This is a genomic window from Embleya sp. NPDC001921, assembly GCF_053594475.1.
Genome location: NZ_JBSFEO010000003.1, coordinates 167832 through 224503 on the forward strand (window position 1 = coordinate 167832; position 56672 = coordinate 224503).

General features: G+C 72.7%; 53 protein-coding genes and 2 riboswitches (2 of these 55 cut by a window edge). Of the genes, 27 read left to right on the forward strand and 26 right to left on the reverse strand.

Annotated elements, in window-relative coordinates:
• Positions 1-250 carry the 5' end (the start) of a LysR family transcriptional regulator gene (locus ACWCPW_RS04200; protein ID WP_449760034.1) on the reverse strand. 671 nt of this gene lie to the left of the window's left edge, so 250 of the gene's 921 nt are visible here — the first part of the coding sequence; the start codon lies at positions 248-250; its stop codon lies beyond the left edge, outside the window.
• Positions 251-321: 71 nt separating this feature from the next.
• On the opposite strand from ACWCPW_RS04200, the gene ACWCPW_RS04205 reads away from it, so the two are divergent.
• The 15 genes from ACWCPW_RS04205 to ACWCPW_RS04275 all read left to right on the forward strand — a co-directional run bounded on the left by ACWCPW_RS04205 (position 322) and on the right by ACWCPW_RS04275 (position 19875).
• Complete coding sequence (locus tag ACWCPW_RS04205; RefSeq protein WP_449760035.1) at positions 322-1068, forward strand: maleylpyruvate isomerase family mycothiol-dependent enzyme; 747 nt, start codon at positions 322-324, stop codon at positions 1066-1068.
• Between the two features lie 153 nt (positions 1069-1221).
• Positions 1222-1704 carry an NUDIX hydrolase gene (locus ACWCPW_RS04210; RefSeq protein WP_331771068.1) on the forward strand — a complete coding sequence of 161 codons (483 nt, stop codon included), beginning with the start codon at positions 1222-1224 and terminating at the stop codon, positions 1702-1704.
• A 208-nt stretch (positions 1705-1912) separates the two neighbouring features.
• On the forward strand, positions 1913-2854 hold the full coding sequence (locus tag ACWCPW_RS04215) for a GNAT family N-acetyltransferase (RefSeq protein ID WP_449760036.1): 942 nt from the start codon (positions 1913-1915) through the stop codon (positions 2852-2854).
• A 287-nt stretch (positions 2855-3141) separates the two neighbouring features.
• Positions 3142-5142 (forward strand): IPT/TIG domain-containing protein, encoded by a 2001-nt coding sequence (locus tag ACWCPW_RS04220; protein ID WP_449760037.1) that lies wholly within the window; start codon positions 3142-3144, stop codon positions 5140-5142.
• 491 nt (positions 5143-5633) lie between these two features.
• Entirely contained in the window at positions 5634-6953 is a 1320-nt protein-coding gene (locus tag ACWCPW_RS04225) for a low temperature requirement protein A (RefSeq protein WP_449760038.1), read from the forward strand.
• A 42-nt stretch (positions 6954-6995) separates the two neighbouring features.
• Complete coding sequence (locus ACWCPW_RS04230) at positions 6996-7367, forward strand: signal peptidase I (RefSeq protein ID WP_449760039.1); 372 nt, start codon at positions 6996-6998, stop codon at positions 7365-7367.
• Positions 7368-7858: 491 nt separating this feature from the next.
• Positions 7859-8392, forward strand: coding sequence for a flagellar hook-length control protein FliK (locus ACWCPW_RS04235; RefSeq protein ID WP_449760040.1), 534 nt, complete (start codon positions 7859-7861; stop codon positions 8390-8392).
• A 220-nt stretch (positions 8393-8612) separates the two neighbouring features.
• A riboswitch (cobalamin riboswitch) is annotated at positions 8613-8833 on the forward strand.
• Positions 8834-8989: 156 nt separating this feature from the next.
• Positions 8990-11314, forward strand: a complete 2325-nt coding sequence (gene metE, locus ACWCPW_RS04240) for a 5-methyltetrahydropteroyltriglutamate--homocysteine S-methyltransferase (RefSeq protein WP_449760041.1) — start codon at positions 8990-8992, stop codon at positions 11312-11314.
• 184 nt (positions 11315-11498) lie between these two features.
• Positions 11499-11635: riboswitch (cobalamin riboswitch) on the forward strand.
• A gap of 101 nt (positions 11636-11736) precedes the next feature.
• Positions 11737-13233: a prenyltransferase/squalene oxidase repeat-containing protein gene (locus tag ACWCPW_RS04245; protein WP_449760042.1), complete on the forward strand. Its 1497-nt coding sequence runs from the start codon at positions 11737-11739 to the stop codon at positions 13231-13233.
• The gene (locus ACWCPW_RS04250; protein ID WP_449760043.1) at positions 13230-14282 is read left to right on the forward strand and encodes a hypothetical protein; all 1053 of its coding nucleotides are present in this window, start codon (positions 13230-13232) and stop codon (positions 14280-14282) included. Before ACWCPW_RS04245 ends, ACWCPW_RS04250 begins: the two co-directional genes overlap by 4 nt.
• Positions 14246-15514, forward strand: coding sequence for a CbiQ family ECF transporter T component (locus ACWCPW_RS04255; protein ID WP_449760044.1), 1269 nt, complete (start codon positions 14246-14248; stop codon positions 15512-15514). Before ACWCPW_RS04250 ends, ACWCPW_RS04255 begins: the two co-directional genes overlap by 37 nt.
• Positions 15511-17211: an ABC transporter ATP-binding protein gene (locus ACWCPW_RS04260; RefSeq protein WP_449760045.1), complete on the forward strand. Its 1701-nt coding sequence runs from the start codon at positions 15511-15513 to the stop codon at positions 17209-17211. Before ACWCPW_RS04255 ends, ACWCPW_RS04260 begins: the two co-directional genes overlap by 4 nt.
• Positions 17208-18197: an ECF transporter S component gene (locus ACWCPW_RS04265; RefSeq protein ID WP_449760046.1), complete on the forward strand. Its 990-nt coding sequence runs from the start codon at positions 17208-17210 to the stop codon at positions 18195-18197. Before ACWCPW_RS04260 ends, ACWCPW_RS04265 begins: the two co-directional genes overlap by 4 nt.
• Positions 18181-18930, forward strand: coding sequence for a dienelactone hydrolase family protein (locus tag ACWCPW_RS04270; protein ID WP_449760047.1), 750 nt, complete (start codon positions 18181-18183; stop codon positions 18928-18930). The genes ACWCPW_RS04265 and ACWCPW_RS04270 overlap by 17 nt, the downstream gene beginning before the upstream one ends.
• Before the next feature lie 306 nt (positions 18931-19236).
• Positions 19237-19875: a hypothetical protein gene (locus ACWCPW_RS04275; RefSeq protein ID WP_449760048.1), complete on the forward strand. Its 639-nt coding sequence runs from the start codon at positions 19237-19239 to the stop codon at positions 19873-19875.
• A gap of 74 nt (positions 19876-19949) precedes the next feature.
• Here the strand turns inward: ACWCPW_RS04275 and ACWCPW_RS04280 are convergent, their stop codons facing one another.
• From ACWCPW_RS04280 to ACWCPW_RS04300, 5 genes are all read right to left on the reverse strand, one after another.
• Positions 19950-20183, reverse strand: a complete 234-nt coding sequence (locus ACWCPW_RS04280; protein WP_449760049.1) for a hypothetical protein — start codon at positions 20181-20183, stop codon at positions 19950-19952.
• A 161-nt stretch (positions 20184-20344) separates the two neighbouring features.
• Positions 20345-20746 carry a VOC family protein gene (locus ACWCPW_RS04285; protein WP_449760050.1) on the reverse strand — a complete coding sequence of 134 codons (402 nt, stop codon included), beginning with the start codon at positions 20744-20746 and terminating at the stop codon, positions 20345-20347.
• A gap of 59 nt (positions 20747-20805) precedes the next feature.
• A complete protein-coding gene (locus ACWCPW_RS04290) occupies positions 20806-21588 on the reverse strand; it encodes an aminoglycoside adenylyltransferase family protein (RefSeq protein ID WP_449760051.1) in 783 nt (260 codons plus the stop codon).
• A gap of 179 nt (positions 21589-21767) precedes the next feature.
• Positions 21768-22187 (reverse strand): YybH family protein, encoded by a 420-nt coding sequence (locus tag ACWCPW_RS04295; RefSeq protein ID WP_449760052.1) that lies wholly within the window; start codon positions 22185-22187, stop codon positions 21768-21770.
• 122 nt (positions 22188-22309) lie between these two features.
• Positions 22310-23068 carry a DeoR/GlpR family DNA-binding transcription regulator gene (locus tag ACWCPW_RS04300; RefSeq protein ID WP_395858970.1) on the reverse strand — a complete coding sequence of 253 codons (759 nt, stop codon included), beginning with the start codon at positions 23066-23068 and terminating at the stop codon, positions 22310-22312.
• Between the two features lie 61 nt (positions 23069-23129).
• Here ACWCPW_RS04300 and ACWCPW_RS04305 point away from each other — a divergent pair, with 61 nt between their 5' ends.
• Together ACWCPW_RS04305 and ACWCPW_RS04310 are read left to right on the forward strand one after the other, a co-directional pair.
• Positions 23130-23762 (forward strand): HAD family hydrolase, encoded by a 633-nt coding sequence (locus ACWCPW_RS04305; protein ID WP_449760053.1) that lies wholly within the window; start codon positions 23130-23132, stop codon positions 23760-23762.
• Positions 23759-25060: an MFS transporter gene (locus tag ACWCPW_RS04310; protein WP_449760054.1), complete on the forward strand. Its 1302-nt coding sequence runs from the start codon at positions 23759-23761 to the stop codon at positions 25058-25060. The genes ACWCPW_RS04305 and ACWCPW_RS04310 overlap by 4 nt, the downstream gene beginning before the upstream one ends.
• Positions 25061-25204: 144 nt before the next feature.
• Here the strand turns inward: ACWCPW_RS04310 and ACWCPW_RS04315 are convergent, their stop codons facing one another.
• The gene (locus ACWCPW_RS04315) at positions 25205-25750 is read right to left on the reverse strand and encodes a YceI family protein (RefSeq protein ID WP_449760055.1); all 546 of its coding nucleotides are present in this window, start codon (positions 25748-25750) and stop codon (positions 25205-25207) included.
• A gap of 126 nt (positions 25751-25876) precedes the next feature.
• On the opposite strand from ACWCPW_RS04315, the gene ACWCPW_RS04320 reads away from it, so the two are divergent.
• Positions 25877-26542: a MarR family winged helix-turn-helix transcriptional regulator gene (locus tag ACWCPW_RS04320; RefSeq protein WP_449760056.1), complete on the forward strand. Its 666-nt coding sequence runs from the start codon at positions 25877-25879 to the stop codon at positions 26540-26542.
• Here the strand turns inward: ACWCPW_RS04320 and ACWCPW_RS04325 are convergent.
• The 4 genes from ACWCPW_RS04325 to ACWCPW_RS04340 all read right to left on the reverse strand — a co-directional run bounded on the left by ACWCPW_RS04325 (position 26539) and on the right by ACWCPW_RS04340 (position 32376).
• The gene (locus tag ACWCPW_RS04325) at positions 26539-27339 is read right to left on the reverse strand and encodes a putative protein N(5)-glutamine methyltransferase (protein ID WP_449760057.1); all 801 of its coding nucleotides are present in this window, start codon (positions 27337-27339) and stop codon (positions 26539-26541) included. The two genes, ACWCPW_RS04320 and ACWCPW_RS04325, sit on opposite strands and share 4 nt — an antisense overlap.
• 325 nt (positions 27340-27664) lie before the next feature.
• Positions 27665-28774: a terpene synthase family protein gene (locus ACWCPW_RS04330; RefSeq protein WP_449760058.1), complete on the reverse strand. Its 1110-nt coding sequence runs from the start codon at positions 28772-28774 to the stop codon at positions 27665-27667.
• Positions 28775-28983: 209 nt separating this feature from the next.
• A complete protein-coding gene (gene ligA / locus ACWCPW_RS04335) occupies positions 28984-31086 on the reverse strand; it encodes an NAD-dependent DNA ligase LigA (RefSeq protein WP_449760059.1) in 2103 nt (700 codons plus the stop codon).
• A gap of 108 nt (positions 31087-31194) precedes the next feature.
• Positions 31195-32376, reverse strand: coding sequence for an MFS transporter (locus ACWCPW_RS04340; RefSeq protein WP_449760060.1), 1182 nt, complete (start codon positions 32374-32376; stop codon positions 31195-31197).
• 59 nt (positions 32377-32435) lie between these two features.
• Between ACWCPW_RS04340 and ACWCPW_RS04345 the strand changes: the two genes are divergently transcribed.
• Positions 32436-33485, forward strand: coding sequence for an ArsR/SmtB family transcription factor (locus ACWCPW_RS04345; RefSeq protein ID WP_449760061.1), 1050 nt, complete (start codon positions 32436-32438; stop codon positions 33483-33485).
• A 105-nt stretch (positions 33486-33590) separates the two neighbouring features.
• Positions 33591-34349 carry a YqjF family protein gene (locus ACWCPW_RS04350; RefSeq protein WP_449760062.1) on the forward strand — a complete coding sequence of 253 codons (759 nt, stop codon included), beginning with the start codon at positions 33591-33593 and terminating at the stop codon, positions 34347-34349.
• A 398-nt stretch (positions 34350-34747) separates the two neighbouring features.
• Here ACWCPW_RS04350 and ACWCPW_RS04355 read toward each other — a convergent pair whose 3' ends face one another.
• Positions 34748-35275 (reverse strand): nucleotidyltransferase domain-containing protein, encoded by a 528-nt coding sequence (locus tag ACWCPW_RS04355; RefSeq protein ID WP_449760063.1) that lies wholly within the window; start codon positions 35273-35275, stop codon positions 34748-34750.
• A gap of 107 nt (positions 35276-35382) precedes the next feature.
• Positions 35383-36813, reverse strand: a complete 1431-nt coding sequence (locus ACWCPW_RS04360; protein WP_449760064.1) for an amidase — start codon at positions 36811-36813, stop codon at positions 35383-35385.
• Positions 36814-37031: 218 nt separating this feature from the next.
• Here ACWCPW_RS04360 and ACWCPW_RS04365 point away from each other — a divergent pair, with 218 nt between their 5' ends.
• Complete coding sequence (locus ACWCPW_RS04365) at positions 37032-37682, forward strand: TetR/AcrR family transcriptional regulator (protein ID WP_449760065.1); 651 nt, start codon at positions 37032-37034, stop codon at positions 37680-37682.
• A gap of 28 nt (positions 37683-37710) precedes the next feature.
• Here ACWCPW_RS04365 and ACWCPW_RS04370 read toward each other — a convergent pair whose 3' ends face one another.
• The 3 genes from ACWCPW_RS04370 to ACWCPW_RS04380 all read right to left on the reverse strand — a co-directional run bounded on the left by ACWCPW_RS04370 (position 37711) and on the right by ACWCPW_RS04380 (position 41536).
• A complete protein-coding gene (locus tag ACWCPW_RS04370) occupies positions 37711-38658 on the reverse strand; it encodes a carbohydrate kinase family protein (protein ID WP_449760066.1) in 948 nt (315 codons plus the stop codon).
• Between the two features lie 88 nt (positions 38659-38746).
• Positions 38747-39778 (reverse strand): LacI family DNA-binding transcriptional regulator, encoded by a 1032-nt coding sequence (locus ACWCPW_RS04375; RefSeq protein ID WP_449760067.1) that lies wholly within the window; start codon positions 39776-39778, stop codon positions 38747-38749.
• 153 nt (positions 39779-39931) lie between these two features.
• Positions 39932-41536, reverse strand: coding sequence for an AGE family epimerase/isomerase (locus ACWCPW_RS04380; protein WP_449760068.1), 1605 nt, complete (start codon positions 41534-41536; stop codon positions 39932-39934).
• 373 nt (positions 41537-41909) lie between these two features.
• Between ACWCPW_RS04380 and ACWCPW_RS04385 the strand changes: the two genes are divergently transcribed.
• The 3 genes from ACWCPW_RS04385 (at position 41910) to ACWCPW_RS04395 (ending at position 44945) form a co-directional block, all read left to right on the forward strand.
• Positions 41910-42683: an ATP-binding cassette domain-containing protein gene (locus ACWCPW_RS04385; RefSeq protein ID WP_449760069.1), complete on the forward strand. Its 774-nt coding sequence runs from the start codon at positions 41910-41912 to the stop codon at positions 42681-42683.
• Positions 42680-43825 (forward strand): ABC transporter permease, encoded by a 1146-nt coding sequence (locus ACWCPW_RS04390; RefSeq protein WP_449760070.1) that lies wholly within the window; start codon positions 42680-42682, stop codon positions 43823-43825. Before ACWCPW_RS04385 ends, ACWCPW_RS04390 begins: the two co-directional genes overlap by 4 nt.
• A gap of 154 nt (positions 43826-43979) precedes the next feature.
• Positions 43980-44945, forward strand: coding sequence for an ABC transporter substrate-binding protein (locus ACWCPW_RS04395; protein WP_449760071.1), 966 nt, complete (start codon positions 43980-43982; stop codon positions 44943-44945).
• A gap of 236 nt (positions 44946-45181) precedes the next feature.
• Here the strand turns inward: ACWCPW_RS04395 and ACWCPW_RS04400 are convergent, their stop codons facing one another.
• From ACWCPW_RS04400 to ACWCPW_RS04445, 10 genes are all read right to left on the reverse strand, one after another.
• Positions 45182-45739, reverse strand: a complete 558-nt coding sequence (locus tag ACWCPW_RS04400; RefSeq protein ID WP_449760072.1) for a septum formation family protein — start codon at positions 45737-45739, stop codon at positions 45182-45184.
• A 134-nt stretch (positions 45740-45873) separates the two neighbouring features.
• A complete protein-coding gene (locus ACWCPW_RS04405; protein WP_449760073.1) occupies positions 45874-46467 on the reverse strand; it encodes a S26 family signal peptidase in 594 nt (197 codons plus the stop codon).
• Positions 46464-48281, reverse strand: coding sequence for an ABC transporter ATP-binding protein (locus ACWCPW_RS04410; RefSeq protein ID WP_449760074.1), 1818 nt, complete (start codon positions 48279-48281; stop codon positions 46464-46466). Before ACWCPW_RS04410 ends, ACWCPW_RS04405 begins: the two co-directional genes overlap by 4 nt.
• On the reverse strand, positions 48278-48802 hold the full coding sequence (locus ACWCPW_RS04415) for a hypothetical protein (RefSeq protein ID WP_449760075.1): 525 nt from the start codon (positions 48800-48802) through the stop codon (positions 48278-48280). The genes ACWCPW_RS04410 and ACWCPW_RS04415 overlap by 4 nt, the downstream gene beginning before the upstream one ends.
• On the reverse strand, positions 48802-49326 hold the full coding sequence (locus tag ACWCPW_RS04420) for a MauE/DoxX family redox-associated membrane protein (RefSeq protein ID WP_449760076.1): 525 nt from the start codon (positions 49324-49326) through the stop codon (positions 48802-48804). The genes ACWCPW_RS04415 and ACWCPW_RS04420 overlap by 1 nt, the downstream gene beginning before the upstream one ends.
• 335 nt (positions 49327-49661) lie before the next feature.
• The gene (locus tag ACWCPW_RS04425; protein ID WP_331771024.1) at positions 49662-49820 is read right to left on the reverse strand and encodes a hypothetical protein; all 159 of its coding nucleotides are present in this window, start codon (positions 49818-49820) and stop codon (positions 49662-49664) included.
• Positions 49821-50084: 264 nt separating this feature from the next.
• Complete coding sequence (locus ACWCPW_RS04430; protein ID WP_449760077.1) at positions 50085-50828, reverse strand: class F sortase; 744 nt, start codon at positions 50826-50828, stop codon at positions 50085-50087.
• Positions 50829-50831: 3 nt separating this feature from the next.
• Positions 50832-51302, reverse strand: a complete 471-nt coding sequence (locus tag ACWCPW_RS04435) for a hypothetical protein (protein ID WP_449760078.1) — start codon at positions 51300-51302, stop codon at positions 50832-50834.
• A gap of 120 nt (positions 51303-51422) precedes the next feature.
• Complete coding sequence (locus ACWCPW_RS04440) at positions 51423-53264, reverse strand: SpoIIE family protein phosphatase (protein WP_449760079.1); 1842 nt, start codon at positions 53262-53264, stop codon at positions 51423-51425.
• Positions 53265-53355: 91 nt separating this feature from the next.
• A complete protein-coding gene (locus ACWCPW_RS04445; protein ID WP_449760080.1) occupies positions 53356-54375 on the reverse strand; it encodes an ACP S-malonyltransferase in 1020 nt (339 codons plus the stop codon).
• A gap of 558 nt (positions 54376-54933) precedes the next feature.
• On the opposite strand from ACWCPW_RS04445, the gene ACWCPW_RS04450 reads away from it, so the two are divergent.
• The 3 genes from ACWCPW_RS04450 to ACWCPW_RS04460 form a co-directional block, all read left to right on the forward strand.
• Complete coding sequence (locus tag ACWCPW_RS04450) at positions 54934-55326, forward strand: hypothetical protein (protein WP_449760081.1); 393 nt, start codon at positions 54934-54936, stop codon at positions 55324-55326.
• An 85-nt stretch (positions 55327-55411) separates the two neighbouring features.
• On the forward strand, positions 55412-56320 hold the full coding sequence (locus tag ACWCPW_RS04455) for a Gfo/Idh/MocA family protein (RefSeq protein WP_449760082.1): 909 nt from the start codon (positions 55412-55414) through the stop codon (positions 56318-56320).
• Between the two features lie 11 nt (positions 56321-56331).
• Positions 56332-56672, forward strand: partial view of a hypothetical protein gene (locus ACWCPW_RS04460; protein ID WP_449760083.1) — the 5' portion only. The gene runs 127 nt beyond the window's last position; only the first 341 of its 468 coding nucleotides appear in the window; the start codon lies at positions 56332-56334; its stop codon lies off the right edge, out of view.

Genomic DNA, 56672 nt, shown 5'->3' on the forward strand with positions numbered 1-56672 from the left:
CCTCGACGGTGTGCCGGACCCCCTCGACGGCCGCGAGCGCAGCCCGCGCGTACGGCAGGACCGCCTCGCCGATCGGCGTCGGTGTCACCGTCCGTCCGGAACGGTCGAGCAGCGGTTGGCCGAGCTCGCGTTCCAACTGCCGGATCTGGGCGCTGACGCCCGGCTGTGCGAGGTGCAGGCGGGCGGCGGCGCGGGTGAAGTTGGCCTCCTCCACCACGGCGACGAAGTACTGCAACTGCCGGAGTTCCATAACCATCGATTCTAGGTCCGAGAAAAGATGCGTCTTGGACTTATCGATCATGCCTCGCCACGCTTGATCACATGACCGGCACCGCGAACCCACCGCCACCACCGAACGACCCGAGCGGCCCGAACGACCCGCGCACCCCGCGCACCCCGAGCACCCCGAGCACCCCGAGCACCCCGAGCACCAGCACCCCACCACCCGCCGCCACCCGACTCGAGGCCGCCATCGCGGCCGAACGCCGGGACCTGGCCGCCCTGTTGGCCGACCTCCGAGCCGACCAGTGGGACGCGCCGTCGCTCTGTGCCGGATGGCGGGTGCGCGAGGTGGCCGCCCACATGTCCATGGGCTTTCGCTACTCGCTGCCCCGCGTCGGCCTGGAACTGCTCAAGTCCGGAGGCAACCTGCATCGCACGACCGACCGTCTGGCCCGCGCGGACGCGGCCGCGATGTCGGCGCACGAGATCGCCGCGGCGCTCGCCGACAACGCGGAGCACCCCTGGAAGCCGCCGGGCGGGCGTACGGCGGGCCTGGGTCACGACGTGGTGCACGGCCTGGACATCACGGTCGCGCTCGGCCTGGATCGCACCGTCCCCGAGGACCGGCTGCGCATCCTCCTGGACGCGGTCAGCCCCCGGGGCGTCAAGTTCTTCGGCGCCGACCTGACCGGCGTGCACCTGCGTGCCGACGACCTGGACTGGTCCTACGGCACCGGTGCGCCACTGACCGGCTCGGGGCAGGACCTCCTCCTGGTCGCGTTCGGCCGTCGGCTCCCGCCCGGTCGGCTGCGCGGCGAGCATCGGGACCGCTTCGTCACCGGGTGAGTCGTGGTGAGTCGTGGCGATTCACAGTGAGTCCCGGTGAGTCCCGGTGAGTCCCGGTGAGTCCCAGTGAGTTCCGGTGAGTCGTGGCGAGACGTGTGCCGCCGGGAACCCGCCCGGCTCCGGGCCGGTTCCGATGCGGTTAGGGTCGATCGGGTGACCAAAGAGTTCCTGCCGCCCGAGCAGTGGTACGAGCAACTGCCCACCCTGTACGCAGCCGCCTCCGCGCTGATCACCGATGTCGAGGACCGGGTGCTCCTGGTCAAACCCAACTACCGCGACTACTGGAATCTGCCCGGCGGCTTCGTCGATCGCAACGAGTCGCCGCACGACGCGTGCGCGCGGGAACTTCGCGAGGAACTGGGACTCGACCTGGACGTCGGCGAGTTGCTGGTGATCGACTGGGTGCCCGAGCAGGATCCCAGGCCGCGACCGCTGACCGGCTGGACTTTCGACGGCGGCACCCTGACACCCGAGCGGATCGCCGCGATCCGGATCCAGGAGGACGAACTCGACGACTACGCCTTCGTCACCCTCGACCGAGCCGCGCAGCTCCTGCCGAGCACCGTCGCCCCGCGCGTCCCGGCGGCGATGGAGGCCCGCGGCCTCGGCCGCGCCGTGTACCTGCCGAGGCACTGACCGAGCGTGTACCTGCCGAGGCACTGACCCGAGCGCGTACCTGTCGATGCGCCGCCCGAACGAAACCTGTCGAGGCGCCGTACCCGAACCGAACAACCGTTTGCCCCGGCCCCGACCCGAACGAACACCAACCGTGCCCCCGCGCGTAGATTCGACGCCCGCGTCGCATCGGCGCACGAGCATCACCCACACGTGCCCGGAGGCAAGGTTGTCGTCGTTCCGCTCCATCACCGAGTCCGATCTCCCACACGTCCTCGCCTGCGAGGTCGACGAGCCGATCGGCTCGATCTCCGCCGATCGATACCTCGCCGAGGCGGCGGACGGGATGTATCGGCCGGAGTGGACCTGGATCGCCGAGCGGGACGGCCGGATCCAGGCCCGCGCACTGTGGTGGGGGCCGGCCGACGGCGCGCATCCGGTCGCGCTGGACTGCCTGTACGTCGACCCTCGGGTCGAGGACCGGGCCTCGATCGGCGCCGAGCTGATCGCGGCGAGCCTGCGGGCGTTCCGCGCGGCCGGTGCGGAGCGGCTGCCGCTGTACAACGTGACGCTGACCGGGGGGTGGCGCGAGGATCCGGCCGCCTCGGCCGCCCTCGCCTGGCGGCGCGAAGCCGCGTTCGCGGCCGGTCTGAGCCACGAGGTCGAGCGGTTGCGTTTCGAGTGGTCGCCGGACGTGGGCGTACCGGCCGGCTCCGGACGACTCACCTTCACCGAGGCCGACGACGACGCGTTCCTCGCCGTGTTCAGGCGGATCGCCGAGGGCAGCCTGGACGCGGAGACGCGCAAGGGCTTGGCCGCGCACGGCCCGGAGGTCGTCGCCCGCCAGGAGATGGACTTCTACCTCGGCTGCCCGGGCCGGCGCGAGTGGTGGCGCCTGGCACACACCGCCGACGGCACCCTGGTCGGCCTGGCCATCCCGTCCGCGACGCCCTACCACCCCAACGTCGGATACCTGGGCGTCGTCCCCGAGTTGCGCGGCCGCGGCTACGTCGCCGACCTGCTCACCGAGATCACCCGCCTGCACGCCGCCCGAGGCGCCGAACTGATCACCGCCACCACCGACACGACGAACGCCCCGATGGCCGCCGCCTTCCGCCGGGCCGGCTATCGCACCACCGAGGTCCGCATGGTCTTCTCGGCCCCCGAATAGCCGCCGGTCGAAGACCCCCGCCCCGCTTTCACACCGACGAATGGCCGCCGGTCGAGCACCCCCGCCCCGCATCTACACCAACTCCCGCCCCATCGCCGTCATTTGGCCATTTCGGTCACACGGCCACCCGCTCTCCCGGTACGTTTCCGGCGATGCACCGACGAATCGCGATCCGTGATTCGCGGCCGTCTCGATTCGGGTGGGGGCCCGAGGGTCGTACGGGGCGGGGATCGACGTGCCCCGATGGAGACGGCCGGGTGTGGTCCATCTTCAGGGAGGGGATCCCGATGTCGCTCCGTTCCGCGCTCCACGGCCACGAACCCAACCGCCGGCGCCGCCGCCGGTCAGCCGAGGCACCCGACCAGCGCCACCCGCGCCGAACGCGCCACCCGTACGGCCCCCGCCGAGGCCCCAACCCGCGCGGGCCGATCGCCCTGATCGCCGCCGCGGCCCTGCTCCTCGCCGGCCTGGTCGCCCAGGCCGCTCCCGCCTCCGCCGCCCGTCCCGGCGTGTCCGCCTACGTCGCCAACTCGGGCTCGAACACGGTGTCCGTGATCGACACCGCGAACAACACCACGACGGCGACCATCCCGGTGGGCAGCGGTCCCTACGGGCTCGCCGCCAACCACGCGGGCACCCGGGTCTACGTGGCCAACTTCGGCGCGGCCGGCGTCTCCGTGATCGACACCGCCACCGACACCGTCACCGGCACCATCGCCACCGCCGGCGCGCCGTTCGCGATGGCCGTCGACCCGACCGACACCCGCCTGTACGTCGCCCAGGACAACTCCGTTCTGGTCGTGGACATCGCGACCAATACCCCCATCGCCACCATCGCGGTCGGCACCGGCCCGATCGCCGTACTGGTGGCCCCGGACGGCGCGCACGTGTACGCCGTCAACAACGCCGGCCACAACGTCTCGGTGATCGACACCGCGACCGCCACCGTCGGCGCGACCATCGCACTCGGCGGTTCGCCGGACGGTGCCGCGCTCAGCCCCGACGGCAGGCGCCTGTACGCCGTGGACGACCAATCCGGTCTGTGGGTCCTCGACCTGACCGCCGGCGGCGCGCTCGCCGCCACCGTCCCGATCGCGGAGGGCAGCAACGTCGCGGTGAACGCGGCCGGGACCAGGGCCTACGTCTCCGCGTTCCCGGCCGCCGTCAAGGTGGTCGACCTGACCACGAACACGGTGATCGACAGCGTGGCGGTGGGCAGCTATCCGGCCAACCTCACGCTGCACGTCGCGGGCGGATTCGTGTACACCACCAACGCCGTGTCCGGGGACGTGTCGGTGATCGACACCGCGTCCGACACCGTGGTGGCCACCATCCCGGTCGGGAACACCCCGTACGGCATCGTCGTCGTCGGCGTCCCGCACCCGCGCACCATCACCTCGGTGACCCCCGGCTCCGGCCCCGCGGCCGGCGGCACCGCGGTGACCGTCACCGGGACCGGATTCACCGGCACCACCACCGTCGCGTTCGGCGCGACCCCCGCCCCCTCCTACACCGTCGTCGACGACACCACCATCACCACCACCGCGCCGCCCGGCACACCCGGCACCGTGGACGTCACCGTGACCGGCCCGGGCGGCACCAGCGCGACCACGCCCGCGGACCGCTTCACCTACCTGGCCGCCCCGACGGTCACCTCGGTCAGCCCCGGCTCCGGCCCCGCGGCCGGCGGCACCGTGGTCACCATCACCGGCACCAACCTCGCGGGCGCGACCGGCGTCACCTTCGGCCCCGGCCGGCCCGCCGGCTCGGTGTCCTGCACCGCGACCACGTGCACGGCGACCGCGCCGCCCGGCCCGGCCGGTCAGGTGGACGTCCAGGTGAGCACCGCCGGCGGAACCAGCGCGACCGGCCCCGGCGACCGGTACACCTACATCGCGAGCGCGGCCGATGTGGCGGTGACCCTCCGGGCCACCGGCGTGCCGTCGTTGTTCAACGCGCGCATCGACTACACGGTCACCATCACCAACAGGGGCCCCGACGCGCTCGGTTCGGCCACCGTCACGGCGCCGCTGCCGGTCCCGATGACCGTCACGTCACCGGACTGCTCGGTGGCCAACCGCACGGTGACCTGCACGGTAGGGCCGCTGGCCGGGAACGCGGCGACCACCCGGCACTTCAGCGCACCGGTCGCCCTGCTCAGCCTGGGCGCCGAGTACGAGGTCACCGCGAGCCGGGTGGCGAGCACGCCCAACGATCCCAACCCGGCGAACAACAGCTCCTCGGCCTCGTGCACCGCGATCACGTCGTTGCTCATCTTCTGCTCCTGAGCCGGCCTCGCCCCCGGGCGACCGGACCGCGCGGGCCCGGGGGCGACCTGTCCGCGCGGCGGGGGCGACCGTCCGCGCGGGCTGGGGGGCGACCGGGTCCGCGCGGTTTCGGGCGACCGGACCGCGTGCGCCAGGTGCGGGGCGCGACGCCCCGGACGCGCGAGCGGGCGCCGGCCCGAGACAGCCGATATACGCGGGCCGCCGTCGGTGCCGGGTAGCCGGAACACGCGAGCCACTGCCCCGAACCGCCTCCGACGGGTAGACAGGGGATCTGCGGCGGGCCGGACTACCGGCCCGCCGCGGCGTGTGCCCGGGCTACGCCGATCGCGAACGCGACGGAACCCCCCTGTGCCGAAGCGGAAGTCGCGATGATGATGGGCCCGCGCACGCGCGCGACCACTCCGGACCGGGTCGCATCCCGGTCGGACCGCACTTCGGTGCCGCGCCTCGGCCCCCGATGGGCGCACCCCGGGACACACGAAAGCGAACGCATGAGCCCTTCCTCGACACCCCGTGAACCCGATCGGATCGACGCCTCGATACCGGCGCCGCCCACATCCGCGAAGACGCCGCCGGCCGGATCCGCACCCGAACCCGCGGCCACGCCCGGACCCGAATCCGACCTCGACCTCGGCTACGAGATTCCCCTCGAACTCCCGCACGACCCGAGCGAAACGCCGGCCGAGAACGAGCGGCCCACCGGCGTGACCCCGATCGAGTTGTTCTTCGACCTCGTCTTCGTCTTCGTGCTCACCCAGGCCACCCACCAGGTGGAGTCGCACCCGGGCTGGACCGGGCTGCTCCAGGGCATGTTGCCGCTGGCGGCGATGTGGTGGATGTTCGGCGCGTTCAGTTGGTTGACCAACGCGGTCCGCCCCGACGCGACGGTGGTTCGGTTGCTGCTGGCGCTCACGATGACCTCGTTCTTCGTGATGGGCCTGGACCTTCCGTACGCGTTCGACCCGGACGGCTGGGCGTTCGGCCTCGCGTTCCTGGTCGCCGTCGGGATGCACGTCGCGCTGTTCCTGACCGCGTCCGAACCCTCGGCCCGCTCCGGGATCTTGCGCCTCGCGCCGTTCAACGCGGCGGGCGGCCTGCTGATCCTGGTCGCGCCACACCTGCCGGACGCCGGCACCTGGGTGTGCTGGGCGGCCGCCGTGGCGGTGCTGTACCTGTCGATGGTGATCGGTCGGGTCCGCGGCTTCGTGGTCGAACCGCATCACTTCGTCGAGCGGCACGGTCTGATCATCCTGATCGTGCTCGGCGAATCGGTCGTGGCCGTCGGCATCGGCGCCGGTGGTCGGCCGGTCGACTGGAAGCTCGCGGGGGGCATCCTGCTCGGCATCGCGGTCGCGACCGGCATCTGGTGGTCCTACTTCGGCAGCGACGACGAGCGCACCGTGCGCGCCATGTCGGAGGCATCGGTCGAGCGCCGACAGATGCTCGGCTATGTGGCGTTCGGCCTGGCCCACGCGGTGATGATCGCGGGCATCGTGCTGATCGCGGCGGGCATCTCGGACGCCATCCACCACCTGGGCACCGACACGAACCGCTGGTGGCTGGGCACCGGCGTGGCCACCTTCCTGGTGGGTCACGCGTGGCACCGCTACGTGCTGGCCACCGGCCCGGTCGAGGGACGCATCGTCACCGCGGTGGTGGCGGTGCCACTCGTCGCCTCCGTCGCGAGCACGGGCTGGGCGGTACTCGCGGTCACCACGGTGCTCCTCGCGCTCATGACCGTGTCCGACCACCTCCGTCAGGTCCGCGCGGCGGAGGAGCCGGACGCGCGGCAGGTGACCGCGGCTGCCTGACCCCTCATGGCCGGGGAGCCTGCTCTGCTAGCGTCCCCGGCCATGAACGACAGCGTGTACGTGGGCAACGCGGGCCCGGACGCGGCGCTGGACCGGGGTTGGCTGCTCGGCCATTTCAAGGACGTCGGCGATCCCCGGCACAGCGAGGCGGTGGAGATCAAGTGGGGCGTGCACCCGCCCGGCGACGCACGCGCCGAGTGGGTGACCGGTGAGGCGCGGACCGCGCTGCTGATCCTGATCAGCGGCCGGTTCCGGGTCGAACTGCCGGGCCGCAGCGTGTTGTTGGCGAAGCAGGGCGACTACGTGGTGTGGGGTCGCGGGGTCGACCACTCCTGGGCGGCCGAGGAGGAGTCGGTGGTGCTCACGGTGCGGTGGCCGTCCGTGCCGGGGTATCGGGTGGGCGAACCCACCTGAGCGGCGGCGCGAGCGCCGCCATCGCGGCCCGCCTCCGCGGCCCCCACCGCGCCGACCACCGTGTCGGCCGGCCTCCCGGGCGGTGCCTCCCCGGGCGGCGCCTCCCGGGCGGTGACGAACGGCACCGCGGATTGCTCGGGTGACCCGTTGTACGACGGGCAGCTCATCTCATACGCTCCGCAAGCCGACTCCGTCCGGGTCGGCGACATAACCGCATAGTTCGCAATCCAGGGGAAGCCGGTCGAAATCCGGCGCTGACCCGCAACCGTAGGCGGTGGCCGACAGGCCGCCGCGAGTCGGAATGCCTGGGTTCGAACGAGATGAAGGCTCCAGCGGTCGTGGACTGCACGCTGAAGCCCGGATTTCACGTCCGGCGGTGTCCCGTCGGCGCGATGCCGGGGGTCGGCGGTCCTGTGAGGAACATCGCTCGGCCCGGTCGGCATCGGTTCCGCCGCTCGTGCCGACGCCCGTCGCACGAAGGGAATCCGCACGTGAAATCTGTGGGGAACAAGGCTCGAATAGGCCGGTTGGTCGGGGCACTCGCCCTGCTCCTGCTGCCCGCTACCGCCCAGATCACCGTGAGCGCACCCGCCGCCTACGCCATCGACCCCACCAAGGGCTCCGCCGGCGTCTGCCCGGACGCCAACGGGGTGACCGTGATCGTCGACTTCCAGGAACTCGGCGGCGCCACGCTCACCCGCTGCGCGCCCGGCGATCAGGCCACCGGTCTGGCCGCGCTCAAGAACGCCGGCTTCCGGATCCAGGGCACGAACCGGTGGGGCGAGGCATTCATCTGCCGGATCGAGGGCAAGCCCGGCACGGACACCGAGCCCTGCGTCAACACCCCGCCGGCGTCCGCGTATTGGTCGTACTGGCACGCGCCGAACAACGGCACCTGGACCTACAGCTCGTGGGGCGCGACCAACCGCAAGCCCCCGCTGGGCAGCTTCGAGGGCTGGTCCTTCTCCAAGGACAAGACCTCCACCACCAACCCGCCCCCGCGCGTGGCCCCCACCCGCCCGTAGCGCCGGCCCGACGTCGGATCCGAAGCGATCCCGTCCTCGGCTCCGCAACCATGCTCGTTCCGCCGGGTCACCGCCGCCGCGCTTGACCCGGTCGGGACGAACGCCGCGAACGGACCGCGCACGCCTGCCCGATCGGCGCAGGCGCCGGCATCCGCGTCTCGCGTACGTCCTTTCACCGTCCACCGAGTGGACTCGCGTCCCGGAGCCGCCCGTCGCCGGCTAAGCTGACGGACGCAGTCGGTTCGCCCTGCCCGCCAGGCAGGCGCGTCGCAAGAGGGAACCCGGTGTGAATCCGGGACTGCCCCGCAGCGGTGAGTGGGAACGACCGCCGTCAACAGCACTGGGCCCGAATCGGGCCCGGGAAGCGACGGCCAGTAGGAGTCCGCCCTTTCGGTGGACGCGCCCACGAGTCCGAAGACCTGCCACTGCCCGTGCGCCGATGAGGCGCGCGGTGATCTCGGTGACCTCGTGGGCGGGTCGGCGGACAACCCGGTGGCACACGTGCGCGACAGCGCCGAAACGGCCCCGCGGCTTGCCAACCCTTCGCGCCCTCGATCCGTCCCGGGATTCCGGAGACAACTCGCGAAGGAGAGTTCCGTGACCACCAAGTCCGCAGCCGCGGCAACCCGCGCCACCGTGTACGGCTACCCCCGACAGGGCCCGCGCCGGGAGTTGAAGAAGGCCATCGAGGGCTACTGGGCCGGTCGGGTCACCGCCGACGGGCTTCGCGACACCGCCGCCGAACTGCGCCGCGCCAACCGCGGTCGGCTCGCCGATGCCGGCGTGCACGAGGTGCCCACCGGCGACTTCTCGCTGTACGACCACGTCCTGGACACCACCGTGATGGTCGGCGCGATCCCGCCCCGCCACCGTGCGGCCGTCGAAGTCGACGCCCTGGACGGCTACTTCGCGATGGCCCGCGGCACCCAGGAGGTGGCGCCGCTGGAGATGACCAAGTGGTTCGACACGAACTACCACTACCTGGTCCCCGAACTCGGCCCCGACACCGTGTTCTCCGCGAACTCCGTCAAGCAGGTCGCCGAGTTCGAGGAGGCCGTCGCACAGGGCCTGACCGCGCGTCCCGTACTGGTCGGCCCGATCACCTACCTCCTGCTCGCCAAGCCCGCGCCCGGGGTCGCGGCCGACTTCCAGCCGCTGACCCTGTTGGACCGACTGTTGCCGGTGTACGCCGAGGTGCTCGCCGATCTGCGCGCGGCCGGTGCCGAGTGGGTGCAACTGGACGAACCCGCGCTGGTCCAGGACCGCAGCTTCGCCGAACTCAACGCCATCGCACGTGCCTACCGCGACCTCGGCGCGCTCACCGACCGGCCCAGGCTGCTGGTCGCCTCGTACTTCGACCGTCTCGGCGAGGCGTTGCCGATCCTGGCCAAGGCGCCGATCGAAGGGCTCGCCCTCGACTTCACCGGAGCCGCGTTCGCCAACCTGGACGCCCTGGCCGCCGTCGGCGGACTGCCCGGCAAGCGCCTGGTCGCCGGCGTCGTCGACGGGCGCAACGTGTGGATCAACGACCTCGGCAGGTCGCTGGCCACCCTGGGCACCCTGCTGGGCCTGGCCGAGCGCGTCGACGTGGCCGCGTCCTGCTCCCTGCTGCACGTGCCCCTGGACGCCGGCGACGAGCGCGACATCGACCCGCAGATCTCCCGATGGCTGGCCTTCGCCCGGCAAAAGACCGAGGAGATCGTCACGTTGGCCCGCGGCCTGGGCCAGGGTACGGACACCATCGCGACCCACCTCGCCGCCAACCGGGCCGACCTGGCCGCGCGCAAGGCCTCCGCGCTGACCCACGATCCCGCCGTACGCGCCCGCGCCGCCGCGGTCACCGACGCGGACGGCCGGCGCAGCCTGCCCTACGCCGAGCGCGCCGCGACCCAACGCGCGCACCTGGGGCTGCCGTTGCTGCCCACGACCACCATCGGCTCCTTCCCGCAGACCGGCGAACTGCGCACCGCCCGCGCCGATCTGCGCGCCGGACGCATCGACGACGTGGGCTACGAGGAACGTGTCGAGAGCGAGATCCGCGACGTGATCTCCTTCCAGGAGAGGGCCGGGATCGACGTCCTGGTGCACGGCGAGGCCGAACGCAACGACATGGTGCAGTACTTCGCCGAACAGCTCACCGGATACGTGGCCACCCGGCACGGCTGGGTCCAGTCGTACGGCACCCGGTACGTGCGCCCGCCGATCCTGGCCGGCGACATCTCCCGTCCCGAGCCGATGACCGTGCGCTGGACCTCGTTCGCCCAGTCGTTGTCCGACCGCCCCGTCAAGGGCATGCTCACCGGCCCCGTCACGATGCTCGCGTGGTCCTTCGTCCGCGACGATCAGCCGCCCGCCGTCACCGCCCGGCAGGTCGCCCTGGCACTGCGCGACGAGGTCGACGACCTCGAGGCCGCCGGTGGTTCGATCATCCAGGTGGACGAACCAGCGCTGCGCGAGACGTTGCCGCTGCGTGCCGCGGACCACGCCGAATACCTGGCCTGGGCCACCGAGTCGTTCCGGTTGACCACCTCCGGCGTGCGTGCGGCCACCCAGATCCACACGCACATGTGCTACGCCGAGTTCGGCGACATCGTGCAGGCGATCGAGGACCTCGACGCCGACGTGATCAGCCTGGAGGCCGCCCGTTCGCACATGCAGGTCGCCCGGGAACTCGCCGCCCACGGCTACCCGCGCGAGGCCGGTCCCGGCGTGTACGACATCCACTCCCCGCGCGTCCCGAGTGCGGAGGAGGTGACCGGTCTGCTGCGCGAGGGGTTGACCGCGATCCCCGCCGAACGGCTGTGGGTCAACCCCGACTGCGGCCTCAAGACCCGCGGTTGGCCCGAGGTCCGCGCCTCGCTGGAGAACCTGGTGGCGGCGGCGCGCGAGGTACGGGCGACGCTCCCCGACACCGCGTCCTGAGTCGGGGCCGCCGGGGCGGGGGCAGGCACGCCCCGCCCCGGCGGCCCGGGGCGTCGCGGCCGGCACGCGCGCCCGAACGGCGCGCGATCGTCCACCACGGGACCACGGTTGGTGACGAACGGCACCGTCGACCGCCCGCCCGTGCTGTTGTCCGACAGTCGGAATGCTCCGTATGCTCCACACGCCGGCGTGTGTCGGCACCCTCAACTTCATAGTTCGAAACCCAGGGGAAGCCGGTCGAAATCCGGCGCTGACCCGCAACCGTAGGCGGTGGCCGACAGGCCGCCGCGAGTCGGAATGCCTGGGTGCGTACGAATTGAAGGCTCCAGCTGTCGTGGACTACACGCTGAGGCCCGGACGCCCGACCGATGCCCGGCATCGGTCGGCTCCCGGGACGCGTTGGTCTCGGAAGGGTCCCATCGATGTCCTGGCTCACCGTGAGAAACACCGGCGCCGTCGCGGTCTGCGGCGCGGTCCTGGTCGCGGCCTCCCCCGTCTTCTCCGCGTCGGCCGACGCCGCGAACCCGCACGCCGACAACGCCGCGGCGGCGGCGAAATGGCAGGCCGGGGAACTGGTCGACGGCGGCATACCGGGGTTCGCCGGCTCCGACTGGGGCCTGACCATCGACACGATGATGGCGTTGGCCGCCACTCGCTCGCAGCCCACCGCGCTCAAGGCCGCGGGGGACGCGGTGGCCGCCAACATCCGCAAGTACAACAGCGCCGAGGAGTGGGGCATGCCCGGCTCGCGGATCGCCGGCGCCACCGCGAAGGTGCTCTTCGCCGCCGTGGTCGCCGACCGCGATCCGACCGGGTTCGGCGGCCTGGACATGCGCGCCGAGACGCTCGACCTGATCGCCGGGGCGGACGCCGGCGACGACACGGGTCGGATCCGGGACAAGCTCACCGGCAGTCCCGACTCGAGCAACGCGTTCGCGCAGTCGCTGGCCGTGCTGGGCCTGGCCCGCAGCGGCGGAGTGCCGCAAAGCGCGGTGGACTTCCTGCTCAAGCAGCAGTGCCCGAGCGGCGGATTCCGGTTGTATCCGGGCCAGTTGGGCAGCACCGGCGCGACCTGCCAGGACACGCCCACCACCGTGCTCGACCCGGACTCCACCGGTATGGCCGTACAGGCGCTGCTCTCCGCCGCGGCCGAGAGCAAGTCGGTCGGTGCCGCGGCCGCGGCCCAGAAGGGCGCGGATTGGCTCAAGTCCAAGCAGCGCGAGGACGGTTCGTTCGGCGGCTCCGGACCCACCGCGGCATCGAACACGAACAGCACCGGCCTGGCCGGCCAGGCCCTGCACGCGGCCGGCTACCCGGCCGAGGCAGACAAGGCCGCCGCGTGGGTGGCCAAGCACCAGATCACCGCCGGCAACGCGGGCGCCGCGACCGAGGACGTCGGCACGATCGCCTACAACGCGGAAGCCCTCACCTCGGCCCGGACCGAGGGCATCCCGGACTTCCAGCGCGACCAGTGGCGCCGCGCGACCCCGCAGGCCCTGCTCGTGCTGGCCGATGTCCCGCTGGGTGACCTCGGCAAGGCGCCCACCGAGCCGACCGGCACCGTCACGACCTCGCCGGGGCCGACCGACTCCGGCACCCCCAGGCCCACCGGCTCGGCCACTCACACCGGGTCCCAAACGCCGTCCGCGTCGACGTCCGCCACACCCACCACCTCGCTCACCCGGACCGCGAGCGCGTCGATCACCGCGTCCGCGACGACCACGACCGGCGCCGGTAACGGCGGCTCGGTCTCGGGCGGCACGAGCAGCTCGGGCGGCGGCGGCACCACGAAGGGCGGCGGCAGCCTCGCCAGGACCGGCGCCCAGGTCGGCGGACTGCTCATGCTCTCCCTCGGACTGGTCGGCACCGGCCTCGCCGTCCGCGCCGGCGCGCGGCGCAAGAACGGAAAGCACACATGAGGCGCCCGGGACGCGGCGGCCGAACTGCCCGCCTGGTCGCCGCGCTCGCCCTGCTCGTGCTGTCGGCCGGCGCCCAATCGACACTCGCCGCGCCGACCGCGCACGCGGTCGACACCGCCAAGGGCACCCCCGGCTACTGCCCGGACGCGAACGGTGTGACGGTGGTGATCGACTTCCAGGAACTGGGCGGCACGACCATCGTGCGCTGCGCCCGCGGGGACCAGGCCACCGGCCACACCGCGCTCAAGAACGCGGGCATCGAGATCACCGGTGTGGCCCGCTGGGGCGAGGCCTTCATCTGCCGGGTCGAGGGCAAGCCCGGCGCCAACTCCGAGCCGTGCATCGACACGCCGCCGGCGAGCGCCTACTGGTCGTACTGGCACTCGCCCAACGGCGGTTCGTGGACGTACAGCCAGTGGGGCGTGATGAACCGCAAGCCGCCGCCGGGCAGCTTCGAGGGTTGGTCGTTCGCCAAGAACAAGACCGAGACCACCAACCCGCCCCCGCGCGTGGCACCGGTTCGCCCGGCGACTCCCACGCCGCCGAATCCGCCCGCGACGAACAACCCGCAACCGCCGCCGGCCGACGGCGGATCGGGCGGCGGCACGACCGCGGCCGGAAGCGGAGGCCGCGCCGGCTCCGGCGGGGGCGCGTCGGGCACGACGGGGACGACGTCGGCGGGTTCGACGACCACGACTTCGGGAACCTCGGGCACCTCGGGCACCGACCCCCTCGCGCCGGGGCCGGGCGTAGCCGGCAACCCGATGGAATCGGAGCAGCCCACCGAGTCCGCGGCACCCTCGGCCTCCGCCGCGGCCGAGACGTCCGCGAGCGCCTCCACCGATCCGGGTTCACCGGGCCCCTCCACTCAACCCTCCGGCATCACTCCACAGGGTCAGACCTGGACCGGTGGCGAGGAGTCGGCGACCGGGAAGCGCGACGGGATCCCGCCCACGACCATCGCCGGGACAGCCCTGCTCGTGGCGATCTGCGCGGCGGCCGGGTTCACCACGTGGCGTCGACGTACGCGCGCCGACGGGTCGAGTTGAGCACGCCCCGGGCGGGGCACCGGCCCTATGCCGCAGCGTTTGGGCGCGGCGGCGGCCGGTTGCCGCGCACCGTGCATCCCGGCGCGTGGTGGTTGTGGGCCCTGGGCCTGGCCACCGCCGCCAGTCGCACCACCAATCCGCTGCTGCTGGCGCTGATCCTGGCCGTGGCCGGATTCGTCGTCGCCAACCGACGCGGCGACGCGCCGTGGGCGCTCGCCTTTCGCATGTACCTGTTCCTGGGCCTGTTCATCATCGTGATGCGCGTGTTGTTCCGGATCGTGTTCGGCGCGGGGGCCGCGAGCGGCCATGTGCTCGTCGACCTCCCGGAGATCCCGTTGCCCGCGTGGGCGGCGGGCATCCACCTGTTCGGCCCGGTGGCTCTGGAGCACGTGCTGGGCGGGTTCTACGACGGACTGCGGCTGGCCACGATGATCGTGTGCCTGGGCGCGGCGAACGCGCTCGCGAGCCCGAAGCGCATGCTCAAGGCGGTGCCCGCGGCACTGTACGAGGTGGGCGCGGCCGTGGTGGTCGCGTTGTCGGTGGCACCGCAACTGATCGAGAGCGTGCATCGGGTCCGCCGGGCCCGCCGGCTGCGCGGCGGCGCGCAGAAAGGCATGCGGGCGCTGCGCTCGATCGCGATCCCGGTGCTCCAGGACGCGCTGGACCGGTCGCTCGCGCTCGCCGCCGCGATGGACTCGCGCGGGTACGGCCGCAACCGGCACCTGCCCCGGGCCATCCGGCTGCTCACCGGCGTCTTGACCCTGGTGGGACTGATCGGCGTCTGCGTGGGGGTGTACGCGCTGCTCGACGGCAGCACCCCGCGCTATCTGGGCGCGACCATGCTGCCCGGCGGGATCGCGGTCGCCGGCATCGGCTTCGTGCTCACCGGCCGGCGGATCAACCGCAGCGTCTACCTGCCGGACCGCTGGCGGTTCGCCGAATTCGCGGTCGCCGCGTGCGGGTTGGGCACCGGCGCGCTGCTCTACCTGACCAGCCGGATCGACGCCGGGAACCTCTATCCGTCGCTGAGCCCGCTCGCGTGGCCCGAGCTGGCCCCGCTGCCGGTGCTCGCGCTGGTCGTGGGCGCGCTGCCCGCGTGGCTGGCACCGCCGCCCCCGCTCACCGTGCCCCGGCTCGGCGACACCGTGCCCCGGCCGGAGACGACGGACCGCACACCGACCCCGGGCCCGGCCGACGCCGGCACCACCATCAGGGAGAAGTCCGTCCGGTGATCGAATTCCGCGACGTCACCATCACCTACGCCGACGCACCCGAACCCGCGCTGCGCGACGTCGAACTGAGCATTCCCGAAGGGGAGTTGTGCCTGGTCGTCGGCCGCACCGGGGCCGGCAAGTCCACCCTCCTGGGCGCGATCAACGGTCTGGTCCCACACTTCACCGGCGGCACCCTGCGCGGCAGCGTGCTGGTCGACGGCATCGAGACCCGCTCCCGGCCACCGCGCGAGTTCGCGCACCTGGTCGGCGTGGTCGGGCAGGACCCCCTCGCGGGCTTCGTCACCGATACGGTGGAGGAGGAACTCGCCTACGGCATGGAGCAGTTGGCCATCCCCTCGCCGGTCATGCGCAAGCGTGTCGAGGAGACCCTGGACCTGCTGGGCATCGCCGAACTACGCCATCGCCCGCTGCGCACCCTCTCCGGCGGCCAACAGCAACGCGTCGCGATCGGCTCGGTGCTCACCGCGCACCCGCGCGTGCTGGTGCTGGACGAGCCCACCTCCGCGCTGGACCCGACCGCCGCCGAGGACGTACTCGCCGCGATCACCCGGCTGGTCCACGACCTGGGCATCACCGCGATCGTCGCCGAGCACCGGATGGAGCGTGTGGTGCAGTACGCCGACCGACTCGTGCACCTGCCCGGCGACCGCACGGTCCGCGACGGCCCGCCCGCCGACATCCTGGAAACCTGCGACATCGCCCCACCGGTGGTCGAACTCGGTCGGCTCGCCGGTTGGTCACCCCTGCCGCTGTCGGTGCGCGACGCCCGCCGCCTGGCCGCGCCGCTGCGCGCCCGCCTGGCCGGCCGTACGCCGCCGCGGCCGCGTCCGCCCGCCGACTCGTCGGCGTCGTTGTTGACGGCGCGCCGGATCATCGTGCGCTACGGCGACGTGATCGCGGTCCGCGGCCTGGATCTGGACCTGCTCCCCGGGCAGGTGACCGCGTTGATGGGCCGCAACGGCTCCGGCAAGTCCTCGCTGCTGTGGGCCCTCCAGGGCTCCGGACCCCGCCAGGGCGGCACGGTGGACGTCGCGGGCGACGACCCGGGCAAGGCCGCCCCGCAGCGCGCCCGCGCCCTGGTCGGCCTGGTCCCGCAAACCCCCGGCGACCTGCTCTACCTGGAGACCGTCGACGCGGAATGCGCCGAGGCCGACCGCGAATCCGGCGCCGAGGCCGGCGCGTGCCGGGCGTTGCTGGACCGCATCGCGCCCGACATCGACGGCGCCCTGCACCCGCGCGACGTCTCCGAGGGGCAGCGCCTCGCGCTCGTCCTGGCCATCCAACTCGTCGCCGCACCACAGGTCGTGCTGCTGGACGAGCCCACCCGGGGTCTCGACTACCACGCCAAACGACGCTTCGTCCACGTCGTGCGCGAACTCGCGGACGCCGGACGGGCGATCGTGCTCGCCACACACGACGTCGAATTCGTCGCCCAGGTCGCCGACCGGGTGGTGGTGATGGCCGAGGGCGACATCGTCGCGGACGGTCCGACCGCCGAGGTCGTGGTGTCCTCACCGGCGTTCGCGCCACAGGTGGCCAAGATCCTCGCGCCCGCGGAGTGGCTGACCGTCGCCGCGGTCGGTGACGCCTTGGCCGACGACGACACCGCGCGTTCGCGGCCCGTCCCGCGGGAGTCCGGGCCCGCTCCACGCGAGATTCGTGCCTGCGCCGCGGACCGGGAGACGACCGGATGACGATCGCACCGACCCCGACCAAGCGCGGCAACGCCATCCGGATCACCCCGCGCACCGCGATCGTGCTCACCATCGCCTCGATCGCGGGCCTGGCGATGTTCCTGTGGCCGCTGTTCGCCGCACCCTCCCCGGAATCGGCCGCGCACTCGGGCGACGCGCCGCTGATCTTCGCGGTCACCCTGCCGTTCGTGGTCGCGGTGGTGCTGGCCGAGATGACCAGCGGTGGTCTCGACTCCAAGGCGCTGGCCATGCTCGGCGTGCTGTCCGCGATCAACGCGGCGCTGCGCCCGCTGGGGGCCGGCACCGCGGGCATCGAGACGGTGTTCTTCATGCTCGTGCTGGCCGGGCGGGTGTTCGGGCCCGGTTTCGGCTTCGTGCTCGGCTGTACGTCCTTGTTCGCGTCGGCCCTGTTGACCGCCGGGGTCGGGCCCTGGTTGCCCTTCCAGATGCTCGCCTCGGCGTGGGTCGGCCTCGGTGCGGGGCTGCTGCCGCAACGCGTGCGCGGCAGGCGCGAGATCGTGATGCTGGCCGGCTACGGGGTGTTCTCCGCGTACGCCTTCGGCTTCCTGATGAACATGTGGTTCTGGCCGTTCCTGGCCGACTCGGAGAGCATGGTCGGCCCCGCGTTCGTACCCGGCGACGACATCCTGGACAACCTGCACAGGTTCTTCGTGTTCACCGTGCTCACGTCCACCTTCGGCTGGGACACCGGGCGCGCGATCACCAACTGCGTGGCGATCGTGCTGGTGGGCCCGGCGGTGCTGGCCGCGCTGCGCCGCGCGTCCCGCAAGGCGGCGTTCGACGCGCCGATCGCCTTCGAACCCGCCCGGGCGGACGCCGACCGCCCGGGAGCGGGCGGCGCGGGGGTCGCGGGCACGGCGGGTACTGCGGCCGGCACGACGGCCGGCACGGCCGCCGCGGAGGCGAAGGTACTGCCGAAGGGAGGCGGAATCGCCTACGGTCGCCTTCATGGCCGAAACCGTTGATCTGTCCCCGTCGTTGCTTCGGGACGAGACCGCCCCAGGGCTCAGCGGCTACCTCGCGCGTCCGCGGGGCAAGGGTCCGTGGCCGGGCGTGGTCGTGCTGTTCGAGGGCGCGGGCCCGGACGCGGTCAACCGCCGGCACGCGGACCGGATGGCCGAGGCGGGGTATCTGGCGCTGATGCCCGACCTCTACCACGGTCGCGGGCCGAACCGGTGCATGGTGTCCACGCTGCGCGCGGTGTCGACCGGACGCGGCCGTCCGTACGCCGACATCGAGGCGGCCCGACAGTGGCTGCTCGCCGCGCCCGAACGCACCGGCAGGATCGGCGTGATCGGCTTCTGCATGGGCGGCGGCTTCGCGCTGGTGCTCGCCGGACAGGGCACGTACGCGGTCGCGGCGGCCAACTACGGGCAGGTGCCCGGCGATCCGGACCGGGCGATGCGCGGCGCGTGCCCGGTGGTGGCCTCCTACGGCGGCAAGGACAAGGTCTTCCGAGGCGGGGCCGCCAAGCCGGCGGACGTGCTGACCCGCGCCGGCGTCGAACACGACGTCAAGCTCTACCCAAACGCGGGCCACTCCTTCCTGAACGAGACCGACAACGCGCCGGCGGTGCTCGCTCCCGTGCTGCGCGCCGTCCTCGGCGTCGGCCCCGACCCGGTGGCCGCCGCCGACGCCTGGCAACGCATCGAGACCTTCTTCGCCCGCCACTTGGCCACCGAGGCCCCGACCGACTGACAGGGCCGATCCAAGGACCGGGCGCCCGCACCCGAGCACATCAGCGCGGCCCGCCCCGGCACGCCCCCGCCCCGGTTCATCGCGCCATCAGGCCCGACCGCACCCCGCGACCTCGGGCGTACCCGACGACCCGTCATCGGACCCGAGACGCCCTGCCCGGGCGACCGGCGGCGTACCCGCGAATGGGGACCGATCAGCCCTGACGCGTAGCCCGGTTCCGACCTTTCGAGCGATCCGCGCCCACGCCGACCCCTGGGAGGTTCGTAGCGCGGGGGACCGATCGGTCCAGCAACGGGAGGAACGCAGATGCACCAGGCGAAATCGCAGGCCACGCACCCGGATTCGAAGACCGCGCGCTCGTCCGCCGGCCGACTGCGGCGCGCCTGGCGGGCCGCGCACGAGCCCGTCCCGGGGGTGTCGACCTGGGCGCGTCGGGCCGCGTACGCCGTGCCCCTGGTCGTCCTGCCGTCGAGCATCTGGCGCCTCGGGGTGATCTTCGGCGACGACAAGCGCGGGGGGATGTTGCCGGACTGGGCCATGGACGGCTACGTCGTGCTGCTGTCCGTCCTGTCCGAACTCCTCGCGTTCACCGCGATCGGCCTGATCGCCCGCTGGGGCGAGGTGTTCCCACGCTGGGTCCCGATCCTGCGCGGACGCCGGGTGCCGACGGCCGCCGCCGCGGTGCCCGCCGCGATCGGGGCGACCGTCCTCACCCTGATGTGGACGGCGATCGGAGTCGTCACGGAGGTGACGCGGACCAAGCTGAACGGCGACCCGCTGCCGGACGACTTCCCGTCCCGGGCCGGCGGTTGGGAATCCGCCTCCTACTACGTGTCCTACGCGCCACTCGTGCTGTGGGGGCCGCTGCTCGCCGCGGTGACCATCGCGTACCTGCGTCGCCGCCGATCCGCCGGCCCCGTTCGCCTGGCCGCCACGGCCGGCTGATCGGCGCACCCCGTCCCCGCGGGGCGAACCACCGGGATACCGCCCCTCGTCGAGAGGCGGTATCCGTGGCCGGGTCAGGCCCAGTACTCCACATACAGCGAGAACCCGACCGCGCCGTTGCCCGTGCAGTGGTACGTGCTTGCGCCGGCATAGTGCACGTACATCGCACCGGTGTTCTGGCACTCGGACAGGTACCGGTACGTGGCGATGTAACTGCCGCCCGCGGCCTGCGCGGAACCGGCCCCCGCCGTGACCAATCCCACCGACGCCGTCGCGGCGAGCGCCAGACCCGCCACGCGACGTGTCACCTTCGACATGCTTCCCCCGTTCGTCGATCATGTGCGAACGCTCATGCTTCAGGTCGGTCGAAGCGCCGTCAAGATCCCTTCGGCGCAACGTCCCTATAAGTGAGGGGAGTTGCCGGCAAGCACGGGGGTCGGGGGCGGTCGCGTGCGGCGACCGTCCGGCACTATGCGAGGTAGAGCTCCAGTTGGATGCTGTCGGGGTCCCGGAACGCGATCAGGGTGAATCCGGTCTTCGGGGTGACCTTGACCCCGGAGTGGATGACACCGGCTTCGGTCAACCGGGCCTCCCACGCGTCCAGTTCGGCCCGGGAATCAACCGTCAGGGCCAGGTGGTCGAGTCCGGTCACGTGCTCCTCGAACTCGGCGCCCGCCTCCGGGTGCCGGTGCCGGGTCAAGGCGACGACGACGCCGCTCGGGTGACGCATGATCCGCCGGTCGAAGTCGTCGGTGTCCCACGGGATCAGCGGTGCGAAGTCCAGGACCTCGGAATACCACCGGACCGACGCGTCCAGGTCGCGTACGTTCAGTGCGACATGGTGGACGCCGGAGAAGCTCGCCTTCGACACGTGTTCCGCCTTTCGTGGCCGCCGTGCCCGCCCACCCGTTCGAGCGGGATCGCCCGAGCCTACTGCGCGCCGGCGCACCCCGGTTCGCCCGCCGAGTGCTCGATCGCGGCGGCCATGTACTCGGTCAGCGCCCGCACCCGGGGCAGCAGGTCCTGCCAATCCTCGCGTTCGGAGCCGAGATAGCCGGTCCGTGCCCGGTCGAGCACGGGTCGGTGCTCGACCGGGAGGCGTGCGAGGACCCAGTCGGCGGCGGCGTCCTTCGAGGTGATCACCCCGGTCGCGAGGGTCGCTCGGATCCGGGCCAGGGTCAGCAGCACGTTGCGGGTGTCGGTCGCCCACTCCTGGAGCAACTCCGGTACGCCGGCCACGATCGCCCGATTCAGGTCGGCGCGCGGGACCGGGTCGAGCACCTCGTCCGGTGGCGGCCCGAGCAGCGGCGCCCGGCCGAGCAGCACCATCGTGATCAGCGGCGCGAGGTCCGGGCTCGGCGTCGGTGCCGGTGTCTCGCCACGCTCGTACTCCTCGCGCAGCCACTCGCCGTACTGGAACTCGCAGCGCGGCGGGTAGCGCCACGGCCTGACCTCGGATTGCACGACGACGGTCAACTCCACCGGCCGCGCGGGCCCGCGGCGGGCGCGCTCGCCGGAGATCTCCAAGGTCGCCTCGACCAGTGCCCGGCGCTGCGTCGTCGTGGTGCCGTGTCGCACGACGACCAGGACGTCCACGTCACTGTGCGGGCGCAGGCCCCCGAGTACGGCGGAACCGTGCAGGTACATGCCGATGACGTCGTTCGTGTCGAGCGTGTCGCGAACCGCGCGAACGATGTCGTCGGTCGGTGCCACCGGTGTGCCCTCCGTCCCTCACGGGCCGCGGGCCGCCGACGGCGCCCGGGCCCCTTCGCATGCACGGCATGGTAGGAAGCCGAACGCCCGGGCTCCAACCGGGTTTCGGCCGGTGTGGTCGAGGCGCGAGCGGCCCCCGCCGCGTCGCGTCCGCGGCGGCGGGGCCCGCGCAGTCGGGATCAGCCCAGGATCGGGGTGGTCTGGGCCGAGGCGATCCGCCAGTCGTCGTCCTCCTTGACCAGCACGTAGGTGAGTTGGCCGGAAGACGCGGGCAGGGCGGGCGTGGCCGAATCCTCCGCGCCGACGTTCGGCCGTCCGTCGAAGACCTGCTTGAGGCAGGCCACGATCGCCACGTCCGCGCGGACGAAGTGCACGTCCTGGATCTCGGCGGTGGTGGTCACGTCCGCCAGGGGCGAGGCCAACGCCTGCCGCATCGCCGCGGTCAGCGCGTCCCGGCCGGACACGCCGCGCCCGCCGAAATTGACGATGTTCACCTCGGCGGTGTGCAGCGCCATGAGCCCCTCGATGTCGTTCTGAAGCTGCACTGCGTCCGCGACGAGACGACGGATGGCGACGAGGTCGGACGATTCGGTGCTCATGTGAACTCTCCCAAGTGGCTGGTGTCGCCAGGGCGGGGTGCCCTTCGGGAACGAGTATGGAACTTCAAGGAAACTTGAAGTCAACCACCCTGGTCTGAGCCCCGGAACGGCCCCTGGGACCGTCACACCACCCGTACGTCCACGCCCAGCTCGCGCAACCCCGACACCGCGTCGGCCGGCGCGCTCGCGTCGGTGATCACGATGTCGAGGTCGGTGGCCGGGCACACGTGGCCCAGGCCGGTGCGACCGAACTTGCTTCCGGCGCAGACCGCGACGACGCGCTGCGCCGAGGCGATGGCGGCCTGTTTGACCGGGACCTCGGTGAGGTCGTTGGCGGTGAGCCCGTGGGTGACGGACAGCCCGCAGACGCCCAGCACGGCGGTGTCCACCCGCAGTGTGCGCAGCGAGGTCTCGGTGAGGTGGCCGCCGAGCGTCAGGGCGCCCGGCGTGGTCTGGCCGCCCGGGACCAGCAGGCGCACGTCGGGCGCGTTTCCGAGCAGGTGGGCCGAGTGCAGGTCGAGCGGGACCACGGTGACCCGGCGTCGGGCCAGCACGCGCGCGATGGCCAGGCTCGTGGTGCCGCCGTCCAGGATCAGCGATTCGCCGTCGGTGACCAGGGAGTCGAACTCGGCGGCGATCCGGCGTTTGCTCTCCGGCGCCTCGTGCTCGCGCACGCCGAAGGGCAGCACCTCGCCGCGCAGCACGAGGCTGACCGCGCCGCCCCGGACCCGCCGCAGGACCCCCTGTTCGGCGAGTTGGTCGAGGTCGCGGCGGATGGTCATCTCCGAGCAACCGGTCTCCTCGGCCAGCTCGGCCACGGTGACACGTTCCGTCGTACGCATTCTCTCGATGAGCGAAAGTTGTCGCTCCGCACCTTCCATGTGTTCAATCAAACGTGTTGTATGTTCGAAAGTCAATCGACGACTCGATCGAGGAGCTCTCATGCGCACGGAGTGGATCGTCTTCGACTTCGGCGGGGTCATCTGCATGCCGCCGCCGGATCACGCGGGGGAGGCGCTGGCCCGAGCGCTCGGGGTCACCCAGGCGCGGTTGTGGCCCGCCTACTGGCCGGATCGGGCGGCCTACGACGCCGGCGTCACCGACGCCGCCGGGTTCTGGCGCGGGGTGTGCGCCGGGTTGGGGCGGCCCGCGCCGGATCCGGACCTGTTGGACCTGCTGGTGGCCGCCGACCTCGACGCGTGGATGCACCTGAACCAGGAAACCCTGGACCTGCTGGCCGAGTTGGGCGCACTCGCCGACCGGGGCATCGCCCTGGCGCTGCTCTCCAACGCCCCGGCCGAAATGGCCCGTCGGATCGAGGAGCAGCCCTGGGCGGCGCTGTTCCGGCACCGGGTGTTCAGCGCCGACCTGGGCCTGGCCAAGCCCGACCCGCGCATCTACCGGCACCTGTGCGAGCGGCTGGACGCGGACCCCGGCCAACTCCTCTTCGTCGACGACCGCGCGGAAAACCTGGACGCGGCCCGGGAGTTGGGGATCGAATCGGTGCTGTTCACCGACACTCCCACGCTCCGTGCCGCGCTCGCCGCGACCCGATTCGCGGGATCGATCCGGTGAGCGCCGAGCGCGACGGCGGGCCCGGTGGCAGATCCGGACGAGAGGAGCACCCGGGCGCGGCCACGATCGCACACGTGCGCACCGACGAGGCCCCGGCGCCGGATCCGGCGGCACCCGCGCCGGCCGTCGGTCCACCCGACGACGCCCCGGCGTTCCCACCCGGCGCGGCGGTCGCGGCCTGTGTGGCCTTCGTGCTGATCGGCGCCCTCCAGGCGCTGTACGGACCGGCCATCCCGGCGCTGCGCGACGAGTTCGACCTCGGCCCCGCCGGAGCCGGCCTCGCGCTCAGCGCGCACTTCGCCGGCGCGCTGCTGGGCGTACTCGGCGGCGCGGCGCTGCGAGCCCGCCGTCCGGATCGCCAACTCCTCGCCGTGTCCTGCCTGTCGATGGCGGTGGGCGCCATCGGTTTCGGCCTCGCCGGGAGTTGGCCGCTCGCCCTGGCCGCGGTGTTCGTGCTGGGGCTCGGGTTCGGTGGCATCGACTACGGGCTCAACGTAATGGTCGCGGCCGGATTCGGCCGCCGCGGACCGGCCATGCTCAACATCCTCAACGCGCACTTCGGCCTCGGCGCGATCGCCGGACCGGTCCTGCTCGGCGCACTCGGCGCGAGCCGCTATCCGGCGGTGTTCGTCGGCTGCGGCGTGCTCTGCGTGCTGCTCGTGCCACCGCTGCTCACGGTGCGCGACACCCCGGTCGGCACCGGGAGCCGCGTCCCGCGCTCCGGACTCGCGTCGGGTACGACGGCGCTGCTCGTCGCGGCCTTCGTCGGCGTGTACATCCTGCACGTCGGGATCGAGACCGGCGTCGGCGGTTGGGAGCCCACCCATCTGGAGGCGCTGGGCCATTCCACCTCGACCGCGGCCGGTGCGACCGCCGGGTTCTGGCTCGCGATGACCGTCGGCCGGTTCCTGGTCGCGCCGATCAGTCTGCGGCTGAGTCCGCAGGTCGTGGTCCTGGCCGGGTGTGCCGCGATGACCGGCTTCCTCTTCCTCGCGGCCGTCCCGGTATTGGCGCCGTACGCCTATCTGGGTGTCGGGCTCGCCATCGCCCCGATCTTCCCGACCGGCCTGGCCTGGCTCGCCGCCCGCGTTCCGGGCTCGGCGAGCGCCGCCGCGTGGGTGATCGCGGCCTCGATGATCGGCGGCATCGCCTTCCCGCCGCTGCTCGGCGGGGTCTTCGAGGTCACGTCCTCGGCGGGCTCCATTCCGCTGTTGCTGGGAGCCCTGTCGGTGCTGTGCCTGGTGGCGGCGGTGGGCTGTGCCCGGATCGGCCGGCCGGCCGGCGCGGGTCGCGGCTGAGCGTCGCGTGGTGCCGGCGTCGGACGGGCCACCACCGCAACGGTCCGCCGACGTCCGACCGGGTCGGAGGTCGGCGGACCGGAACCGGGTCTCGCCGCGGCGCGCGGGGCGCGTCCCAAGTGGCGGCCGGTCGGCGCGCGGGTCTCACGCCTGCTTGGCCTCGATCTCCAGGACGATGGTGATCTTGTCGCCGACGGCCGCGCCCGCCGGTCCGCCGGTGACGCCGAAGTCGCCGCGGCTGATCTCGGTGGTGGCGGTGAAGCCCGCGACCGGGTTGCCGTCGAAGCCGGTACCGAAGCCGTTGACCTCGAGTTCGAGGGTGACCTGCTTGGTCACGCCGCGCAGCGTCAGGTCGCCGTCGACCTGGTAGACCACGGAGGACTCGGCGCGGATACCGGTGGACACGAAGGTCAGGCTCGGGAACTGGTCGGTGTTGAGGAAGTCCTCGTTGCGGATGTGGTCGTCGCGCATCTTGTTGTTGCTGTTGACCGAGGCGGTCTCGATGGTGGCGGTGACCGACGACTCGAGCGGGTTCTCGGCGGTGACGATCGAGCCCTCGAAGGTGTCGAAGCGCCCGCGCACCTTGGCCACGCCCAGGTGGCGTACGGAGAACGAGACGTCCGAGTGGACCGGGTCGATGGCCCAGGTGCCCGCGATGTAGCCGGGAACGGTCTCGACGGAGGTGGTCATGGGAGCTCCTTGGGTGCACTGCGACGGATGCGTCGATCGGCCGCCGCAGGCTGCGGCGGGTTTTGTTGAACGCTCAGAAACATAGCACCCACAAGTTGAGTGTTCAACAAGTCCTATGCTGGTCCCATGAACGACGACGATCGGCTGACCGCCTCGGAGCACGAGATCTGGCGCTCGTACTTCACCGGGACCAGGGAACTCGCGGCCCATCTGGACCGGCGGATGCGCCGCGAGGCAGGCATGCCGATGACGTATTTCGAGATCCTGGGCCTGCTCGCGGAGTCGCCGAACCGGAGCCTGCGGATGAGCGAGCTGGCCGCGGCGTCGTTGTCGTCGAGCAGCCGGGTCTCGCACGCGGTGAGCGCCCTGGAGAAGTCGGGATGGGTCTCCCGCTGCCCGGTCGAGGGGGATCGGCGCGGCTGGGTCGCACACCTGACCGACGCCGGCCTGACCGCCCTCGGCGCCGCCGAGCCGACCCATGCCGCGACGGTGCGTCAGCACCTGTTCGACGTGCTGACGCCGACCCGGGTGGCCGCGCTGGCCGAGATCGGCCGGGCCATCCGGGACGGCCTGGGCGTGGTCTGCGCGAGCGCGCGGGCCGAGGCCGCGCGGGCCGAGGCCGCGCGGGCCGACGGCGAGGGCGTGGACGGCGAGCGCGTGCCCGGGACGGATGCCGAGGAGATCGACACCGGGATGGACTGTCCGCTCGAAGGACTCGACGAAACCGCGTGCGCGGGAGACGGCGGAGCCGGACGACAAGCCGCCCCGCCGACCCCGCCCGTTTCCGCCTAGGACTGGCTCCGGCCGGTGGGCCGGGTGCCGATCACGACCGTGGCGTACAACTCCTCGGACTCCACCACCCGCGGGATCAGGCCCGCGCGACGGAAGACCTCGACGGCCCGCGGGGCCTGCCGTTCGCTCGTCTCGACCAGCAGCCGGCCGCCCGGGGCGAGCCAGTCGGGGGCCGCCGCGGTGACCCGGCGCTGCACGTCCAGGCCGTCCGCGCCGCCGTCCAAGGCCACTCGGGGCTCGTGGATTCGCGCCTCCGAGGGCAGCAGTTGCAACTCATCGGTCGGCACGTAGGGCGTGTTCGCGACCAGGAGGTCGATCCGCCCGCGCAGCGTCGCCGGCAGCGGTGCGAAGAGGTCGCCCTCGAAGACCCGGTCGGCGGCGATGTTGCGCCGGGCACACCGCACCGCCGCCGGGTCGATGTCGGCGGCGTACACCTCGACTCGGTCGACCGCCGCCACCAGGGCCGCGCCCAGCGCGCCCGAGCCGCAGCACAGGTCGACCACCACGGCGCCGGGACGGGCCAGCGCGACGGCCTGGTCGACCAGGAACTCGGTGCGCCGACGCGGGACGAAGACCCCGGGGTCGACGACGATGCGCAGACCCCGGAACTCGGCCCAGCCGATCACGTGTTCGAGGGGGAGGCCGGCGACGCGGCGGTCCACCATGACCGCCAGTTCGGCCGGCGAGGCCGCCGCGGCGACCAACAGTTCGGCCTCGTCCTCGGCGAATACGCAGCCGGCGGTACGAAGCCTGGTGACGATCACGGAGGTGGGGCACGGTGACGCGGAAACCGACATGAGAGCCTTTCGGGATGCCGAAGGGTGCTCTCGCGAACCCACCTATGCCAGGTGGACCGCACGGTCGTGGAGGGAGAGCACCCGACCTGATACAGCGGTAATCGGTGCCACCTCCTCGAACTCGGATCCGGTTCGCCCACGGCTGGGCGCGGCGGCCACACTACCGGACGCGAACCCCGCCGTACGCCGGGGTCGCATCGCTCGCGCCGGTTCCCGCGCTTCACCCCGCCGACCTCCTGGCCGAGCCCGCCGTCACCTCGCGTACCGAAGCCGCGGCCCAGGCCCACACCCTCGACCTCTTCCCACCCGAGAACGTGACACGACGCTAAGGCCACCGGTGGCCCGCCGCGCCGCCGTCCCAGCCCCGGGGGCGACCGCGTGCGTCGAGGAGGTTCGCGACGTACTCCGGGACGTACGGCCCGCCGTCGGTTGCCCGACCGCGCGCGGAGCCCAGGCGGCGGCCGACGCACCGGATGTTCTCCCAGGCCCAGGCCTCCGTCCCGGCCATGCGATGGTGCATCGCCGACACGCAACGCCCCAGGACCAGTTCGGTCTCCGGGTCGGCCGCCGCGGCGCCGCGCCCGCCGTGCAGGGCCCGCCGCGCGGCCATGAAGTCGGCCACCCGATCCTGGATCCGCGCGGCCACCGCCGCCTCCGCGTGCTCGCGGCCGACGTGCTCGACGTACGCCAGCACGCCGACCAGGTCGGCCGGCGGGTCGGCGCCGACGCCGTCCCGGGACGCGTAGTAGTCGCTGGTCCAAGAGACCACGTCCGCCTGGGCGTTGCGGACGTCGTCGTACGCCGCGCCGTCCCGGATCGCCGCCGGCAGTTCGCCGCCCGCGAGGTACTCGTCGAGCAGCAGGCACGGGAACTGCCCGCCGGCGACCCGCCGATACCGGATGTAGGCGTCCACGCCGCAGGAGAGCTCCCGGGCCGCCGGATGGGATGTGTTCGCCGGCCGGCGCGCCACCCGGTGCAGTGTGTCCACGCCCTCGACGACGAATTGCTCGCGCCACTGTGCGCTCATGGCCGGATACACCCGTTCCAGGATGTCCGCCAGGGCGTGCGCCATCGCGCCGGCGCCGGGCTCGGCCCGCCCGGTGCGGTACACCGCTTCGATCTGGTCGATCAGGTGTTCCTCCGTGGGCGCGGTGGGCGCGGTGGGCTCCGCGGGCTCGGCGTAGCGGTCGTGGACGAGGAACTGCCAGGCGATGAACCGCGCGTACAGGCGGAGCGGGCCCGGTGCGGCGTCGGGGTGGGTGTAGGCGGCGAGTTCGGCCAGTCGCGCTCCGATCAGTCGCTTGTCGATGCCCGGGCCTTCGAGCAGGTGGTGCCGTCGGGCCCAGTCGAGCAGCCCGCGTTCCGCGTCGGGCGCGTGCGGATTGCGGTCGAGGGCGAACGGCAGCGGTATTCGCGGGGGATGTGCCTCGACCATGGGGGGACTCCATTCGTCGTCGAAGGGTGGTGCGGCCAAGGGGTTTCCGCGCACCGCGGACCTTCCCGACCACCACCGGCTCCCGAACGCGACGATGCCGGCGTCCGGGACGCCGCACACCGATATCGCCCGTTTCCCTCGCACGACGAAGGTGGATCTGCTATGGATCGTCCGAATGGCTGTGCCCTACCGGGGCGGGGACGTGGCGCTCACGCCGGCAGCAACGCGCCCACCAGCTCGGCGAATTGCTCCGGGGTGATGATCTCGACGCCGAGTTTCTCCGCCTTGGCCCGCTTGGAGCCCGCCTTGTCCCCCGCGACGACCAGGGCGGTCTTGGCGGACACGCCGGAGGACGCGGTGCCGCCGGCGCGCTCGATCAGTTCGTTCATCTCGTTCCGGGACAGCGCCGCCAGCGCCCCGGTCATCGAACCCGTCACCACGACCGACTTCCCGGTGAGCGGGCCCGCCTCGATCGGGCCCGACCCGCCGTCCTGCTCGGCCTCGGCCGAACTCTCGGCCGCGCCCGGTCGCCCACCGGGCTCGGTCATGTTCACCCCGGCGGCGACCAACTTGTCGATCACATCGGCCAGTTCGGCCAGTTCGGCGACGATCACCGCCGCCTTGCCGGGGCCGATCCCCTCGACCCGCGCCATCGCCTCCACGTCCGCGGCCCGGATCGCGTCCATCGTGCCGAAGTGCCGGGCGATCCGCCGCGACATCGACCGGCCGGTCTGGCGCACGCCCAGCGCGCACAGCACCCGGCTGAGCGGCTTGACCCGAGCCTCCTCGATGCCGGCCAGCAGCTTGTCGGCGATCTTGTCCACCCGATCCAGCGCCAGGAACTGCTCGCGGGTCAGGGTGAACAGGTCGGCCATGTCGACGACCGCGCCGGAGGCGACGAGTTGCCCGACGATCCGGCCGCCGATGCCCTCGATGTCGAGCTGGTCGCGGCCCACCGCGTACAGGATCCCGGCCTGGAGACCGCACGCGCGGCCCTGCGCGCACCGCCAGCGCTGCTGCGAGGTGTCCAACTCGCCACCGCACTGCGGACACGCGGTCGGGAACTCGATCGGCGTCTCGTCCCCGGTGCGCACGTGCACCAGCGGGGCCTCCACCCGGGGGATGATGTCGCCGGCCTTGTACACGCTGACCTGGTCGCCGATCATCAGCCCGCGCCGCTCGATGTCGGCCGGGTTGTGCAGCGTGGCGAAGCCGACGACGCTGCCGTCGATCTCGATCGGGTCCAGGATCGCGCGCGGCGCGATCACCCCGGTCCGGCCGACCGCCCAGTCCACGCCGACGAGCCGGGTGATCTTGTGCACGGCGGCCAGCTTGTACGCGATCGCCCAGCGCGGCGCGCGCGACCCGTTGCCCGCGTCGGCCTGGTCCCGCGCGCTGTCGGCCTTGATCACCACGCCGTCGATGCCGAACGGCAGGTCGGCGCGCGAGCCGGCGATCTCGTCGACGGCGGCCTGCACCTCCTCGACGCTCGCGCACACCCGCAGCCGCGCCGAGGTCCGTCCGGTGGTGAGCACGCCGAGCGCCTCGACCCGGGCCATCACCGCGGAGTGGTCGGCGGTGCGCAACTCCTCGGCGAACGCGCTCTCGTCGTCCGCGAGCGGCAGCGCGACGTAGCCGAAGAAGGTCATCGGGATCACGTACGGCCGGTCCTTGGCCCGCAGCGTGCCGGCCGCGCCGCCGCGCGGGTTGGCGAACACCGTCGCGCCGTGTTCGCGGCGGATCTCGTTGGCCGCCTCGAACTGCTCCGCGGTGAGCAGGACCTCGCCGCGCACCTCGATCGAGACCGGCTCGGTCAGCCGGTCCGGCAGGCCGACGACGGTGCCGATCGCGTGCGACACGTCCTCCCCGGCGACGCCGTCGCCGCGCGTGACCAGCCGCTCCAGCCGACCCGCGCGGTAGCGCACCGCGACCGCGAGGCCGTCCATCTTCGGCTCCACCGTCAGCGCCGCGACCGGCCGCTTGATCCGTCGCTCCAGCGACGCGGCCCACGCGGTCAGGCCCTCGGGATCGAACACGTTGTCCAGGCTGAGCATCGGCACCGTGTGCGGTACGTCGCCGCCGGACAGCGCGCCCGCCGCGACCTTGCCCACCGGCGACTCGGCGAGCACCCGGTCGGGGTGCTCGCGCTCGTACGCGCCGATCCCGCGCAGCAGGCTGTCGTACGTGTCGTCGTCGACGGTGGACTCGGCGCCGCCGTAGTAGGCCCGCGCGGCGGCGGTCACGGCCTCGACGGCCTGGGCGTACGCGTCGAAGTCGGCGAGAACGGCGGCCGGCGCCGGGGTGTCGGTCATGCGTACATACTCTCGAACCGGACCGACATCGGCCGGATGGCGCGGTTCCCAAACCCGGTCGGCCGGAGCCGGAGCCGGAGCCGGGTCCGGCCGCCGCACCCGTGCCCCTCACGCCTCCCGGACCACCGGCCAGGGGTGCGCGCGCAGCCCCGCCGCCAACGTCAGCGTGACCATGATCGACGCGCCGGCCAGCACCGTGATCGCCGTGGTCGGTGACGTCACCTGGGCGATCCCGCCCGCGATCGAGGCACCGATCCCCTGCATCGCGACCATCCCCGACGAGTGCAGCCCCAACGCCTGCCCGCTCAACTCGTCCGGCGTCATCGCCATCAGGCGTTCCTGGAACAGCAGACTCGCCGCATACCCGATCGACGCGAACGCGACCACGGCCGACGCGAGCGGAAGCGGCGGGTGGGCCGCGAACAGCAGGTACGGCGCGGCCAGCAGCAGCAACATCGGCGCCCCGAGCCGGCGCCGCCACGGTCCCGGGACGAAGCGCCCGCCCAGCACGTCCCCGGCGAGCATCCCCAGCGCCGCGAACGCGAACAGCAGGCCCGCGTGGTCGGGCGCGAGCGGGATGAACAGCGACTCGCAGCCGACGATCAGGCCGTTGGGCACCCACAGGGCGAGATACACGTACCGGCGCGGCTTGACCGACCACAGCAGCGTGTTGTTGCGCCAGGTCTCGGCCGGCGAGGGACGTCCGGCCGCGCGCGGCGGTCGCCGGGTCAGGCCGAACCGGGCCATTAGGGCGGCGAGCAGGTACAACCCGGCGGCCACCACCAGCGTGCCGCGCGCGGACAGCGCGGTGACCAGGACCGCGCCGAGCGAGAAGCCGACGATCTGGAGCGTCCCGTTGCTCATGTTGAGCACCGATCGCCCGATCAGGAACCCGTCCCTGGGCAGGATCTCGTTGAGCAGGCCGTAGCGCACCCCGCCGCCCACCGCGGCCACCGCGCCCTCGGCAAGCACGATGACGAACACCGCCCACAGCGGCAGCGCGGGGATCGCGAGCGCGGCGGTGCCCGACGCGAAGATCAGCCCGATCACCGTCATCGCGGCCCGCGGCGGCAACCGGTCCGCCGCCGACATCAGCGTCGTCGCCCCGATCACCTGCGCGAGCGAGCCGCCGAACATGCCCAGCGCGGCCAACAGCGGCGAGCCGGTCCGGTCGAAGACGAGCGTGCCCAGGGCCAGTGCGCTCACCGTGGTGGCGCCGACCTGCGCGGAGGAGACGGCGAACAGCGGGGTGTACTCCGGCGCTTCGAACAACTCCCGATAGGTGCGCATGGCGAGAGCCTCCGGGCCGGCGGGCCGCGGACGTTAATGTTTCGCCGGGAGGCGAAACCATGGGGTGGTGGCAGGTCGACGCGGACACCCTCGCGGGCAGCCGCTTCACGGTGTCGCCACTGGCCGAGGTGACCGCGACGCTGAAGACCCTGGAACGGGGTACGGCCGCGCATCCGGGCGAGCGGGTCTGGCTGGACGCGCACCTGCCCGCCTATCGCGCCCGGCTGGCCGAGGATCCGATCACGGCCTCGTTGTTGCGGATCGGCTTCGGCGGCACCTGGAACGCGGACTTCCTCACGCCGCCGCCGTCGACGGGGGAACGGGCCTTCGTCGCGCAACCGGCCCGCACCGCGGGATCGGCCTTCGCCGCGGAACTGGCCGGGATCCGCGGCACGTCCGGCGCCGCGGCCCGGGCGGATCTGGAGGTGTCGATGGGCGGCCCACTGCCCGCCGCCCTGCACCGATCCGACCTCGCCGAACGCGCCGCGGACATCCTGGACTGGGTCTGGACCCGGGTGGTCCGGCCGGACTGGCCGCGCCGGCGACGGATCATCGAGGCGGACATCCTCGCGCGGACCGGCCAACTGAGCCGAGGCGGCTGGGCGGCGGCCCTGGACGACCTGCGCCCGGGCATGCGCTGGCTGGGCGCGAGCCGGCTGCGGATCAACGCGTACGACTACCCGCCGCGCGAACTCGGCGGCGCTTGCCTGTCGTTCGTGCCGGTCACCGCCGGGCGCGGCTGGGTGGCCTGGGAGGAGGCCCGCCACTACGCGGTGGTCTACCCCTGCTCGGGCACGCTGGCCGACCCGCACCACAACGCCGCCCCCGACCCGCTGGCCCGCCTCCTCGGCCCGGCCCGCGCCGGCGTCCTGACCCGCCTGGACACCCCCAAGAGCACCACCCAACTGGTCGCCCTCACCGGGCAGGGCCTGGGCTCCGTGGGCCGCCACCTCAAAGTCCTCCTGGACGCCCACCTCATCCTCCGCCGCCGCTCCGGCCGCTCCGTCCTGTACTACCGCTCACCCGCGGGCGAGTCCCTGATCGCAGCCCAAGCACCGACCGAGGACGCGCCCCGGAACCACCGCGACCACCCGAAGGCGAAGCGGTAGGCGCGGCGCCGGCGACCCTCCCGCCCGGGCCGGGCCCGAACCGCGCACCGGCCGCCGCGCGCGCTACGGTGCGCGGGGCCGTACCGGATGGGCCACCATGAGCGGATGAGCACCGAACCCGTCACGCCGTTGTCCCCGCGCGGCATCCCGCACGTGCTGCTCACCCAGCGCTGGAGCGAACTCACCTTCGTGCACTGGGCCGTGCCGCCCGAGGCGGTGGCCCCGCTGCTTCCGGCGGGCACCCGGCCGGACGTCCTGGACGGTGTGACCTACGTCGGCCTCGTACCGTTTCGCATGGTGGGCGTCGGGTTCCTGCGGCTGCCGGGCGTGCCGTGGCTGGGCACCTTCCCGGAGACCAACGTGCGGCTGTACTCCGTGGACGCGGCCGGCCGGCGCGGCGTCGTGTTCCGCTCGCTGGAGGCGGCCCGTCTGGTGCCGGTCCTGACCGCCCGGGCCACCCTGCGCCTGCCGTACCGGTGGGCTCGGATGCGGATCGAGCACACCGGCGACCGGGTGCGCTACACGACCCGGCGACATCGCCCGGAGGGCGCGCCGAGAGGCGGCACGGTCGAGGTCCAAATCGGCGCACCGGTGACCGACGCCGGCCCGCTCGAACACTTCGTCACCGCACGCTGGGGCTTGCACACCCGAGTCGCCGGACGCACCCTCTACCTGCCCAACGCACACCCGCGATGGCCGCTCCGTCGCGCCGAGTTGCTGCATCTCGACGACGACCTGGTCGCGGCCGCCGGACTGCCGCAGGTGGGCGGTGAGCCGGACAGCGTGCTCTACTCGCCCGGCGTCCCGGTTCGCTTCGGCCCACCCCTCCCGGTCGACGACAACCCCCATCGGCAACCCGGCTGAAGCGTTCCGTGGATCGGCCGACGACCGGCGGCGCGCACGATCGCGACACCGCCGGTCGACTGCCGGTCACCTCGACGGCCGGTCACTTCGACGGCCGGTCACTTCGGATGGCGGCGACCCCGGGCCCGGCATCGACCCCCGCACACGGTCGACAGCACAGGCCACCCGATCGCACCCCACCTCGAGGCCGCAGCCGGGCCGGGACGTGCCGGAGTGCGGACGAACAACGCGAACGGATCGCTCATACGACCGATCCCCCCAAGGCACCGACCCCACGCCGGTCGCCTCCGAGCCGCCGACCCCACGCCGGCCGCCCCACCGCCCCCACCCCACGAACCCGTCGCCGCACCCCGCGAACCCATCGCGCCCCACCACGGTCGCGACGACCCGGGCACGGACTACCCGGCCATCCCCTTCCGCAGTCGGTCGACGTCCTCGAGGTCCTTGGCCCGACGCGGACGATGCGGCATCCACGTGGGCGTCATCAGCTTTATCTCGATTTGCGCCTCGGGCGAGATGATCGGACAGGACAGCCCGGCCAACTTGCCCGGCGGGGCGTCCAACATTCCCTCCGGCCACCGGGAGCCCGCCCACGGTCCGCCGGCCACGATCACGTGACCGTCGGGATCGCGGGCCAGGAAGGCGAATCCCAACTCCACGGCCCCCGTCGTGTAATCGAGTTGTTGCTCGGCGGGAGCCCGAGGCAAGCGAACGAATCCACGCGCGGAGAACGCGGCGGTGAGAGCCGGGGCATCCTGGGCCCACGCGAACCAATCCACGTCCGCGTGCTCCCGGGTTATCCGGCCCAGGAAGAAGTCCATCGCCCATCCGCCACGCAACCAGACCTCTATACCCAACTCCCGGGCCAGGTCCTGGATTTCGACGATCAGTGCGAGCTGCCGGTCGGCATCCGACGACACAGTCATAGGTTTACCGTAGGGCTCCCGCACCCGGTGCCGGCACGGTCCGCCCACGACGTCATCCACCCGTGACCGAAAACGACCCTACGCCGACGCCGAGGCGAACAGCGGCCTCATCGGCCCCCGGCCGGCCCGCGCGGATCGATCGGGGACAGGACCCCGAGCCGGTCCTCGATCGCCTGGGCGGCGAGCAGGCACAGGTCCTCCCGAAACGCGCGGCCGACGATCTGCACTCCGGTCGGGAGCCCGTCGACCACCCCGGTGGGCACGGCCACGCCGGGCACGCCCACGAAGCTGGTCGCCGTACACAGCCGCATCCCCGAGGCGACCCGGTCCCGCCCGGCCCGATCGCGCGATTCCACTCCCGGTTCGACCGGCGGCTCGGTGAACGAAGGGCCGAGCAACAGCGGGTACTCGTCCAGGAATTCGGCCCACGAGCGGCGGATGTTCAGCCAGGTTCCGCTCAGCCGCAGCAACTCGTCCGCGCCGACCGGCGGAGTCCGCTCCATCGCCATCGCGATATACCGATCACCGCCCTCGCCGAGCAGCGTGCGCACCATCGGCCAGGTCGGCGCGAACTCGGTCACGGTGATCCGGCCGTACGCCTCCAGTGCCTCGTCCAGCCTTGGCACATCCGCCACTTCGCGTACGTCGTACCCGGCGTCGCGCAGCGCGGCGGCGGCGGTCTCCACGGCCGCGCGCACCGTCGGATGCACCCCGTGCCCGCCCGGATCGCTCACCACCGCGACCTTGACCGGACCGGGGAGCGGTTCGCCGTACGCCGGCACCGGCATCGCCCGCGGGTCGCGCGGATCGGCCCCGACCAGCACCTCGTACACCAGTCGCAGATCGCCCACGGTGCGCGCCAACGGGCCGTCGGTGACCAGCAGTTGGGATGCCGGGCCGGGGTCGTCCGGGCCGAACGCGCGATGGTCCGCGGCGAACCGGCCGGTGGACGGCTTGAGCGCGGCCACGCCGCAGAACTGGGCGGGCACCCGCAGCGACCCGCCCGAGTCGTTGCCGAGCCCGAGCGCGGCCATGCCGGTGGCCACCGCCACCGCGTCGCCGCCGCTGGTGCCGCCCGGAGTGCGGTCGCGATCCCAGGGGTTGACCGTGTCGCCGAACAACTCGCTGCGTGTGTGCATCCCGGCCAGGATCAGCGTCGGAATGTTGGCGTGCCCGATCGGAATGGCACCGGCCGCTCGCAGCCGGGCCACCGGAGGCGCGTCGGACGGCGCCACCAGGTCGCGAAAGCGCGGCACGCCGAAGGTGGTCGGCACACCCTCGACGGCGGTGGACTCCTTGACCGTGAACGGCACGCCCGCGAGCGGACCCGGCGTCGCACCGGCGGCCCGCCGGCGGTCCGCGTCCGCCGCGGCCTCGCGGGCGCGCTCGGCCATGACCTGAGTGACCGCGTTCACCTGCGGATTCACCGCGGCGATCCGCTCCAGATGGCTGTCCACCACCTCGATGGCAGAGACCTCCCCATCGCGCACCGCCGCCGCCAGCGCGGCGGCGGACATCCTCCACAGGGCATCCCGCATGATGCGCACTCCTTTCCGTCCAGGTTCCGATGCACTTGCATCGGAACAGTAACCCGGGAACCGATGCAGGCGCATCGGATAAACTCGGCTCACCTGAACGAGCGTCGCGCGGCAGGCCGCGAATGGGGGGCGCGCCGACCCCGAATCGGCCGCGCGTGCTCGCGGACGAGCCGACCGGACCGCGCACGAGCGCGCCGGGACACCGAAAGGCGACCAACGTGCCCAAACAGGTGGACCACGCGAGCCGCCGCAGGCGGATCGCGGAGGCCGTGTGTTCCCTCGCCGACGAACACGGCCTGGAAGGGGTGACGCTGCGCGACGTCGCCGCCCGGGCGCAGGTGTCGATGGGTGCCGTCCAGCGCTGCTTCGCCGACAAGGAGGAGATGCTGGTGTTCGCGCTCGGGCAGATCGGCGAACGCGTCGGCGAACGGGTCCGAGCCCGGCTGGTCGCCGGCCCGGCCCAGTCGGCCGGCACCGAACTGGGCCACGCGGTCACCGAGATCGCGCTGCTCGACGAGGAGCACCGGGCCGAGGCCAGGGTCTGGCTGGCCTTCGTCGCCCAGGCGGCCGTCAGCGACGCGCTCGCCGGACCGCTGACGGCGAGCTACGCGGCGCTGCAAGCCGCGTTCACCCGCCTCGTCACGGCAGCCGCCGCCGACCACACCGCCGCCGCCGACCACACCGCCGGAGCCGATGTCGACGACCGGGCCGCACCGCTCGACGCGCAGCGCGAGGCCCGTACCCTGCTCGCCCTCGCGGACGGGCTCACCGCGCACGTCCTGATCGGTCATCTCACCCCGGACCAGGCTCGGGAGGTCCTGCACACCCACCTGGAAAGCCTCTGGCACCGCCCGCCCGGGGCCGGCTGAGCCACCTTCGCGGCGCCTGCTCCGCCCGCTACCCCCCAGCGGCTTCCGAGGAGAGCCCGTGCGTGCGCCGATACGCGCTCATCTCCGCCGCCGTGGGCGGATTCGCGCCCGCTCGGGAGCAGGTGAGGGCCGCGACCACCGACGCGTCCGCGAGCAGCGTGCCGAGCGTCGTCGGGTCGAGGCGGCGAATACCGGCGGGGTCCAGCAGATCCCGGCGGCGCAGCGCGTCCAGGAGGCCTGCCGTGTACGCGTCGCCCGCGCCGACCGTGTCCACCACCCGCACCGGTCGGGCCGGCGCCGTCGCGTGACCCGATCGGCACACCCCGTACGAGCCCTCGGCACCACGCGTGACCACCACCAGGCTCGGGCCCAGCGCCCGCCAGGCATCCGCCGCCGCGACGAAGTCCCGCCCCGGATACAGCCATTCGAGGTCCTCGTCGCTGACCTTGACCACATCCGACAGGGCCACCAGCGACTCGATCCGGGCCCGGGCCCGCTCCGGATCGCCCATCAGGGACGGCCGGCAGTTCGGGTCGTACGAGACCACCGTGGTCCCGCGCGCGTGCTCGGCCGCCAGTACACGCCGCACGGCGTCCGCGCCGGGAGCGAGCGTCGCCGCGATCGAACCGGTGTGTACGCACCGGGTCGTGGCCGCGACGCGGACCGGCTCCGGCAGCTCCCAGGCGATGTCGAAGGTGTAGGTCGCCGCACCCGCCGCGTCCAGATCGGCGCGCGCCACGCTGGTTCGACCCGCGTGCGCGCTGCCGGACGCGACCTCGACCGCGCTCGCGGCCAGGTGCGCGGCGAGCGACACGCCGTGCGGATCCCGCCCGTGGCGCGTGATCAGGCGGACCGGTACACCGAGTCGGCCCAGACCCACCGCGACGTTGGCCGGACTGCCCCCGGGGTGGGCCAGCGGTTCGCCGCCCCGCACGGACACGAGGTCGATCAGCGCCTCGCCGATCACGGTGATCACAGGTAAGTCCTCCCGGCCGAGCCGTCGTTGCGGTGGGTGACCCGGCAGCCGGCCCCGACCGGCCGGGCGCGGGTGTACGCGCGGCCGGTCACGGACCGACCTCGCCGGAGCCGCGGGGGATCAGGCGGGTGCGCATGTGGATGTGTTGTACCGGCGTCGCGTCGCCCGCCAGTCTGCGGAACAGCAGGTGCGCGGCGGCCTGACCGATGCCGAACGGGTCCTGGGCGACCACCGTCACGGCGGGCACGAGCATGTCGGCGAGTTCGAAGTCGTCGAAACCGACCAGGGCGGGTTGCACGGGGGACCGGCGGATCTCGCGCACGGTCTCCACCGTGAAGCGGCTGTTGCCGCAGAAGACCGCCGTGGCCGGATCCGCGCCGCCGAGCATCGCGCGCAACCACACGCGCAGTTCCTCGCCGTACGGCGGCCCGTTGTAGACCAGTCGCGGATCGAGTTCGACACCGGCCTCGGTCAACGCCTCGCGGTAGCCGCGCAGTCGTTCGTGCGCCGTGAAGATCTCCAGGCGGTCGCCGATGAACGCGATCCGCCGGTGGCCGTGCCGGATCAGGTGCTCGACGCCGTTCCGGGCGCCGCCGACGTTGTCGACCAGTACGGTGTCCGCCTCGATGTCGCCCGGCGGGCGGTCGACGAACACGCACACCATCCCGGCCTCGATCTCCGGCAGCAGGTAGGTGTGGCTGCCGCTGGCCGGAACCACGATCAGCCCGTCCACGCGGCGCGCGCACAGGGCCAGCACGAGATCGCGTTCCTTGTCGGGGTCCTCCGCGGACGACGCGCTGAACAACACCGTGCCGTGCTGGTGCGCGATGTCCTGGATGGACCGGGTCAGCGCGGAGGAGAACGGGTCCGCGGCGTCCTCCAGGACCAGGCCGATGCTGGAGGTGTGTCCCGAGCGGAGCTGCGCCGCGCTGTCGTTGCGGCGGAACCCGGTCTGCGCGACGGCCGCCCACACCGCCTGCCGCTTCACGGCGCTGACGTTCGGCTCGCCGTTGATCACGCGCGAGACGGTCTTGATGCCGACGCCGGCGATGGCGGCCACGTCCTTCATCGTGGAGCGCCCGCGCCCGCGCGGTCGCTCCGGTGTCGTCGGGCCGGCCATCGGGGTCCTACCTTTCGAGCGGCCGGGCTCGTGCCCGGCACCCATGGTGCGTTGCTCGTGGGAAGCGGAGAAGCGGAGAAGCGGAGGAGCGGAGAAGCGGGGTCGGGCGACGGGCAGTGGCAGTGGCAGTGGGCGATGAAGGTGGTCCTCGGCTCAGCGGGCGGCTCGGCGCAGCGCCTCGGCGATGGTCGGAGCGGACCGCAGCCGAGGCAGCAGGGTGGCCTGGACCGCGTGGTACGCGTCGGGTTTCCCCTGCCAGACGGTGGCCGAGGGCCGCGCGTCGGCGTCGAGTTCGTGATGCCAGCTTCCGTGCTTCCGGTCCAGGAACACGGCGTCGGCATGCTCCCACCACGCTCGGTACCAGTCATCGTAGTCGGCGACCCCGGTGGCCCGACGCAGCGCCGCCGCGGCCGCGATCGCCTCGGCCAGGACCCAGTGCATGCGGGTACGGACGACCGGTTGCCCGGCCCAGTCGAGCGTGTACACGAACCCGGGCCGACCGTCCGCGTGGCCGCCCTCGCGCACCGCGGCGGCGAACAGGGCGACCGCGTCGGTGCGCAGCCACCCGGGCGGATCCGGCAGCGAGTCGGCCAGGGAGAGCAGCAGCCGGGACCACTCGAACCAGTGCCCGACGGTCGCGCCGTACGGGCGGAACGGGTCGGCGGGGCGTTCGCGGTGGTACTCGCGGCGCGGCGTCCAGTCCGCGTCGAAGTGCTCGATCAGCCGCCATCGGTTGGCGCGGGCGTGGTCGTGGACGACGCGTTCGGCGATGCGCAGGGCGCGGGTCCGCCACGTGTGCTCGCCGGTGGCGTCGGCGGCGGCCAGGAACGCCTCGACGGCGTGCATGTTGCTGTTGGCGCCCCGGTACGGCTCGCCGGTGGTCCAGGTCCGGTTCCAGGATTCGGCGCAGGCGCCTCGGTCGGCCTCCCAGAACCGGCGCTCGACGGCGTCCAGGGCCTTGACGAGCAGGGCGGGCGCGTCCCGGTGGCCGGCGGCACACGCGCTCGCGGCGGCCAGGACGACGAACGCGTGGTCGTACATGCGCTTGCCGTCGAGGCGTTCGTCGTCGAGTACGGGTCGCCCGGATCGGGACACCACCGGATGCCAGCCGCCGTGTTCGCGGTCGTGCAGCAGGTCGGTCAACGCGGCGATACCATGCGCCACGAGGTCCGCCGCCTCGCGGGCATCGACATCGGCGTCGCCGGCCGTCCCTCCCGGCGGGCCGGCGGCGAGCCCCTCGGCCTCACCCGCACCGACCTCGAACGGCCGCCCACCGAACGGTCCCGACCCGAAAGACCCGCTCACGAAACCATCTGCGGCACATCCCTCCACCGCGAGCCCCTCGGCCCTGAACTCGCCGCTCCCGCACGCCCTTTCGCCGAGCCCCGCGCCAGCGACCCCAGCCCTGCCGAGGCTGTCCGCCTCGTTCCCCCGACCCTGATTTCCGCCGGCCGCGTGCCCGCCGGCGACGTTCCCGCCGGCCGCGTTCCCCGCAGCCGAACCCGTAGCGACCCCACGAGTCTCGCCCACGACCGCCCCGCCGTCCCGGCGAAGCTGCGCCAGCGCGAACACATGCGTCATCCGTGCCGTCACCCACGTGTGCACGACCCCGTCCGCCACCGGCCTGCCGATGTCGTCGAGCCACCCGAAGCCGCCCTCGGCCAATCGCGAGCCCCGGGCGAACCGGATCAGTCGGTCGCACTCCGCGTCGAGCCAGGCCACGTGTTCGGGGGAGTCCCCCAGGGGTTCAGCCGCCATGTGCCGCACGCTCCCTTTGACATCGTTGTCAGACGGACCGTACTCGGCTCCCCGCAAGCTGTCGATACGCCAACCCCAACCAACCCTCGACCAGCCCCCGGCCATCGCGCGAGCGGCCCGTGAGGTGACCCATCCCGGGGGCAATCGCCGTAATACCCAACAGAACAACGGGAGATCCGCGTCACATCCGAGGTCGTCGAAACTCTTGACACCTGCCGGCGGGGCCAGCACTGTACTGACACCGTTGTCAGACGGTGGATCGCACCAACTCCCCCTCCTCCCCGTCCTGACACACGTGCGAACTCGCGGCGCCCCCGGTCCCGGCCGAGCCGGCTCGCGGGGAACAACCCGACAATCCGAAGGAGTTGGGCACGTGCAACCCCTGATCGAAGGCCGCGGCCTGGTCAAGCGGTACGGCCAGGTGCAGGCCCTGCGCGGCGCCGACTTCACCGTCTTCCCGGCCGAGGTCGTCGCGTTGATCGGCGACAACGGCGCGGGCAAGAGCACCCTGACCAAGGCGCTCGCCGGCACCGAACGTCCCGACGGCGGCCTGATTCTCTTCGAGGGCCGCCCGGTCACCCTGCAACGACCGACGGACGCACAGGAGTTGGGCATCGAGACGGTCTACCAGGATCTCGCCCTGGCGCCCGACCTGGACGGCCCGGCCAATCTCTTCCTCGGCCGTGAACTGCTCCGCAAGGGCCTGGCCGGACGTCTGGGCGTGCTGGACAAGGCGGCGATGCGCGCGCGGGCGGTCGAGGCGTTCGCCCGGCTCGGCGTCGAGTTGCAGGACGTGGACGCCCCGATCGGGACACTCTCCGGTGGCCAGCGGCAGAGCGTGGCCATCGCCCGTGCGGTCGCCTGGGCGGACAAGGTGATCTTCATGGACGAGCCCACCGCGGCGCTCGGCGTCCTGCAGCGCGGCCGGGTGATGGACGTGATCCGCCGGGTCCGGGACAGCGGCATCGCGGTCGTGCTGATCAGCCACAACATGCCCGAGGTGCTGTCGGTCGCGGACCGCGTCGAGGTGTTGCGCCTGGGTCGTCGGGTGGCGAGCTTCACCGCGGCGGACACGACGGTGGAGGAACTCGTCGGCGCGATGACCGGCGCACTGGACGGACTCGACACGCAAGGAGCGCCGGTATGAACCTCGACAAGACGGCCACCCCGCCGGGTCACCCGGAACCGGACAAGGACCGGCGTGACGAGGGGCCCGAGGACCGACCCGAGGACCGGGACGAGGACCGGGACGAGGGCCGGCCCGACGAGCAGGCCGAGGACGCCCCCCAGGGCCTGGGATCCGCGTTGCGCGCCGCGATCCGGCCCCGACTCGCCCGCACCAACTCGTGGTGGACCTTCCTGGTCCTGATGGTGTTGGTGACCGCCTTCTCCATCATGCGGCCCGAGGAGTTCCCGACCACCTTCAACCTGCGCAACGTGGCCACCGACGCCGCGGTGCTGCTGATCGTCGGCGTCGGCATGACCTTCGTGATCATCATGGCCGGCATCGACCTCTCGGTCGGCTCGGTCCTGGTGTTCTCCGGTGTCGCGGCGGCCAAGACGATGACCGCCGTCGCCGGTGCGGACGCCGGCTGGGGCGCGATCCTGCTGGGCGTACTCGCCGGTCTCGCCGCCGGCGCCGCCTGGGGCGCGTTCAACGGCTTCCTGATCGCCAAGGCCCGAGTGCCCGCGCTGATCGTCACGCTCGGCAGCCTGGGCATGGCGCTCGGCCTGGCCCAGGTGATGACGGAGGGTCAGGACGTCCGGGGCGTCCCGACCCGGTTCACCGACACGATCGGCAACGGCCGATTCCTGGGCGTCCCCTGGCTGGTGGTGATCGCCCTGGTGGTCACCGCGCTCGGCGCGCTCACGCTGGCCACCACGCGGTTCGGCCGACGCACCTACGCGGTCGGCTCCAACGCCGAGGCGGCCCGCCGCGCCGGCATCGCCGTCGACCGGCACATGATCAAGGTGTACGCCCTGTCGGGCACGCTGGCCGGTCTCGCCGGCGTGCTCTCCCTCGCCCGCTTCACCACCACCACGATCGGCGGCCACGCCAACGACTCGCTCGGTGCCATCGCGGCCGTCGTCCTCGGCGGCACCAGCCTGTTCGGCGGTGTCGGCACCGTGGTCGGCACGCTGATCGGCGTGTTCATCCCCGCGATCCTGCAGAACGGCTTCGTCATCCTCGGCGTCCAGCCGTTCTGGCAGAGCGTCGCGGTCGGTGCCGTGCTGATCGCCGCCGTGTACGCCGACCAGTTGCGCCGCCGCGGCCGGCAACGCCGCTGACCGCGCGCGCCGTTCACCCGGAGCACCCGACCCGCTCACCCGCGCCCGACCCGCCGGCCGTTCAAGCGCATCCCCCAGCCGCGATCACCCGTCGGCCGCCCGCCGCCCGGTCCCACCATCGCTTCGCCCCACCACCGCCAGGAGGCACTGCCCGATGAAGACACCGACGTACGTCGCCGTGACCCTCGCCCTGACCGCGGCCGTCACCCTCGGCGGGTGCGGCAGTGACAGCGGTTCCGGGGGCGGGCGCAAGATCACCTTTATCCAGGGCGTCAAGGGCGACGAGTTCTACATCTCGATGGCCTGCGGTGCGCAGCAGAAGGCCAAGGAACTCGGCGTGAAGCTCGACGTGACCGGCGCGGACAAGTGGGACGCGTCGCTGCAGACCCCCGTCGTGAACGCCGTCGCGGCCAAGCGCCCGGACGCCGTGCTCATCGCGCCGACCGACACGCAGGCCCTGCGGCAACCCGAACAACAGCTCAAGTCCCGGGGCACGAAGGTGATCGAGGTGGACACCAAGCTCGACGACGGCTCGATCCGGGAGACCTCGATCTCCTCCGACAACGAACGCGGCGGCATGCTCGCCGCGCAGACCCTGGCCAATCTGGTCCAGGACCGCGGCACGGTCGCGGCGATCAGCGTCAAGCCCGGCATCTCCACCACCGACGCGCGGCTCAAGGGCTTCGAGACCGAGCTCAAGAAGCATCCCGGCATCACCTACCTCGGCGTGCAGTACAACGACGACGATCCCGCCAAGGCCGCCTCGATCGTCACCTCGACGATCGCCTCGCACCGCGACCTGGTCGGCGTCTTCGCCGCCAACGTGTTCAGCGGCGAGGGCGCGGCCACCGGCATCGAACAGGCCGGCAAGGCCGGGCAGGTCAAACTGGTCGCCTTCGACGCGACGCCCAAGCAGGTCGAGGCGATGCGCAAGGGATCCATCCAGGGCCTGATCGCGCAGAAGCCGTTCGACATCGGCTCGCAGGGCGTCGAACAGGCCGTCGCCGCACTGGACAAGAAGTCGGTCCCCAAGGCCATCTCCACCGACCTGGTCGCCGTCACCAAGGAGAACATGGACCAGCCCGACGTGAGCAAGTACCTCTACAAGGGCGCCTGTTGAGCCCTACACCCGGTCCGGACGACCCGCGCCCGGCGCGTGGTCCCGCCCGGCCCCGGCGTCCGGCCCCGGCCCCTCCGGGGCCGGACGTGTGTGCGTGCGGCCGGCCGCGAGGCGGTCTCGGACCGAGCGATCCGAACGCGGCCGAGCGATCCGGACGCGGCCGGCCGCGAGCGCACGCGGGCGGGCGACGGCACCCTTGCGCCGCCGCCCGCCGCGAACCGCTGCTACGCGATGACCTACTTGATGATCGTGGTGAGGGGCTGCTTGTCCTCACGCTCGATGATGCACGCGGCCTGGCGGCTGCCGTGCTTCCACGCGTCCATGTCCAGCGGATACGTGAACGAGAAGGTGATCTTGGGCGAGGCGGGCTGCCGGTCGACGATCGCGCCGACGTACTGCTCGCACAGCTCGCTGACCTTGTCCTCGTAGCCGGGCGTTTCCGGCGTCACGGTCGACGGGAGGTCGAACGCCTTGCCGACCTGGCCGTTGTGCGGCTTGGTGCACGGCACGTCGGTGGTCTTGGCGCCGTCCTGGTTGATGCACTGACCGGTCTTGTAGGTGAAGGCGTCGATGACATCGGCCGAGGACGAGGCGCTGCCGGACGGCTTCGTGGTGCCGCTCGGCTTGCCGGTCGAGGTGGCCTTCTCCGTGGATGATGCGGTCGAAGTGGCGACAGGGGCCTTGCTGCCCTTGTCGTCCTTGTCGTCGCCGAGACAGCCGGAAAGCAGGGCGGTGGCGGCGAAGACTCCGGCCACGGCCGGCGCGATCACGCGCAGGCGGTGGGAGGTGGGCATGTGGGACACAACCTTTCGCTTTGGGACGCCCAAGATCCTGTCGCGTTCCCTCACCGAAACGTTGAGGGAATTGGTGCTTGCTTCTTGACCGATTCGATGCGATCAAGCCCCTCGCCGTTCACCACCGACCACTCTCACCGCGATCCGCTCGCATTCTCGTACGCCGGCGTCGGCTGCGCCAGACCCGAGCGTGCGGATCGTGCCCCGCCCGGCGCCGGGATCCGCCGTAGAGCCACCCCGATCACCTGCTGGCGGTGCACGAGGCCGTACGCGCGCGAGTCCCAACTGGCGGCGGGGTTGTCGCCCAGCACGACCACGGCGCCGGCGGGCACCACGTCCGCGGCCACGTCGCACAGGATCGGGAACCGGTCCCGGGGGATCGGATCGCCCGCCACCGCCACCGCGCGTTTGATCATCAGCCGGCCCTCGGGTGCCGGGTCCAGGTCGGTGCGCTCCGGGATCGCGGCCAACTCCGCCGAGTCGAACCCGTTGATCTCCGGGGGCAGTCCGGCCAGCATGGGCGGGTTCGGGACGCGCACGACCACGACCTGGCCGGTGCGCACCCGACCGGTGCGGCGCACCAGCAGGCGATCCCCCGGGGACAACGTGGGTTCCATGCTCGGGCCCTGGACCGTGGCCACCAGGTAGCGCCGTTGCATCCAGACCAGGCCCGCGCCGCCCAGACCGGCGGCCGCGGCCCCGGCCAGCGCCATGCGTCGCGTGTTCACTTCGCCTCCTGATAGCCGGCCGCCTGGAGTCGGAACAGGCTCGCGTAGCGGCCGTCGTGGTCGAGCAGTACGTCGTGCGAGCCCTGTTCGACGATCCGGCCGCCGTCCAGGACCACGATCAGGTCGGCGTCGCGTACCGCGCCGAGCCGATGCGAGATGAGCAGGCTGGTGCGCCCCTCGCGGTATTCGCGCATCCGGGCGTGCACCTCGTGCTCGGCCTGCGGATCCAGCCCCGAACTGGGCTCGTCCAGGATCATCAGATCCCGCCCGGCGCGCACGAACGCCCGTGCCAGGGCCAGGCGTTGCCACTGGCCGCCGGAGAGCACCACGCCGGTGTCCGGGTCCTCCTTGTCCGCCTCGCTGAAGAACATCCGGGTCAGCAGCGTGTCGTAGCCGCGCGGCAGCGCGACCAGCCGCTCGTGGATGCCCGCGCGTTCGGCGGCGGCCTCGATCCGGGGCCGGTCCCGCAGGCTGTCCGGGTCGCCGAGGGCGATGTTCTCGGCGGCGCTCATGTCGTACTTCATGTGATCCTGGAACACCGCGCTGATCCGCGCCCGCAGCTCGGCGGGCGGGATGTCGCGCAGGTCCACGCCGTCCCAGGTGATCCGCCCCCGGGTCGGGTCGTACATCCGGCACAACAGCTTGACCAGCGTGCTCTTGCCCGCGCCGTTGAGTCCCACCAGCGCCACCGCCTGCCCGTGCGGGATGCGCAGGTCGACGCCGCCGAGCACCCAGGGGTGGTCGTCGCTGTAGCGGAACCACACGTCGTGGAACTCGACGCCGGCTCCGGGCCGCACCGCCGGCGGCGCCTCGGTCGCCGAGGGCAGGTCGGGTTCGGCGCGGGCGATCGCGACGAAGTGGGTCAGGCCCAGGAGTTGCCCGTGGGCGGAGGCGATCGAGGAGACCAGGGTGTCCAGCGCGGCCTGGATCCCGGCCAGCGCGGCGACGAACATCACCACGTCGCCGACGGTGAGGGTGCCGCGTCGGGCCGCGTCGGCGGCCCACCACAGGCCGCCGCCGGCCACCGCGGCGCCGAGCGCGCCCAGCAGGCCTTGGGTGGCGAACTCGCGCAGGTCCATTCGGCGTTCGGCGTCGTTGGCGCGGTTGCGCTCCAGCACCATGCGGGCGCGCAGCACCGGTCCGATGCCGAACAGGCGGATCTCCGAGGCCGCCTGAACGCCCGTCAGCAGGCCGCTGTAGAAGAACTCGCGGCGATGCACCTGCTCGTTGTCCCACTGCATCGTGGCCCGCAGCCGGGACAACCGCAGTTCGGCGATCAGTACCGGCACACCGGCGATCAGCACGAGCGCGGTCATCGTGGGGCTCAGGATCAGCAGCGAGGCGACGAAGCCGAACAGGGTGAGCGTGCCCTGGAGCGTGCTGCCGACGCCGTTGACCAGGACGCCGAAGTTGGCGGTGCTCTGCTGGGCGAGCCGCAGCCGGTCCAGGAACTCCGGATCCTCGAACCGGCGCAACCCGACCTGGCGTTCGGCCGCGCCGAAGAGTCGGTCCGTGGCCAGCACGCCGGTGGCCCGGCCGACCTGGGCGCGCAGATAGCGCCCCAGCCCCGGCAGCACGGTCGCGACCAGTCCGGTCAGTGCCAGCGCCAGGGCCGGGCCCGCGATCGAGCCGTGCCGCTCGGCCAGCCGGTCGATGACCAGCTTGGTCAGCCACGCGGTGGCGATCGGTACGCCGGCCGCGCCGATGGTGACCGCCAGCGATCCGGCCGCCTGACCGGGCGCGGCGCGTACGGTCAGCGCGACCGCCTCGCGGGTGGCCGCGGCCACCTCGCGCGCGGGTATCCGTGGGCTCACGCGCGCGCTTCGCTGGGCAGGTCGCTCATCCGACCACCACCGGCCACCACCCGCCGATCGTCGCCGAGCAGGTACACGGCGGGCGTCCAGGTGTTGTGGAACGCCGCCTGGACGGCGCCGTCGAAGTCCTCGGTGACCACGCGGGCCACCGGGGCGAGCGTGGCGACCAGGTCGGCGTCCTCGCCCGCGACCACCGCCAGCACCTCGCCGCGGGCCATCGTCCGGGCCTTGTCGGCGAACAGCGGCGCGAGCGTGTGGCAGGGCTCGCAGTGCGCCGAGAAGAACCCGACCAGGCCGCGCACGTCGGCGTCGGAGATCTGCTCGCCGTCGATGGTGGACGCGGTGAACATCTCCGCGCGCGACCCGGGAGGCAGCTCGGTCCCCGGGCCGCCCGGCCGAGCCGTGCCCGGGTGCGGATCGTTCGACGGCTCGTTCAGGCGGCGGATGACGCCGAGCGTGAGCAGCAGATTGACCGCCGCGACCAAGCCGATCAGGACGACGGCGGCGACAAGAAAGGGCATCAGGCATTCCTCGCGAACAGGTCGACGATGTCGTCGAGCGTGATGATCAGGAGCGCGCCGAACAATCCGCCGACGGCGGCCACGGCGCTGCCGGCGATCGGCGGCAGGACGTCACCGGAGGCGGCCGGGCCGGACGCGAGGACGCCGCCGAGGGCGGCGGCCAGGAGCACGCCGTTGCGGGCCAGGTGGCGCGTTCCCAGCGGGGCGTCGGAGGCGCCGAAGCAGCGGCAGGAGGAGCGTCGGCCGCGCCGCAACGCGGTGCCGATCGCGGCGGTGAAGGCGATCAGCAGCACACCCGCGATCGCGAAGCCCGCGCCGCGCAGTGGCGGGATCGCGACCAGCACCGGCACCGAGGTCTCCGCCGCGACCACCACGACCGCGAGCGGCTCGGCCCGCCGTGCGGGCATCGGCACCAGGCGCGGCACCGACGCGACGAAGCCGGCGAAATCGCGGAACTTGGAGACCGCCGAGGTGGCGAATACCAGGCCGACCAGACAAGCGCAGCCCACATATATATATCCCACGGGCACCCTCTCTTTATGGCGCACGGAAACGGCGGGCGGCGAAATCATCGCCGCCCGCCGTCGAGGGGGCAGGATCGTTCAACACATTCCGGTGATCCGCGTGTGCGCAATTCGTCGGATCGGTGGTGACGAAGATGCGCGCGATGCCACACCGGAGGCAGTTGTCGATGCGATCCGTGGGACCTCGGCCTTGTGGGTCGTGCGTCCCGGCATTGACGGCAATGAATCCCGCGGTGAGTAATTGCGTCGAGGAATTCTGCGGGAGAGGAGTCGGTTCCGAGAGACGTCGCGGGCGGGGAAGTCCACCCGCCCGCGACGGGTTCATTCGGTCCCGGTCAGCAGGTGCCGATCCTGACGTACGTGCAGCCCTCGTCCAGACAGCACTGCCGCAGCCACTTCACATGGTTCTGGCAGTACGTGTAGTTCGAGCAACCGGCGTCGACGGTGACCTTTTGAGCCACTCGGTTCAGCAGACGATCAGCGAGACGCATCATGACGTCTCCTCTCCCGGCCGGGTGGGCCGTATGGATTGGTAATCGGATTATTGCCAGTCCCGCTTTTTATTGGCAAGACCCAAAACACCAACGATCGGAGATGATCAAGGAATGGTTTGTCCGGCTAATTTGCGCACTGCAAAACGGCCGCGCATCGAGCCGATTCGCCGAATCCGACGGATAGGCTCGAAATGTCACCTTCCAGCCCTCGGTGCGACACGTGCCGATGTCGCGAAAAGGCGCGCGGGCACGGATACGGCGTGCTTACGGGACGAGGTGGGCGAAAACCACGACGTTGCCGGAATAGTGGTTCTTCGGGGAGTAGGTGCCGCCGCAGGTGAGCAGCCGCAGTTCCGGTCGGGGCGCGTCGCCGAAGACGCGCGCGGTGGGGAAGTCGTCCCGGGCGAACGCCTCCACCCCGTCCACGACGAAGGCCGCGACGCTGCCGTCCTCACGGTCGATCTCGATCCGGGAGTCGCGCGGGAGCGCGCCGAGCGGGTAGAAGACCGCGGGTCCGGCGGCGGTGTCCACGTGGCCGACGATCGAGGCGGTGCCCTTCTGTCCCGGGGTGACCCCGCCCTCGTACCAGCCGGCCAGATTGCGATCGTCGCGCGCGGGCACGGCGATGCCGCCGGCCTGGTCCAGACCGACCCGGGTCAGCGGGGCGGAGATGCCCAACTCGGGGATTCGGATCCGGACCGGCGTCGAGGCGCGCATCGGCGACGCCTCGGCCGGCACGGCCGGCGCGGCCGGCGGAGTGGGGGTGCCGGGCGCGGCAGGCGGGCCGGGCGCCGCGGGATCGGCCGGCGGCATCGGCGACGCGAACGGCACCGCCGCGGCGGCGGGCGGACGCGGTGGCGGTGTGGCGGTGTGGTACCCGGCGTAGAGCAGCCCCGAGCCGCAGATCGCCAGCACGCCGGAGGCCGCCGCCCAGAGCAGGCGGCGGCCACCGGGTCGGTGCGGCCGATCCGCGGCACTCGCGGGTGCCTCGGGAGCGGAACGGGTCATCGGTCAGGCGAGGTTCGAGGCCCGGCGGCGGAGCGCGACGAAGCCGGTGCCGGTCGCGCCCGCGATGACCAGACCACCCACCGCCAGCAGCGCCGGGTCGCGCTCCTGGGTACCGCCGAAGCCGGCCGTGGACGCCGCGACCGGCGCGCTGCCCATCACGTGCAGGCTGCCGATCAGCTCCTGACCCTCACCACAGACCACCTTGACCTCGTAGTCGCCGGTGGCCACATCCTTGATGGTGGCCTGACCCTTGACCTCGTCGCCCTCACGGGTGAGCGTGACCATGGCCGTGAACGCGTCCGAGGTGGCGGTCGCCGTGTTCGCGGTGCAGTGCTTGTCATCCGACAGCAGCACCGTGTCGCCGGGGCGACCGGAGTCGGCCTGCATCGGCGTGGCGGCGAACGCCGAACCTGCGGAACCGCATACGGTGAGACCGACGATCGTGCCGACGACTGCGAGACGGGCACAGCGCATTTCGTCCTCCAATGGGCATGCGGAACCGAACCCGACAGATCGGGTTCCAGGGGAAGTCCCGCTACAAGGAACGTAGAAAGCCGCCCCACCCCCCGCCACCGGTGGCCGCCGAACGGTGGATCACGCCGGGCGTCGGAGTGGACCGGCCCCGGCCGGGGGTTTACCGCCGCCCCCGCCCACCGCCGCCCGGCCTCCGCCCGCCGCCGCCGCATCGCCGCCGTCCACCTGCCGGGCCGCCATCACCGCGACGTCGTCCTCCATGGGCGGCACCACCAGCCGGTCCAGGATCGTGTCCACCAGCGACTCCAACGGCACCGCCGGCTCGATCCGCAGCGCCGCCAACCGCTCCAGCGACACGTCGATGTCCTCGTCCCGACGCTCGACCAGCCCGTCGGTGTACAGGACCAGCACGCTGCCCGGCGCGTCCGGTCGAACCTGGGCCGCGTACCCGCCGCACCCGGTGCCCAGCGGCGGACCGGTGGGCAGATCGAGCAGCCGGGTCCCGCCGTCGGCCGCCACCAGCAGCGGCGGCAGATGCCCGGCGTTCGCGTACGTGGACACCCCCGCGTGCGGATCCTTCAGCACGAGCAGACACGTGGCGACCCGCTCCAGCCCGGCCTCCTCGCTCATCCGGTCGGCCCGCGTCAGGATCTCCTCGGGAGAGAGCCCGCCGGCCGCCAACACCCGCAGCAGTGCCCGGTAATGGCTCATGTCCACCGCGGCCTGCACGCCGTGCCCCATCACGTCGCCGACCGCGAGCAGGGTGCGCCCGTGCGGCAGCGCGATCGCGTCGAACCAGTCGCCGCCGACTTCCACGCTGCGCCCGGCGGGCAGGTAGCGGGTGGCCAGCTCGATGTCCGGGTGCGGCGCCTTGGGCCGGGCCAGCAGGGCGCGCTGCAGGGCGAGCGCGACGCTGTGCTCGCGCGAGTACCGCCGCGCGTTGTCCACACACGTGGCGGCGCGGTACGCGAGGTCGCGGGCCATCTCCACGTCGTCCTGGGTGAACGGCGACGAGTCGCCGGCGCGGATCAGGCTGAGCGTGCCGATCGTCTCGCCGCGCGCGATCAGCGGCACCATCATCGCCGAGTGCATGCCCGCCGCGCGGTAGACCGCCACCCGGGACGCGTCCGGCGCGGTCGCCCGCAACGCCTGGTCCGAGGGCCGGTTGTCCACCACCGTGCACCCGGTCCGCACCACCCGCGCCACGTCCGCCCCCGGCTGGTAGTCGATGTGCTCGCCGGGCCGGCCCAGGACGGCGCTCAGGTGGCGCAGTCGCGGGATCGAGGTCCACGCGGCCCGGCGCAGCCGCACGGTGTCCGGCGCCGGACGCGGCCGGCCGACCTCCTGGTCCGGGTCGGCCGGTTCCAACAGCTCGACGCCGACCACGTCCGCGAGCACCGGGACCAGCAGGTCGACCAGCTCGCGGCACGTGGTGTCGGTGTCCAGCGTGGTGCCGATCTCCAGCGCGGCCCGATCCAACAGCGCGAGCCGCCGGTGCGCCTGGTCCAGCGCGAGCTGGGTGCGCCGGGACGCGGTGGTCTCCATCAGGATGCCGACGACACCGAACACGCCGTGCTCGTCGTCGAGCCGGTGATAGGCCGCGTGCCACCACCGGGTCTGCCGCCCGCCCGCCACGGTGGTGACGCCGGTGACGGTCGTCTCCCGTGCGATCCCGTCGGCGAGTACCGCGAGCAGCACCTCCCGGGGCACCTCCAGCTCGGGGAACGCCTCGGCGAGGTCGCGCCCGACGTGCTGGTGCGCGGGCCGCCCGTCGATCCGGGCCAGCGCCGGGTTGACGTACACGTGGCGCAGATGCGGGTCGAGGATGCCGATCGGGGCGGCGGTCTCCTCCAACACCCGGCGGAACAGCCGCAGTCGGGCGGCCACCGACAGACGCGAGTCCGCGCCGAGCAGCCCGCCCACGTCGAACTCGTCGTCCGCCGGGTCGACGTCCTTGCGCAAGCCGGGTACCTCCTCGCCACCACTGCCACCACCGTCGCGACCCGCCGGGTCCGGGACGCCTCGCGCGCCGCGCTCGGCGGGCGCGGGCCGGTCAGCCGGTGGGCACGCCCGGTGGCTCGGCGAGCGCGGCCAGGTCCACGTGCAGCAGTCCGCACGCGCGCAGCGCGCCGCCGACCCGGGACAGGTCGGCGCCCGCCGAGACCGGCACGACGGTGCGCACCCGGGGGTTGCCGGTACGCGCGAACGGGCCCAGCACCTCGCGGGCGCCGGCCTCCACGAACACCTCGATCCCGCGCTCGCGCAACGTGGTCAGCGCGGTGCGATAGCGGACCGGATGCCGCAACTGGCCCACCACCCCGTCGCGCAACTCGCGCTCGTCCGCGTAGTCGCGCCCGAGCAGCGGCGAGAGCACCGGATAGCGCGGGGTCCGGAAATCGATGTCGGCCCCCAGGCGGCGCCACTCGCCGGCCGCCGACTCGCGCAACCGGTTGTGGAACAGCGTGCGGACGGTCAACGGCTTGGCGACCACGGCCTTGCGCTCGGCCAACGCGGCGAACGTGGCCAGCGATTCGTCCGGGCCGGAGACCACGGTGTGCTCGGCCGAGTTGTCACAGGCCAGGTCCAGGCCCGGCAACTGGGCCGAGCACAGCAGTTCGAGCGTGTGCCCCGGCGCGAGGCGCAGGGTGAGCAGGCCGGCGGGATCGGTGCTATGGAGCGTGCAGGCCGCCGCCCGGGCCAGGTACAGCCGGGCGCCGTCGCCGGCCGTGTACACCCCGGCCGCCGCCAGCGCCGCCATCTCGCCCAGGCTGTGCCCGAGCAGCACGTCGGGGCACACCCCGAAATCGCCCTCGAGCAGCCGGAAGGCGGCCAGCGCGCCGGCGTAGATGGCCAGGTGCAGGGACAACTCGTGCCGATCCATCAGCTCGTGGGCGTCCGGCGCCTTGGGGTCGAGGAGCAGGCGCGACGGCAACAGTGTGGCGCGATCGCCGACCGCGTCGTCGACCTCGGCCAGGGTGTCGCGGACGACGGGCCGATCCTGGAGCCGGCGCAGCGCGCCCGGCACGTAGGAGCCAACGCCGGGCATGATGATCGCGGTGCGTGGCACGCTCACGGAGACTCTCCCTTGGCTCTCGGTGGTCTCTGCTGCCGCGGCCGGGAGGGTTCACCGAACCCCGGCCGCGGGTCCTGGGACGACATCCGGAGGGTGACGACGCGACTGCGCCGGGTACTCTCGCGGATCGTCCCCGCTCATGACGGCAACCCGGGCTCGCGGGGTCGGGGCGCGTGTCCGGGGTGGATCGGGACGTGGACGGTGGGCTGGGCCCGGGTCGGCGGATCGGCCGGGTGGGGTCGGGGAAGGGCCCGATTCCAGGAGAGTCGAGCCGGCCGAGGACCGCAACCGCGCCCACGGCCGCGGGTCCGCGTCCGGAGCCGCCGCGCACCCGATCCGGGGCCGATCCCGCGCCCGGGAGGGCGGGCAACTCGCGTGGAGCCGGCGGCAGCCGACCTCGGGCCGACCCGGTCGGCGACGCAGGCATTCGGCCGCAGCGGGCCGCCGTTCGGGGGTGTGCCATCCGGGTGGTTCGCCGGGCGCGGGCCGCGGTCGCCGGTTCGGGTGGACCCCGACGCCCGCCCGTCGCCTCCGGTCGCCCCGATCGTTGGTCCGAACGTGATCAACCTCAGCCGCGTACTGGCCGCCGGAATCGTCTCGGGCGCCGTGCTCGTCGCGTCCGCGCCCGCGGCCGTCGCCGCCGAACCCAACAGCGGCGTCACGGTCGTGGTGACCGGCGACGACCATTACGTGGCGGCGGACGGTGTCGTGGTCCGACACGATCCCACCGAGCACTCCGCCGTCGTCGAGCTCGCCCGCCACGGCGAACTGCCCACCGTGCACCGCACCCCCGTCCCCGACACGCACGCCGACCGGGCGGTGGTACGCGAGCACGACGAGACCGGGATCGCGACGCCGAACCCGGCCGAGCGCCGGGAGCGGAACGAGCCGGGGCCCGACGCGCCGAACCCGGCCGAGCGCCGGGCGTGCGACCAACCGCCTCCGCGCTGACCGGTCACCCGAACGGGTGTGCATATGCTGGCGGGGCCGTGAACCGGACGTGTGGCCCGGCGGCGCCAACGGGAGGAGTGGCCCGATGAAGGTCGGCGTCATCGGTCTGGGCGACATCGCGGAAAAGGCGTACCTGCCCGTCGTCACGACCCTGCCGGACCTGGAACTGCGCCTGCACACCCGTACGCCGGCGACGCTGCGCCGGGTCGCGGAGACCTACCGGGTGCCCGCGGAGCACCGCCACGCCGACCTGGACGGGCTGCTCGCCGAGGGCCTGGACGCGGCGTTCGTGCACGCGGCGACCTCGGCCCACCCGGAGATCGTGACCCGGCTGATCGAGGCCGGCGTGCCCACCTACGTGGACAAGCCGCTGGCGTACAGCCTGGACGAGAGCGCGCGCCTGATCGACCTGGCCCGGGCACGCGGCGTCGGCCTGATGGTCGGCTTCAACCGTCGGCACGTGCCGGCGTACGCGCAGAGCCGCGAACTGCCGCGCGATCTGATCGTGATCCGTCGCAACCGCGTCGACACCGCGCGCGAGCTGCGCACCGTGACCTTCGACGACCTGATCCACGTGGTGGACACGCTGCGCTTCCTGGCCCCGGGCGAGATCGAGCACGTCGACGTGCGGGCCCGGGTCGTGGACGGATTCGCGCAACACTTCGTGCTGCACCTGTCCGGCGCCGGTTTCAGCGCGGTCGGCATGCTCAATCTGCGCAGCGGGTCGAACCAGGAGATCCTGGAGGTTTCCGGTCGGGACGGCACGCGCGAGGTGCACAATCTGGCCGACGTGGTCGACCACCACCAGGGCCTGCCGACCACCCGACGGCGCGACGACTGGACCCCGATCGCACGTCAACGCGGGATCGAACAGGTGGTCCTGACCTTCCTGGACGCGGTCCGCACGGGTGTCTTCCCCGACCTCGACGACACGCTGCGCACGCACGAGATGTGCGAACTGGTGGTCACCGAGGTGGAGAAGCAACTCGGCTGAAGGGGACGCGGATGCGGACACGATGGTCGCCGCCGGTAGTCGATCCGGGGCGGCTCGCCGAGCTTGCCGCCGAGATCGAGCGGATCGGCGAGCTCATTCGGCACGACGGCGGTGCCGGACCGGGCGAGGCCGAGGCCGCGATGGCCGCCTTTCGGGCGGAGACGGGACACGACTACACGATCGCGGACTTCGTCGAGTACCACGGATCACGCTCCCTGGCGGACTTCGCCCTGGAGGCGGCCCGGCCGGCCCGGCCCCGGATCGCCGACATCACCCGGGCGGAACTGGTCGAGATCGTCGAACGCATCCTCGCGGGCGACGCCGAACTCGACTGGTACCTGCTGGTGTTGAC

Excerpts from the sequence above, each read along its gene's own strand:
- ACWCPW_RS04400 (WP_449760072.1), bottom strand. The coding sequence starts at position 45,739 with ATGCCCACCTCCCACCGCCTGCGCGTGATCGCGCCGGCCGTGGCCGGA.
- ACWCPW_RS04245 (WP_449760042.1), top strand. The coding sequence starts at position 11,737 with ATGTCCTGGCTCACCGTGAGAAACACCGGCGCCGTCGCGGTCTGCGGC.
- ACWCPW_RS04425 (WP_331771024.1), bottom strand. The coding sequence starts at position 49,820 with ATGATGCGTCTCGCTGATCGTCTGCTGAACCGAGTGGCTCAAAAGGTC.
- ACWCPW_RS04375 (WP_449760067.1), bottom strand. The coding sequence starts at position 39,778 with ATGGCCGGCCCGACGACACCGGAGCGACCGCGCGGGCGCGGGCGCTCC.
- ACWCPW_RS04345 (WP_449760061.1), top strand. The coding sequence starts at position 32,436 with ATGGGGTGGTGGCAGGTCGACGCGGACACCCTCGCGGGCAGCCGCTTC.
- ACWCPW_RS04350 (WP_449760062.1), top strand. The coding sequence starts at position 33,591 with ATGAGCACCGAACCCGTCACGCCGTTGTCCCCGCGCGGCATCCCGCAC.
- ligA (WP_449760059.1), bottom strand. The coding sequence starts at position 31,086 with ATGACCGACACCCCGGCGCCGGCCGCCGTTCTCGCCGACTTCGACGCG.
- ACWCPW_RS04340 (WP_449760060.1), bottom strand. The coding sequence starts at position 32,376 with ATGCGCACCTATCGGGAGTTGTTCGAAGCGCCGGAGTACACCCCGCTG.
- ACWCPW_RS04415 (WP_449760075.1), bottom strand. The coding sequence starts at position 48,802 with ATGCCCTTTCTTGTCGCCGCCGTCGTCCTGATCGGCTTGGTCGCGGCG.
- ACWCPW_RS04225 (WP_449760038.1), top strand. The coding sequence starts at position 5,634 with ATGAGCCCTTCCTCGACACCCCGTGAACCCGATCGGATCGACGCCTCG.
- ACWCPW_RS04220 (WP_449760037.1), top strand. The coding sequence starts at position 3,142 with ATGTCGCTCCGTTCCGCGCTCCACGGCCACGAACCCAACCGCCGGCGC.
- ACWCPW_RS04265 (WP_449760046.1), top strand. The coding sequence starts at position 17,208 with ATGACGATCGCACCGACCCCGACCAAGCGCGGCAACGCCATCCGGATC.
- ACWCPW_RS04435 (WP_449760078.1), bottom strand. The coding sequence starts at position 51,302 with ATGCGCTGTGCCCGTCTCGCAGTCGTCGGCACGATCGTCGGTCTCACC.
- ACWCPW_RS04455 (WP_449760082.1), top strand. The coding sequence starts at position 55,412 with ATGAAGGTCGGCGTCATCGGTCTGGGCGACATCGCGGAAAAGGCGTAC.
- ACWCPW_RS04270 (WP_449760047.1), top strand. The coding sequence starts at position 18,181 with ATGGCCGAAACCGTTGATCTGTCCCCGTCGTTGCTTCGGGACGAGACC.
- ACWCPW_RS04430 (WP_449760077.1), bottom strand. The coding sequence starts at position 50,828 with ATGACCCGTTCCGCTCCCGAGGCACCCGCGAGTGCCGCGGATCGGCCG.
- ACWCPW_RS04275 (WP_449760048.1), top strand. The coding sequence starts at position 19,237 with ATGCACCAGGCGAAATCGCAGGCCACGCACCCGGATTCGAAGACCGCG.
- ACWCPW_RS04205 (WP_449760035.1), top strand. The coding sequence starts at position 322 with ATGACCGGCACCGCGAACCCACCGCCACCACCGAACGACCCGAGCGGC.
- ACWCPW_RS04330 (WP_449760058.1), bottom strand. The coding sequence starts at position 28,774 with ATGGTCGAGGCACATCCCCCGCGAATACCGCTGCCGTTCGCCCTCGAC.
- ACWCPW_RS04380 (WP_449760068.1), bottom strand. The coding sequence starts at position 41,536 with ATGGCGGCTGAACCCCTGGGGGACTCCCCCGAACACGTGGCCTGGCTC.
- ACWCPW_RS04320 (WP_449760056.1), top strand. The coding sequence starts at position 25,877 with ATGAACGACGACGATCGGCTGACCGCCTCGGAGCACGAGATCTGGCGC.
- ACWCPW_RS04355 (WP_449760063.1), bottom strand. The coding sequence starts at position 35,275 with ATGACTGTGTCGTCGGATGCCGACCGGCAGCTCGCACTGATCGTCGAA.
- ACWCPW_RS04305 (WP_449760053.1), top strand. The coding sequence starts at position 23,130 with ATGCGCACGGAGTGGATCGTCTTCGACTTCGGCGGGGTCATCTGCATG.
- ACWCPW_RS04395 (WP_449760071.1), top strand. The coding sequence starts at position 43,980 with ATGAAGACACCGACGTACGTCGCCGTGACCCTCGCCCTGACCGCGGCC.
- ACWCPW_RS04315 (WP_449760055.1), bottom strand. The coding sequence starts at position 25,750 with ATGACCACCTCCGTCGAGACCGTTCCCGGCTACATCGCGGGCACCTGG.
- ACWCPW_RS04230 (WP_449760039.1), top strand. The coding sequence starts at position 6,996 with ATGAACGACAGCGTGTACGTGGGCAACGCGGGCCCGGACGCGGCGCTG.
- ACWCPW_RS04360 (WP_449760064.1), bottom strand. The coding sequence starts at position 36,813 with ATGCGGGATGCCCTGTGGAGGATGTCCGCCGCCGCGCTGGCGGCGGCG.
- ACWCPW_RS04390 (WP_449760070.1), top strand. The coding sequence starts at position 42,680 with ATGAACCTCGACAAGACGGCCACCCCGCCGGGTCACCCGGAACCGGAC.
- ACWCPW_RS04295 (WP_449760052.1), bottom strand. The coding sequence starts at position 22,187 with ATGAGCACCGAATCGTCCGACCTCGTCGCCATCCGTCGTCTCGTCGCG.
- ACWCPW_RS04325 (WP_449760057.1), bottom strand. The coding sequence starts at position 27,339 with ATGTCGGTTTCCGCGTCACCGTGCCCCACCTCCGTGATCGTCACCAGG.
- ACWCPW_RS04300 (WP_395858970.1), bottom strand. The coding sequence starts at position 23,068 with ATGGAAGGTGCGGAGCGACAACTTTCGCTCATCGAGAGAATGCGTACG.
- ACWCPW_RS04250 (WP_449760043.1), top strand. The coding sequence starts at position 13,230 with ATGAGGCGCCCGGGACGCGGCGGCCGAACTGCCCGCCTGGTCGCCGCG.